Origin of the sequence: Gracilibacillus halotolerans (assembly GCF_014206945.1) — a bacterium.
In the GTDB taxonomy this organism is placed as follows: domain Bacteria; phylum Bacillota; class Bacilli; order Bacillales; family Amphibacillaceae; genus Gracilibacillus; species Gracilibacillus halotolerans.
Window position 1 is genome coordinate 115,343 of the sequence record NZ_JACHON010000004.1, and the last position, 57,671, is coordinate 173,013.

Below are 57,671 nucleotides of genomic sequence, written 5' to 3' on the forward strand. Positions count from 1 at the left end.
CTTTTGAATTTATAATAGTACACTTAAATTACAGTTTGAAACGCTTTCAATTTAAAGAGGGGGAATTAAGATGGCAGAACTATCACTAAGAAATATTGATAAAGTATATGATAAAGCAGATGAAAAGGCAGTAGATAACTTTAATCTAGAGATTAAAGACAAAGAATTTGTTGTTTTCGTTGGTCCTTCAGGTTGTGGTAAATCTACTACACTTCGTATGATTGCTGGACTTGAGGAAATCTCTGCAGGTGAATTTTATATTGATGGTAAATTAATGAACGATGTAGCACCAAAAGATCGTGACATTGCGATGGTTTTCCAAAACTACGCACTATATCCACACATGAACGTATATGATAACATGGCTTTTGGTTTAAAACTTCGTAAATTTAAAAAGGACGAAATTGATCGTCGTGTGAAAGATGCTGCTCGTATCCTAGGATTAGAGGCATACCTAGACCGTAAGCCGAAAGCACTTTCTGGTGGTCAGCGTCAGCGTGTTGCTCTTGGACGTGCGATTGTACGTGACGCAAAAGTATTCTTAATGGATGAGCCGCTTTCTAACTTGGATGCAAAACTACGTGTTCAAATGCGTGCGGAAATTCAAAAGCTACACCACCGTCTACAGACAACAACAATTTATGTTACACACGACCAAACAGAAGCGATGACGATGGCTACTCGTCTTGTTGTACTTAAAGATGGTCTTATCCAACAAGTAGGTGCACCTAAAGAAGTGTACGACAAACCTAACAATATCTTTGTTGGTGGATTTATCGGATCACCTGCAATGAACTTCTTTAATGGTACATTAGAAGAAGGTAGTATCTCACTAGGTGAAACAAAAGTTGCTGTTCCAGAAGGAAAAATGAAAGTACTTCGTGAACAAGGTTATATCGGTAAAGAGGTAGTTCTAGGAGTGCGCCCAGAAGATATCCATGATGAACCAGTATTTTTAGATGCAAATCAAGGTTCAAGAATTACAGCTACGATCGAAGTTGCTGAGTTAATGGGTTCTGAGTCTTACCTATATTCAGAAGTAAATGGCCAAGACTTCGTTGCACGTGTAGATTCTCGTACAGATGTACAAGGCGGAGAAAAAATCGAACTTGCATTTGATATGAACAAGTGTCACTTCTTCGATATGGAAACAGAAGAGCGTATTAAATAATTATTGTCTAAAATATAGAGAGTACTTCGTCAATCGACGGAGTACTCTTTTTACGCGTTAGACTAGTATGAATTTTTCACCATAGAAGTCCCTCAATGTCGTAAAAAATTAGGATAAATAGAGTGTTGGCCAGAAAGACGTTGCCACCGTATGTGATGTTATTAGCCTTTCTACGGATTTGTATAAATTCAATGAATGCGAACGCCTGCACATGGCTTATCGCTAGCCAAGTTTTCTTTATGTCGGCTGTATCAATGAGATTCATGTATTACATTCGTTCTTGTACTACAATCTCTTCATCATAATTACAAATAGAGCAAACTGCTAAATGGATACATTGCTTTTTATTAGATGAGTCCGCAATTCCGTCTATTAATTTAGCGTCTTCCGCTTCTATATACGGTGCGTAATCACCATGATAATCCACTGCTTTTCCTGCATCCATCATAATATTTTCACAAGCTGGACAATGCTTATTTAATTCTTCCATTCCGTTACACAAATAACAAATCGTCATTGTTTGTTTCCCCCTAGTTGTTATTCGATTCATCCTAGTTTTTGGGGAATCATATTAAATTATTCTTTATTATTAAAAAACTGTCAGGGATAAGTCTCTTTTCCCCTGACAGTTCTTATTATAATTAGTTTATATTATTGTTGTTGTTGAGAACCGCTGAATTGTTGTTCAGACATTTGTACTAGACGTTTTGTAATTTCGCCACCAACAGAACCGTTAGCGCGAGATGTTGAATCTGCACCTAAATTTACTCCAAATTCTTGTGCAATTTCAGTTTTCATTTGATCAAGTGCTTGCTCTACTCCTGGCACTAGTAATTGGTTGGAATTATTGTTGCTTGCCACTATGATCACCTCCTGTACACACTATTGTGGACAGAAAGACAATCTATATGCAATTTTAATATTAGTAAATTCTAACATCTATCTAGATTACTTTGGATAAGTCATTTCTTCAGGCTTAATCCATTCATCAAATTGTTCTTCTGTTAATAAACCTAATTCAACAGCAGTTTCCTTCAACGTCTTGTTATCTTCATACGCTTTTTTAGCTATTTTAGCCGCATTTTCGTAGCCAATATGCGGGTTTAATGCAGTAACTAGCATCAGTGAATCCGTTAGATTCTTCTCAATTTGCTCATGATTCGGCTCAATACCTACTGCACAACGATCGTTAAACGACACCATACTATCCGCAAGTAGTTGTGCGGACTGTAAGAAGTTATAAGCAATTACTGGTTTGTAAACATTTAGTTCGAAATTACCTTGACTTGCCGCAAATCCAATCGCCGCATCATTCCCCATAACTTGTGTAACAACCATTGTAATGGCTTCACTCTGTGTCGGGTTTACTTTACCTGGCATAATCGAACTACCTGGTTCATTTGCTGGGATTGTAATTTCTCCAATTCCACAACGTGGACCACTTGCAAGCCATCGAACATCATTCGCAATTTTCATTAAATCGGCAGCAAGACCTTTCAGGGCACCATGAGAATAAACCAATTCATCGTGACTTGTTAAGGCATGAAATTTATTTTGTGCCGAAACAAACTCTTTCCCAGTGTACTCACTTATCTTTGCGGAAACACGTTCTGATAATTCTGGATGAGCGTTTAATCCAGTTCCCACGGCTGTTCCACCAATAGCAAGTTCTCTAATGTATGGAATACTATCTTTTATCATTGCCTCCGATTTTTCAAGCATGCGGTGCCAACCACTAATTTCTTGTCCTAACGTTAATGGTGTAGCATCTTGGAGGTGTGTACGACCTATTTTAACGATATCCTGAAACGCTTCCATTTTTTCTTTAAATGTAGCTTTTAAACGTTGCAATGCAGGTAATACAGCATCTTCTAATTTAAGCAATGCTGCAATGTGCAACGCTGTTGGATATGTATCATTAGAACTCTGTGATTGGTTGACATCGTCATTCGGATGAAGACGAACATCACTACCCTTTTCCTCTAAATATTGATTCCCAACATATGCAATTACTTCGTTAACATTCATATTGGATTGTGTACCGCTCCCAGTTTGCCATACAACTAATGGGAAGTGTTCGAATAGTTCTCCTGCGATAATTTTATCCGCTGCGTAGAGAATCGCATCCTTTTTTTCTTCTTCCATTTTTCCAAGTTCGTAATTTACAATAGCAACACTTCTTTTTAGTATCGCAAACGCTTCAATAATTTCTAACGGCATTTTTTCATTACCGATTGGGAAATTCTCTTTACTACGTTGGGTTTGTGCTCCCCAATACTTATCTTTTGCTACTTTAATCTCACCTATTGTATCTCTCTCAATACGATAATCCACTTGCCTCTCTCCCTTGTCCCTTATTGATTTCATTTCACTCTATATTGTAGCAAAAAAAAGGGAGCATGTAGATTAAAATATACTTTCACTTTATGTAAAAAAGGAAATTGGCTAACGTTGAATAACTACGATAGCCTTCCCTACTTTATTATTTATTTTCCATGTATGGAATGCCCGTACGATATAATCCTCTCGTTTCCATTCCACCTAATCCCTTTTCCCCTGTAAAGGTATTGCTAATTACGTCATAAACATTAATTTTATCCATAAATGATGTATATGCGATTTTTGCTACAACGTATACTGGATCAAGAGCGTGAATGTTAATGCGCTCAGGTGAACTAGCAAAATTGGCGCCTGCACGTATTAAGGACTCAAAATGAGATTGGCAGGCACCAGCAAAAATAACTAGTTGATCCAGATGTGAAGTATGAGTTCGCGCGATTCGGACCGCTTCAGCAAAAAAACGCGAATTTCGATAAGCCTTTATATCTCTTTTCTCTCCCTTTGATTCAGAATAAGAGTCGTGACCAGTAATAACAAGTACATCAGGCTTGATTTTTTCAAGCAATTCACTCATATGAAGTGGAACTTCATGTTCTTCCATATATACTCCGTGAACTTGTAAACCTAGCTTTTTATACAACTCAATACACTTTTTTAAATAAAGTCGATCACCGTCAATATGAAGGACTTTTACTGGTATTTGGAATCTTTGTACATTTCTCGGCAAGTCTTTTTTATCCTCCATGTTTTTCTTGTTTTTCATTAATTGGTAATCTTGGCGAAACAATCGATAGGAATATTCTTCCTTCTCCTTCATTTCTTCTTCGCGCTTTCGTAAATCATCGTCCCCTAATACACGTAAATCGTCTGGAGGTGCATCTGCTTCTAATCGTAAATCCTCGCCATGTAAAACTACTTGATTATTTATAATTCCTTTTATTCGAAATACAATATCATGTTCATAAGAGTACCTTGTAACTAGCATACCTGTAGAAAGCTTCATTCCTATCACTCCAATGTCAAACAAAGTTCCTGTGTTATAACCTATGTTCTCTAGTCCTTTATTGTGAAAATGGTTGAAAATATTCTCAATTTTCAAAAATAAATGAGAATGTAATAGTCAAGGGATAGCCTATAAAAAAAGTGGAGATAGTATAGAGGATGATGCTTCCTTGGTAAATAGTATAAAACGTTCTCAAAATGTCCATATTTGGTTTGCTTGACAAAGGTCGACAGTGTGTATTTATAATAGATATGAGCTTAAAATTATTATATTCTTATTCGGATTCCAATATGGGAGAACAATGAGGATATAATAAAAAAAATATTCAACTATCTTAAGGAGGACGATCTTACATGTCTTTAGTAGGAAAAGAAGTACTACCTTTTAAAGCGCAAGCATTTCAGCAAGGGGATTTTCTAGAAGTAACAGAGGAAAATTTTAAAGGTCAATGGAGCGTTGTTTGCTTCTATCCAGCAGATTTCACGTTCGTATGTCCTACAGAATTGGAAGATTTGCAAGCTTATTACGGAGAACTTAAAGAATTAGGTGTTGAGGTGTATTCTGTATCTACTGATACACACTTTACTCATAAAGCATGGCATGAACATTCTCCTGCCATTGGGAAGATTGAATATATTATGATCGGTGACCCTTCTCAAACAATTTCACGTAACTTTGAAGTTCTTAGAGAAGAAGAAGGTTTAGCGGATCGCGGTACATTTATTATTGATCCAGATGGAATCATCCAAGCTGTTGAAATTAACGCTGATGGAATTGGCCGTGATGCAAGTACGTTAATTAACAAAATCAAAGCTGCACAGTACGTGCGTAATAATCCAGGTGAAGTTTGTCCAGCTAAATGGGAAGAAGGCGAAGATACTTTAAAACCTAGCTTAGACCTAGTAGGTAAAATTTAAGGGGAAGATATTAAATGCTAGATAAAGATATTAAAGCACAATTAAATGAATACTTGAAGCTACTAGAAAATGATATTGTCATCAAAGTAAATTCTGGTTCAGACAATTCTTCTAAAGAATTGTCTGACTTTGTTACAGAGATTGCTGATATGAGTGATAGAATCACAGTAGAAAAAGCAGACCTTCCAAGAGTGCCAAGCTTTAGTCTTAACCGAAAAGGTGAAGACAATGGAGTCATTTTCGCTGGGGTTCCGTTAGGTCATGAGTTCACTTCTTTTGTACTTGCTCTATTACAAGTAAGTGGACGCCCACCTAAAGTAGAAGAGAGTACGATTAAACAAATTAAGAAGCTTGAGGGGACGTATCATTTCGAAACATATGTAAGTTTGACTTGTCAGAATTGCCCTGATGTTGTACAAGCACTTAATTTGATGAGTGTTGTAAATCCTAATATTACTCATACAATGGTCGACGGTGCAGTATTTAAAGAGGAAGTAGAAGCAAAAGATATTATGGCAGTTCCAAGCATCTATCTAAACGGAGAGCCATTCTTGAATGGCCGTCAAACACTTGATAGTATCCTTCAAGAATTAGGTAGCTCTGTAGATATGTCAGAACTAGAAGAAAAAGACCCATTTGATGTACTAGTTGTTGGTGGAGGTCCAGCTGGTGCAAGTGCAGCTATTTATGCCGCTAGAAAAGGTATTCGTACTGGAATTATTGCGGACCGTTTTGGTGGACAAGTCCAAGATACACTTGGAATTGAGAACTTCATTACAACAAAGTATACAGAAGGTCCTAAGTTAGTTGCTAGCATGGAAGAACATGTTAGAGACTACGACATCGATATTATGAATAATCAAACAGCAAAGTCGTTAGCTAAAAAAGACCTTTTTGAGGTTGAATTAGAAAGCGGCGCTGTAATTAAAGGTAAATCTGTTATTCTATCTACTGGTGCACGCTGGCGTGAAATTGGTGTACCTGGTGAAAAAGAATTCAAAAACAAAGGGGTAGCATACTGTCCACACTGTGACGGACCAATTTTTGAAGGGAAAGACGTTGCAGTTATCGGTGGAGGTAACTCTGGAGTAGAAGCAGCTATTGATTTGGCTGGTATTGTGAAACATGTAACAGTACTTGAATTCTTACCTGAACTAAAAGCTGATGCTGTTCTACAGGAAAGATTACGTAGTCTACCTAACGTAACTGTAATTACAAATGTAGCAACAGAAGAAATTTACGGAAGCGACAAAGTAGAAGGTATCCGCTATAAAGATCGCGATACTGGCGAATCTCACGAGATCGCACTTCAAGGTGTATTTGTTCAAATCGGCCTAGTTCCAAACACAGAGTGGCTAAAGGAAACAGTTGAAATGAATAAATTTGGTGAAATTATCGTAGACGAGCACAATATGACAAGTGTACCTGGTGTATTTGCAGCAGGTGACTGTACAAATAGTGCCTACAAACAAATTATAATTTCAATGGGGTCAGGTGCAACTGCATCATTAGGAGCATTTGATTACCTAATTAGAAATTAGCTAGAAAAAAGAGGTTAGGGATCTTATCCCCAACCTCTTTTTTGCGTCCAAATCTATTGGAGGCTTGCTTTATTCATTAAATAACCCAAAAAACTCTTCTAAAGTAAGTTGCTGTTTATAAATCTCCGTTGCTAATTCTTTTCCAACATAACGCAAATGCCATGGTTCATAGTTATACCCTGTAATGTTTTCTTTCCCATCTGGATAGCGAATAATAAACCCTGCGCGATGAGCATTTTCATCTAACCATTGTCCTTCATCCGTATCAATAAAGGAGGGCTCTAAAACAGAAACGCGTTGACTAGATGCAACATCCATAGCTAATCCTGTTTGATGCTCACTAGTACCTGGTTTTGCTGAGTATTGATTCGCATGCTCTTCCCCATTTTTTTCTACACTATTATTGTAGATAACTTCTTGGCGATTATAAGACCTGTAGCCTGAAACAGCTACTAGCTCTATTCCCTCTTTCTCCGCGATTGCGAATAACTCTTCAAGGGCGTGTGCAGCCTCTTGTCTCATCTGACGTTTAGGATCTCCTTCACCTGCATGAAATTCGACATCTGGTTCGACTAAGTCAGGTGGTTCATATCCTTCTGGAAGTCTTCGCTCTTTATTCACAATAACCTCTATACTCTCTGGATTCGGTACAATAACAAGTCCGTTTTCATCACGTTGTAAAACTGTCTCGATTGCCTCTTCCTCTGTTTCCTCTTTGTTCGTGTCTGTTTCTTCTCGAGAAACTTCATTGTTTTCGTCTTGTTCTACTTCTCTATTTAATGTTTCTTCATTGTTTACTGATTCTTCGATTTGTTGGTTTTCTTGTTCGTTGTTACTATTGGAATTCCAATCTATTCCTAATTGTTCGCAACCAGCTATGAGCACTACAAAAATAAAGCTTCCGCTAATTAGCCATTTTTTATTACGATTTAACATGTATTAATTCCACCTTTAAATATCTTGTTGTTTATACAGTAGATGTTATATTCCATTCAAATAGAACGGGCTCTATTAATTTTTCATAAATAGAATGTGACATTCTTAACTATATCATAACAAAAGGTCATATTGTGTAAAATAATTTTCCAATCAATTTAACTATTATAGTATTTTTGGAAAAAGAAAACACCCACCTCTCATCTATGTAGATAATAAAGGTGGGTGTTTTGCTATTTGTCCATGAAGTTCATATACAATCATCAAGGAGTGATATTTATCAAATTGTTTTATTTCACTTAGAGTCATTTATATACGTAACGTAAATCTTACTTAATTGAATAAAGGCTTCTTTATCTTTTTTATCTAATGCATCATCAATTAGTTGTTGCAAGCGTGCCTTATTCCATTCATATTTCAATTCATCTAATACTAATTTAGAAGCCAATTTCATCTCAAATGTGATCTCTTTCCTCGCATGTATTACAGGGTGGAAATTATACACAAAGTTTCTTAGTCGATAAATCGTTTTCTCTTTTTTCATGTTGCACGCCTCCTTCATTTTACTATATGCACGGTTGTTCAATGTGTGATAAGTTATTATTCTATTCCCACCACTTTATCACTGTAAACGTATGAATAATCGTTCGTTAGTAGACAAGGCTTCTCGTTCTTTGATAAGCTTGATATACTTATTTCCTATTTTAAAATTTAGTGAAAGAATTTATATCTTTGTGTTAAACTAAAATGTCTAAACGAGCTTTGGTGACGATAATGAAATATATGTAATGGAGGTGCGTAATGGATCCATACCACTATATTAAAGAGGGAGAAAAAGGTGCTTGGCTTAGTATTATCACGTATCTTTTGCTCGCTACTTTTAAATTAATTATGGCTCACATTGGTCATTCATCTGCATTACGTGCCGATGGATTAAATAATGCTACAGATGTTATTGCCTCTATAGCTGTCCTAATCGGCTTAAAAATATCTCGTAAGCCTCCAGACGAAGACCATCATTATGGTCATTTCCGCGCTGAAATGATTGCTTCATTAATTGCTGCTTTCATTATGATGACGATTGGAATTCAAGTTCTAATAAATACGTTTCAAATTTTTATCAATAATGAGTTTCAGCAACCTGACATGCTTACTGCTTGGACAGCTCTCGTTTGTGCCATTATTATGTTTGCTGTATATTTTTATAATTTACGTCTCGGAAAAAGGATAAATAGTTCAGCAATCATGGCTGTCGCACAAGACAATAAAGCCGATGCTTTAGTTAGTATTGGAGCGTTTGTTGGTATTATGGGCGCTCAGTTTCATTTGTATTGGTTAGACCCTTTGGCCGGATTAATTGTTGGTATCATCATTTGTTATACAGCTTGGCATATTTTCCGTGATGCGACACATACATTGACGGACGGCTTCCAGCCTAAGAAAATTAAGAAAATAAAAGAGAGCATCGAACAAAATCCAAATGTTTTAGGTATTAAAGATGTAAAAGGTCGACTCCATGGAAATCAAGCTTTAGTTGATATTACCATTCTTGTAGACCCTCACCTTACCGTCAAAGAAAGTCATATTATTGCAGATCATATTGAGGAAAAATTAAGCGAGGAACATGCTATACCACATGCACAAATTCATATCGAACCCTACGAAGAAGACAATCATTAAAGCAAGAAAAGCGCAAGCGCCTTGTTTATCCCCGACAAGCTTAAGTAAGGGTTGGCGTGGCGCTCTTTGCCTTAGAACAGCATTACTTAAGACCTCGAGGGGGGAGTTGCTGGAGCTAGACAAATCAATCAGAATTTTATGCTTCCTCACCTTACAAAAAAGCACGAAACCTCTCATAGAGATTTCGTGTTTTTTATGAATCAAAACAACATTAGATTATGAGAAGTCAATATCCGATTCTTACAGGGTAACATTGGATATGGACGGTTCAACATTAGATTCTAGTCGTGTAATATTAGATTTTCAAAATGAATATCGGATTCCATAGACATAACATAGGATATCGGTTGTTACATAACATAAATTTTAATTGTATCTATCTCTTATACTCAGAAAAAGTGCTGCAATGAATATACTACACCAATGGCGCTTAATACAACGAGTAGTATATGGACACGGAGCCAAGCTAGTGTAATAGCGATAACTCCAGCAACAAGTCCAATCCACGGCTTGTCAGGTATCGTATTCATGATTCCTGGAAATATCAATGCACCTAATGCAGCATAAGGAATTGCTTTTAACCACTTTTCTAACCACTCAGGAAATTTAATAGAATCCATAATGAAAGCAGGAAGGACACGAGGGATAAAGGTGACAAGAGCCATACCAATAATTATAATCCAAATCATTCTTTATCCTCCTCCAAAACAAACACTCCAACAGTAGCTCCTATGATGGTTCCCACAACAATTCCCCAACCTTGTCCTATGTAAGGTTCTACTAAGAAGTTTATCACCATAGCCGTTAAACTAATCCATATAATTTTCTTGTGTTTTTTTATTGAAGGAATAAGTAAACCGATAAACATCGCATATAGGGCTACTCCCATACTTTGACTTAATCCTGCTGGGATAATGTCACCTAGTATACCTCCAAGAAAGGAACCAGACACCCATGATAAATAGGACGTAATCATAATCGTTCCATAAAAATAATTACTATATGGCTTGTCCGCCTTTTCATAATGAATCGATGATACAGAAAATGTTTCATCTGTTAATAAAGTAGTTAATAAAAGTTTTGCTCTTTTTGAGAACTTACTAATTTGGTGTGTAAGGGAAAGACTAAGGATAAAATGCCTAAAGTTCAGCACAAAGGTAGCAATGATGATTTCCATTGCACTTATCCCCATACCTATCATACCTGCACCCATAAATTGACCAGCGCCTGCGTATACAAGTAGACTCATCCCTGTCAATTCTACTAGACTGAGTCCGGCTTGCTTTGCTAATACGCCATATGCTATTGCGATTGGAATATAACCAATCACAATTGGAAGGCCCGCTAAGAAGCCATCCCTAATTTGCATTTTCTTAAGTTGTTTGTTATCCAAATTCATGGTTTTCAGTTTTACTCCTCGATAGTATCTTGATCTGTAAGTAAGATTGGTCCTTCTTTTGTAATTGCTAATGTGTGCTCAAATTGGGCAGATCTTTTTCCATCTATTGTTCGAGCTGTCCACTTATTATCATCCATTTTACTTTTCCAAGTACCTTCATTAATCATTGGTTCAATTGTTATAACCATTCCTTCTTTTAACCTTGCACCTTTACCTGGCAGACCAAAGTGAGGAATTTGCGGGTCTTCATGGATGCTTGGGCCAATACCGTGCCCAGTAAATTCTCTAACAACAGAATAACCTTCTCCTTCTGCATACTGCTGGATTGCATGGCCAATATCTCCTATACGATTTCCTGGAATCGCCATTTCTATTCCTTTATATAGGGAGGTTTTTGTAACTTCTAATAAGCGTTCTGTTTCCTCATCGGATTCGCCTACAATGTAAGTCCAAGCGGAATCAGCAAGTGCGCCATTTAAGTTAACAACCATATCAATCGTAACAATGTCCCCGTTTTTTAATTTTTCTTTACGTGGAAAACCATGGCATATTTCATCATTCACGGATGCACATGTAGCATAAGGATAACCATTGTATCCTTTTTGCTCCGGTGTAGCACCATTTTCTTTTAAGAATCCTTCTACAAATTGATCAATATCCATCGTCGTAATCCCAGGCTTTATCATTTTTTTAATTTCTCTATGGCAGCGAGCTAATAGTTTACCCGCTTGATGCATCATTTCAATTTCTCTGTTACTTTTTCTAGTGATCATTCTATACTTCCTTTCATAAGCGAAAATATCCTATTAAAGATTTTATCATATTTCCAATAAAGATGTTGTTTCACTAGCCTCCTAACTCCTTAGTACATAATAGAAAAATCAGTAGGAATGAGATTCCTACTGATTCCTTACTAAATCTTAGTATGCGCCATAACCCCAAGAAGCACCGATTATAATTAGTAAAATAAACAGTACAACGAGCAAAGCGAAACCGGAGCCGTATCCGTAATTAGCTGCACCCATTCATAATCCCTCCTTTAGTTCTTACATTCATAATTTATGAACTAAGAAGGGAAAGTGTACATCGTTTTTTGAAAATGGGTAGCTACCTAGTTTCGATCGCATATTATAGCTCGATTCCGATAGTGCTTTAATTTCCTAATAGTACATAAATAAAGCTTTGAGCTCTTAACTCAAAACTTTATTTGCACGTTGAAGATAGCCTTTTATCTTACTAAAAAATATCCTTCACACTGTAATACTCACCATTTTTTATGTTCTCTTCATCTAACAAACGATCAACCAATACTTTTGCGACAACATCTGTGCTGCGAAGTTTATTATTTGTTTTGTAATTTTTAAATTGCTCGACCTCGATAAATTGAGACGGTTCCGATGAACGAATTTCACCTTGCATATCTGTATCCATAATGCTCGGATCAAAAAGAAATACTTTATTACCTGTTTGCAGTTCCTCTTGCTCTAATGCAACTGTTCGAGTATAACGGTTTAGTCCTGCTTTAGAGGCACCATATGCTGTCCATCCATACACATTTCGGTCTGCTGCACCTGATGTAACATTTACCATGACCAACGGGAAGGAGCTATCTCTCCATGCATCCAGCCATTGATTTGTAATCATCATCGGAGTTACCAAGTTTACACGCATATGCTTTTCAATAAGAGTGGGTTCTTGCTTACCTGCTTGTTCAATTGGATGAATTAAGGCCGCATTTTGTACAAGGTGTAAAGATTCGATATTCTTCTGTTGTTTTAAGTTTTTAATAATTTGATTGAAGACTTCTGTTGTTTGTTCAATGTTGGATAAGTCTCCCGCAAAATGAGTATATGCACCTGGATAATCAGCATTTTCCAGTTGTTTATTTCCATTTCTCGCAATTCCAATGACATGAAAGGATGCTTGCATTAACAGCTTAGCAATGGATTCCCCCAATCCTTTCGATGTACCAGTAACTACTGCATATTTCATACGACCACCCCTTAAATGGATTGTTGTAATGCATGCTTAAATGTAGAAACTATATCTTGACTATCCTCTATACCGACAGACACACGAACGATTTTATCTGTAACACCTAGTTTGTCTCGTTCACTCTTTTCAATGTTTCGATGTGACGTACCTGCTGGATATGAAACGGATGTCTCGACACCTGCCAAAGTAGCAACTATTTTAATCCAATCTAAATTTCTAAAAAATTGATTGATATCTGCTTGTGGAGCTAATTTTAATGTGACGATTGCACCATTTCCTTTTTCGGAGACATTGTTCGGATAATAGACGTGTTCAATTGCTTGATTGTCTTTTAACGCCTCTGCAAGCAAACGTGCATTTTTCACATGCCTTTCCATTCTTACCGCAAGTGTTTTTATTCCTCTTACTGTTAACCAAGCTTCAAACGGACTTAGATTAGCACCTAAATTAACACATTTCGTTCTAGCCTTCTCTATTAATCTAGTATGTCCAGTCAGCACACCAGCTGTTATGTCGCTGTGGCCACCAAGGTATTTTGTAGCACTATGAACAACTAAGTCGATTCCTTTTGAATAAGGCTGAACTAAATAAGGTGTTGCAAATGTGTTATCAACCATAGTTAATAAGCTATGCTTTTTTGCAACTTCGACCACCTTATCCAAGTCTTCTACCCGTAATAATGGATTGGTAATTGACTCGGTATAAAGTAGAACGGTATTTTCTTTTATATGTACTTCTAAATCTTCCTCAAAATCGATTAGAGTAACTTCAATGCCAAAACTTGTTACTTCCTTCGTGAGTAATTCTAGTGTTCCACCATAGATGTCTTTTGATGCTAGAATATGTTCACCTGGCTTAACCGCAGCCAAAATCCCTACCATAATTGCAGATAGTCCAGATGACGTAGCAATTCCATCTTCTGCCTCTTCTAGTTTTGCAACTGCCTTCCCTAATTCATCCGTATTAGGATTGCCAACTCGGGAATATAAATACGGTCGATCCCCATCATAAAAGCTTTCAATATCCTCTAAATCCGTAAAGGTGAAAGCAGAGGTTTGATGAATGGGTGTAACCTTAGTAGGAATTCCATCCTGCCTTTTCATCGATATTTGCACAGATTTCGTATCAAATGCTTGTCCCATCTAAACACACTTCCTTTTATATCTCTATCGCTTTTATTGAACACTCACTATGTATTGTAACAGTAAATAACGGAAAACGAGGAATAAAATTATCCCTCGTTACACTTACTCTTTTAACCACGAGATACATAGCGTCCCATGACCAGTGTGTACACCTGCTACAGGCACTAATGTCTGAATATGAACGATTAATTCATGATAGCGTTCCTGTATCTCACTTTTCCACTTTTCTGCTTGATCTCGTACCCCTGCATGCTGGATACAAATTTCTTTTAAGTCATGCTGTTCCATTGCATCACTTAATAACTGGAACATTTTCATTTTGGCACGTTTCTTAATTCGCACTTTATCTTTAACAATTACTTTGCCGTTATCAAATCCAAGGATAAGATGTATATTTAATAAAGATGCAAATAGTGATTGCGCTGCACTAACTCTACCACTTTTTCTTAATTGTTCAGTGTTTTGTGGCATTAAATACATCTGTGCTTGATTTGGAAGCTCGCGTAGTTTGCTCACTACCGTATCAATGCTCTCACCACTTTTTACATATTGGATACCTTTTTGAATCATTTTCCCTAATGCATAATCACCTATCTTAGAATCAATGACGGATGTTTCAAAACCGGTCATTTCAGAAGCGGATATAGAGCTCTGATATGTTCCGGTTAATTGACTGGAGGCATGAATAGCTATTCCATAATCATATTCTTTCTTCAGTTTTTCGTACAGTTCAATAAAGTCACCAAATGCAGGTTGACTAGTTTTAGCGTTATCTCCGTGTTCTTTTAAAAGCTTATAAAACTCTTCTTTCGTAATATCAATATCTTCCTTAAATGATTGTCCGTTGACCAGTACATTTAAAGGTACAATAAAGATATCATTCTCTTTTGCAAATTCTGGTGACAATCCACATGTACTGTCTGTTATCCAAGCTATTTTTTTCATTGGTACCTCCCTACAATTCCTTCTTCCTCTATTTTATCTGAAACGTACTACTAAGTAAATGTAAACTGCTGTTCAAAAGCTATCATGTCTCCATTTTGTGAAGTTCCATACATTTTTAATCAACTATCCATTTCGTACTCACTTTATGATATAAAAGGAACAAGCTATAAAATATGCATTACTATATATATCCAAATTGTGATAATCTCAAACCCGTTTACGCGATGAACAACATCATTTTACTAATGGTGAAATTTTTAATAGTATTTAACTAAGTGAGAAATTATCTATAAGATACGTGATTATTAATTCAGAATAACATTGAAACATGCACATTAAGGGATGAACTAAAACTACAAACCGACTCAGCTAATATCGAATTGGCTATTAACCATTAGTGGAGGATGAAAATGAAACTCAATAGTGTTGTTTTTAAAATCGGAACGACCATTCTATTTTTACAGCTAATTATTTTAATTCCGTTGGGATTTATCATACTGCAACTGATTCTGAACTACTCAGTAAATGAGACGGAAAGTCAGCTTGTCCAGTTATCAGAAAAATATGCTTCTCAAGTACATGAATTAGATGATCCGGAAAGTATTCAATTACTAGAGCATCTGACTGAAATGACAGAGACAAGTGCCGTTATTATTGGAGAAGATGGAGAAACAATTATACAAACAAATTTAAACGATAATATTGCAGCACCATTTTTAACTAATGAATTATCTCAACGTCTTCAGCAAGATGATACAGTAGTAAGAGAATACAATGAAGGAGGCACTACTTACTTAAAAGTTGCGCAACGTTTAACACTTTCTAATGGTGAACAAGCTACTCTCATTGTATTTTCAACCTTCGGACTTATCGGTGAATCGTTTCATAATATTGTTGTTTTAGTAATGCTTGCTAGTCTTGGAGCAGTCGTGTTGGCTACTGGATTTACTTTCTTTATTTCTAAGAAACTTGGTAGTCCACTAGTAGAAATGGAAAAAGTAGCAAAACAAATTGCTGAAAAGAAGAATTTCTCCTTACGTGTTAATTATGAGGCAAAGGACGAGATAGGCTCTCTAGCAAATGCGATTAATCACCTTTCAGATACATTGGAAAGATATCAAACGAATCGCAATGAATTTTTCTCGAATATTACACATGAATTAAAAACACCTTTAACATATGTAAAGGGATATGCAAGTGCGGTTAGACATGAAATGTATCAGTCAGAAGAAGAAAAAAATGAATTTCTCGATATTATTGAGAATGAAGCGGATCACATTAGCAATTTATTAGACGATATGATGGATTTATCAAAAATTGAAGAAGGTAAAATAGATTTAAACAAAGAAGATATTAATCTTAATCTCCTTTCAGAAGAAATGATCCGTCGAACTCAGATGCGAGCATCACAAAAAGGACTCGAACTTAATCTTGATGTACCTAAATCACCCATTTATCTATATTGTGATAAAAGTCGTATGGAGCAAATTTTTACTAACCTAATAGAGAATGCGGTCCGCTACACGGAAAAGGGAGAAATCTCACTTGCCGTACAAGAACTTTCTAATACGATACAAATTTCAATTGCTGACACAGGAATCGGTATCGAACAGGAGGATATTCCTTACCTGTTCGAACGCTTCTACCGAGTGGATAAATCGCGTTCTCGAGCTCACGGTGGGACAGGACTAGGCCTTTCCATTGTTAAAAATTTGGTTGAACTTCACGATGGGAGTATTGAAGTACAAAGTGAAGTTAATGTAGGAACTACTATCGTTTTAACCTTTCCCAAAAAGTAACAGCTGTAGTTACACGTAATCTTTACAAAAACTTAACATTAGATTCTTGCCTAAACTCATGGTTTACGCTAGCAACTTTGATATAATCGAACAGACAATCACATTATAGGAGGTTCTTATGCAAAAGGTTTCACGAACTTTCAGAGATTACGCACTTATCTTTTGGATTGCCTTACGACTAGGTGTCACTTCCTTTGGTGGTCCTATTGCACATCTTGGATATTTCCACGATGAATATGTTCGCCGCAGAAAATGGCTAAGTGAAAAACATTATGCTGATTTAGTTGCTCTCTGTCAATTTTTACCTGGTCCAGCGAGCAGTCAAGTCGGTATCGGTGTTGGAATAATACGTGGCGGTGTATTGGGTGGTTTTCTAGCCTTTTTAGGTTTTACCGTTCCATCCGTAATCGTACTAATTCTTTTCGCATTAGCCGTTCATTCATTTGATATTTATGATGCTAGCTTTATCCATGGATTAAAGATTGTTGCTGTTGCTGTTGTTGCCCATGCTATTATGGGGATGGGTGCAAAGCTGACACCTGACTTAACCCGAAAAGCAATTGCTATCCTGGCAGTCATTGCTATGCTTTTTTGGCAATCAACTTGGACGCAGGTCGGTATTATTCTTATCGCTGCAGTTATTGGGATATTTCTGTTTAACAAACAAGAAAACGAAGGTAAAGAAGCGCAATTACACCTTACACTATCCAAAAAAATTGGAGCAATCAGTTTAAGTTTATTTTTCAGTTTATTAATCGTTCTCCCAATCCTTAGTAATATTAGCAATTCTAGTTGGCTTACAATGTTTGATAGCTTCTACCGTTCAGGTGCATTAGTTTTTGGTGGCGGTCATGTTGTATTACCATTATTGGAACAGGAATTTGTCCCTACTGGATTTATTACAGCTGAAGAATTTTTAGCTGGTTATGGTGCTGCACAAGCTGTACCTGGGCCTTTATTTACTTTTGCAGCATATTTAGGAACAGTTATTGCAGGGGTGCCTGGTGGGGTTCTTGCAACGGTTGCTATCTTTTTGCCAGCCTTCTTATTAATTGTTGGTACTCTTCCATTTTGGCATGCTCTTAGAGAGAAAAGTTCTGTAAAGGGAGCGTTTGTTGCAGTCAATGCTGCAGTTGTAGGTATATTAATAGCTGCTTTTTACCAACCAATCTGGACAAGTACTATCGTTGAAGTAAAAGATTTTGCTTTAGCTCTCATACTATTTAGTTTACTTGCTTTTTGGAAACTCCCATCTTGGGTAATCGTTATTCTAGGAATTATTGGTGGAATACTACTACCTTATATTAACTTTTAATATTGAACCTTTATCAGTGGCAACACGTGATAAAGGTTTTTTTCTGCTGTTTGGTATGTCCTTGTTCGGGTAAACTAAAAATAAATGTTTCTCTGAGGAGTTGCACACTTTCTCTTTTATATTATAATATGAATATATGTTCATATATTCGTTTTGGAGGGTTGACTATGGGACATCATCACCACGATCATCATGATCACCACGGACATCACCATCATCATACAAATAATAAAAAAGTCTTGTTAATTAGTTTCCTATTAATTTTTACTTTTATGATAGTAGAAGTCATCGGAGGTATTCTTACAAATAGCCTCGCTTTACTGTCTGATGCTGCTCACATGCTGAGTGACGCATTTGCTTTAGGACTAAGTCTCTTTGCATTTAAGCTTAGTGAGAAAATGTCTAACTCTGAAAAAACATATGGTTATAAACGATTTGAAATTCTAGCTGCATTTATAAACGGTATTACACTAGTCGCTATTTCCATTTATATTTTTTGGGAAGCTTATAACCGTTTTTTAGAGCCACCAAATGTTAGTGGAATGATGCTATGGATAGCAACAATAGGTTTCCTCATTAATATTATCGTTGCATTTATTTTGATCAAAGGTGGAGACACAAAAAACAATCTTAATTTACGTAGTGCCTTACTACATGTTTTTGGAGATTTACTTGGTTCTGTTGGTGCAATTGTTGCTGGTTTACTCATATTATTTTTCAACTGGAACATCGCTGACCCAATCGCTAGTGTACTCGTCGCCATTTTAATATTAATTAGTGGTTATCGTGTTACTTCGGATTCCGTTCATATTTTAATGGAAGGGACGCCTACACATTTATCTTTTGAAGAAATCGAAACCAAATTAACAAATATGGAGGGTGTCATTAATATTCACGACCTTCACGTTTGGACTATTACATCTGGATTTCCAGCTTTAAGTTGCCATTTAGTTGTTGAAGAAAATGTTGACCGAGACCATTTGTTAAAGAAGGCAGCTAAGCTATTAGAGGATGAATTTTCAATTGAGCACTCCACCATTCAAATAGAGGGTGCTGATGCGGATATACAGCATCACGAAGATAATTGTAACTAACGTATATTCACTCAATTTTTAGCTGGAGTCCTTTAACATTGGATATAGGTCTATTAATATCGGATTGGTTAGCTAGAACATGGGATTTGAGCTTCCTAAAATTGGAATTACGTCTCTAACATTAGATATGAACGTTTTAATATCAGATTCACTATCTGGAACATTGGATTCTACGCTAATGCCTTATATTTTCTATTTTATACAGAGTCAAATACTTCTATCTCGAGTCGGAGCCGCTCTATCTGGAGTGAAAGACTTCTATCACGAGTCGTGGGTGCTCTATCTGGAGTAAAAGACTTCTATCTTGAGACGTGGGAGCTCTATCCGGAGTGAAAGACTTCTATCTCGAGTCGAATCCGCTCTATCTGGAGTGAAAGGCTTCTATCTCGAGTCGGAGCTGCTCTATCTGGAGTGAAAGACTTCTATCTCGAGTCGGAGCCGCTCTATCTGGAGTGAAAGACTTCTATCTCGAGTCGGAGCCGCTCTATCTGGAGTAAAAGACTTCTATCTTGAGACGTGGGAGCTCTATCCGGAGTGAAAGACTTCTATCACGAGTGGAAGCCGCTCTATCTGGAGTGAAAGACTTCTATCTCGAGTCGAATCCGCTCTATCCGGAGTGAAAGAATTCTATCTCGAGTCGTGGGTGCTCTATCTGGAGTGAAAGACTTCTATCTCGAGTCGGAGCCGCTCTATCCGGAGTGAAAGACTACTATCTCGAGTCGAAGCCGCTCTATCCGGATTCATCGGGTCCTGTACTGTGTCTCATTATGTAAGGGGGAATAGTAGTGAGCCAAGAAACTACCAATTATGAATCATTAGATGAAGAAACACTTTTTCTTGTCTCTCAAACCTTTAAAGCTTTGGGAGACCCTACTCGAATAAAAATTCTTCATTTACTTTGTGATAAAGAACTTTCCGTTAATGCGATTGCTGAAACATTGCACTTGAATCAATCTAACGTATCTCATCAATTACGTTTTTTAAAAAACCTTCGTTTAGTGAAATATCGTAGAGAAGGTAAGACAATCTTTTACTCACATGACGACGAACATGTCATTAAAATTCTAAAACAATCTATCGAACATGCGAGTCATCATTAAAAAAATCCCGTCGTTGTGCATTCGCCCTACTCATAAAAGAGTGGTGGCATACGATACAACGAGCGGGATTGTTTTTATCATTTTTTAAACACACGTAAAGGATTCAATACGGTTTAAATCAATTCCAAAATACACCCAGTTGAATCCAGTCCAACGATATCCTGCTACAGAAGTTCTACCTACAAATGTTGGATAGAACCAGAATTGCTGGAAACGACTCAATCGGATAAATGTAAAGCGGAATAAACAACCTCTTATCGAACCCGGGTCAACTGCTAACACACTTGGGCCACCTGCTCCTTGACTAGAAAATGCTGCAGGGATTTGCGACGGTGGTGGTGTGCTTGGTGGTCCTACTTGAGAAGGTCCTGCTCCTTGAGATGGGCCTCCTGGAAACCCTCCACCTCCAGGTAAGAATGGGCTAAACGGTGAGTTACTTCCTCCAAATGGAAAGCCTGGTTGGGAAACAGGGGTAACAGGTCCTGGTTGAAGCTCAAATCCCGGTGTTGTAGCTCTCGCATCTTGGTAATTCATACCTTGATAATAGGGTTGTTGCATTGGGTGTTGACTAGCGTCATTTTGATAAATAAACTCCTCATTATGCGGATATAAGTAATCCATATTCATTCCCTCCTATCGATACCACTACATGATATGATAGGCATCCGCTGAAGTAATTTGTCCACCTATAAATAGGCGCTTTTTTTGTCGGACATTATAAATACTTTTTTGTCACTTTAGACTCATGGCAAGAGAACAGACATTGTTTTTCATCTACAATCGTTTCTAAATGTACGCCTCTCCCCCACAATTTATAAATGTATGGTAAGGTTTTTTCTAAATAGCGAACATCTAATTCTGTCCCTTCGTAATGATGCTTAATATGCAGCTCACCATTTTTCATATAATCACCATCTTGGACTGTTAAATAAGGAAAGCCACCATTTAATCTACTTGCTATTAATTGTTCTCTCACTTGCTCCCAATCTTTATCAATCACTTTATACTCACTGCCTTGTTTCTGAAAAATGTATAAGTCTTCTTTTTCAACAAAATCCTTCGTTAAATAATTACGCAGAAAAGAAATATCAGAATCTAGTTCCCTTATCTCAAATAACTTTTCTCTCCCTGATTCTGGTTTTATACCGAGCTTCATCATTTCCTCTGTAGGACGATCATACCGTTGTTCAATATCCTCTAACATTTTCAACCCTAAATAATAGGGATTAATTTGAGTTTTAGATGGCTGCACAACATTGGCATTTAATGAGGCAAATTCAATCGCTTCATCACTAGTTAATGGTAATTCTCTTAAAATCTTTTGATGCCAATAGGTAGCCCAACCTTCATTCATTATTTTCGTCTCTAGTTGCGGCCAAAAATATAGCATTTCTTCTCGAAGCATTGTCATAATATCTCGTTGCCAATCTTCTAATTCCTTACTATGTTCTTCAATAAATAGGAGGATATCTTTTTCAGGCTTAGGTGGAAAAGGTCTTTTACGCTTTCGCTCACGTTTTGGCATCTGTTTGTTTTTTTCATCTAGTTCCCATAAGTCGTCGTACTCGGTACGTGGTGGTTCCACTTCTTCCTCTATTTCTTCTTGCTCCCAATCAAACTGGGATATTCGTAGCGAGGGATCGATATGCTCTTGAATCGATAATACAGCATCCAAAAAAGATTCCACTTCATGTAATCCATATTGTTTTTCATAGCTTGCAATACGTTCTGCAGTCGCAGCCATACTTTCGACCATATCTCGTTTCGTGTTCTTAAATCGGACATTATTTTTGAAAAAGTCGCTATGAGCCAACACATGTGCCACTATTAATTTGTTCTGGATCAAACTATTGGAATGGAGTAGAAAAGCGTAGCATGGATCGGAATTAATGACGAGTTCATAAATTTTGGATAATCCTAAATCATATTGTAACTTCATGCGATGAAATTGTTTACCAAAGCTCCAATGAGAATATCTTGTTGGCATTCCATAGGCACCAAACGTATAAATAATTTCCGGTGGACAAATTTCATATCTCATCGGGTAAAAATCTAAGCCAAATCCTTTGGCTACTTCCGTAATCTCATCAATAGCATAAGATAGCTCTTTATGTTCATTTGCTCTCAACACGAAGCCCCCTCTATTCCTTCTTCTTAAATACTATGCAGAAGAGGGGCAAACAATGAAATGGGTTCACGACTTTTTCATAGTATCTATTTGGTCTGGTGTATAACCTCACTCCATCCTCCATAAAAAATAGATGCTCTCCTTAAGAACATCTATCCTCTACAACTATTATTTATTTGCTAATTTATGATAATAATTGGTGATTGTTTTCATTCCCGTATAAAAATGTTCTAAAGGAAAGCTTTCATTAGGTGAATGTAAACGATCATCTGGCGTCCCAAAGCCAAGCAATACAACTGGTATATCGTATATGGCATCTAACCATTCAACAACGGGGATTGATCCACCCATTCGCACAAATACTGCTTCTTTATTAAATGTTTCTTCGTAGCTTTCCTTCGCTTTCATAATAAATGGATGACTTGGATCGACACGATATGCTTTTGCAGATAGTGGCTCCCGTTTAATCGTGACAGACACACCTTTAGGAACATGTGCTTCAATGTGCTGAACGAGTAAATCTTGAATGATTTCTGGGTCTTGACCTGGCACTAAACGACAGGTCAGTTTACATGTTGCGGTTGAAGGAATAATCGTTTTTGTTCCTTCTCCTTGATAACCACTATACACGCCATTAATTTCTAGTGTTGGTCGTGCCATTGTATGTTCAACAGGGGTATAACCTTTTTCCGATACTGTGTCAGGGGCACCAGTTGTTTTAGTGAAATCCTCACTAGGAGCTTTCGCCATTAGCTCTCTTTCAGTTTCTTCTAATGGGATAACATCATCATAAAACCCTTTAATCTGGACAACTTCTTCCTCATCCTTCATCGTTGCTAATAAATGTGCCATCGCCATGGCTGGATTTCGAATTGCTCCCCCATACATACCTGAATGAAGGTCGCTATCAGGCCCCTTTAGAGTGAATTCCAATCCAGTAAAACCTTTCAATCCATATAAGATAGTTGGTTGGTCATTTGTAACGAATCCTGAGTCCGAAATCACTGCCAAATCCGCTTCAAATAAATCCTTTTCTTTATGAAGAATATCATATAAATGTTCACTACCAATCTCTTCTTCACCCTCGATGCACACTTTCACATTAATTGGTAGCTTACCTTCTGTTTTAAAGAATGCACGTAACACAGCTAAATGCATAAAGACTTGCCCTTTATCGTCACTAGAACCACGCGCATACAGTCGACCATCACGAACTTCTGGCTCAAACGGTTCGCTCTTCCATTCCTCTAACGGTTCAGGTGGTTGCACATCGTAATGTCCATACAATAAGACTGTTGGCGCATCACCAGCTTCCATCCATTCGGCATAAACAAGTGGATGACCTTCTGTATCTTTTATTTTGACGTCAGAAAATCCCGATTCCTTTAAATAGTTAGTCACAAATTCAGCTGTTTTTCGTATATCTTTTTTATAATTTGAATCCGTGCTTATGCTCGGTATACGAAGAAATTCTTTCACATCTTCTAATAATTGCTCTTTATTTTTTTCCAAGTACGTATATATATGTTCCATGTTGTTCATCCTTTCATTTGATTCCATTAATTAGTTTAACATGGATCCATCTATATCATACATTAATATGAAAGGCTCTTAGCCAACACATAACTGATAAAACATTATTTAATAAAGATTTATTTATGATTAATGTTACTTTTTATTCTATTCTGCTTTCATTTGAAAGATATCCTTCACTGTTTGAAAAGCTAGTTTCTCTCTTCGATAAATATCTACTATACCCTTATTATTCTGTGTTTTTGGCCTACCGTGAAACCATCCACTATCTACTCTACAATCAGCATATTGCCAGAGTATAACCCCACTTAAATCTTTATCTTCTAAAATAGAGGTTAATTGCTCTCGGAGTGCAATTTGCTGATAGTCTTCTGTCCATTTCTCTTTCGTGTTACTACGGTATCCATAAATTCCTCCTGCTCCTATTTCACTAATAAGAATCGGTTTGTTAGCCCCATCAGAATTATGAATAAACTTTTTCAAATTCGTTAAAGATTCTGTTACAGGTGTATCGTGGTACCACTTTGGATAAATATTAAACGACACAATATCAACTAGGTCTAGGCATAAATCTGCACCTATATGTGCTTCTAGGCTAGCAAATGAAACTGGTCGGCTTGGATCTAACCTTTTTATCTGCTCAAATTGTTTTGCATAACAGGATCTCCCAAATTCTGTATTACTTACACATTCATTTAATATCCCCCAGACAAAAATGGAAGGATGATTGATGTGATTGTCTATCATTTCCTGGATACAGTCTGAGCTTTGCTTGTCGAAGTTCTTATGTTTCATCTGTTCTTCGTTTAGTCCTCTTGCATGTGACTCTTCCCAAACTAGAATTCCATTCTCATCACATAAATCTAAAAAACGATCATCATTCGGATAATGGCTAGTTCGAATACAATTGGCACCTAATGACTTAATAATCTCTATATCTCGATACATTGCTTCGAGAGGAACAGAGCATCCAAATTCCGCATAATCTTCATGGCGATTTACACCTTTAATAATTACCTTTTCTCCGTTCATCAATATATCTTTTCCACGTACGTGTACTTCACGAAATCCTACTCTATCAATCTTGTCATCAATAACACTTCCTTCATGTATAAGCCATGCATCCATCTTATATAGAGTAGGGTTATCTAATGAATAGGTTGTAGCGGATGGGAATGCAAATACACCTTCTACACGTGTTTCTTTATTAGGTGGAAGAACTGTATCCGCAAAAGCTATTTCCTCTTCTCCTATATTAATTTTTAATGTTACACTCTTTTCTTCGTTAGTAAGGTTATGTAACATAGCTCGAACAGAAGCTTTCCATTGGTCATTCTCCCATCTCGGAATAAAGTGAACATTTTTTATAAATAGTTCATCTAGCTGTTCTAATACGACTGGACGAGTAATTCCTCCATAGGAATAATAATCATTACTCACATGCAGAGCCGACTCGTCATGAAACGTATTATCTACTTTAACCTCTAATAAATGCTCTCCATATGGTATATCCTTGAGTACAACACTGAACTCTGTATAGGCATTATAATGGTAAGCGATCTGCTTCTTGTTTAAGTAAACATGTGCAGTATGACTAACCCCTTTAAATACTATGCGAACATTACCACCAAACGTTATTTTTTGGGAATATAGTGCCTTACCTTTATAGGATGACAATTTAGGATTACTTTCCCAACAAGCTGGCACAATCATTTGAAATTTCTCCTGTTTTTCATCTTCTTCATTCAACGTATGAAAGTCCCATATTGGCGCAAGAGGAATTTCCTTCCGAACTATATGATTTTGAAACAGTCTAGTATTCATATTATTAACCTCCAATTGTATGATTAATTATCATTATAGAAAGCGATTAATATGAAATGAATAGAGGAAAGTAATCACTTCATGTCAAATAGTATTATTATAGTCATAATGTAAATTAACATGATATAATCGTTTAACTGTGACATGTCTAAAAGTACGGAGGTTGTATGCAATCATGAAGAGTCTCGATATTTTTAATAATTTGTCAGAACAAGTGATGATTCGCATCAATTCATGTAGTGAGGTAAAGCATCCAAATAGTTGGCTGGAACGCAGACAGTATAAAGATTATGACGTATGGTGCATTCAAGAGGGGCAAGTACAAATAACGGTACAAGAGGAGACATTTCTTGCTTCAGAAGGTGACGTGGTTCTTTTTAGTCCGGATGTTGCCTATACTGCTACAACAACAAGTAAATATTGCCGATTTATCTTCATTCATTTTGATTTTAGCCTAGGAAATCATTCTCGTATACTAGATAATTTCAAGCTTTCGGGAATTTTGAAAGGAGCTATTATTAAAAATGAGAAACGTCTCTTTTTAGAAGCATATGAAAAATATAAACGAAGTGAGGCTATGTCACAGCTTCATTTAAAAGGTAGCTTAACCATTCTTATCGCTAAGATTTTAGAATTATATGGCGATAATTATTATCATGGGGAGTTTATTCCAGTCACAACCACGCCGAAATTAGCGAACTACAATTATTTGGACAAGATTCTGCCCGTGTTTGATTATGTTGAAAACCACTTACATCAATCTATTTCTATTCGTGAGCTTGCAGAGATAGCTGGCATGTCTGAAAAATATTTCATTACTTATTTTAAACAATCACTAGGTGTAACACCCGGAAATTATATTACTCAATTAAAGATGAATCGAGCGCGAGATTTATTGTACAGTAAACTCTACTCGATACAGGAAATTGCTAGTATGCTCGGATACCCTGATCCATATAGCTTCTCAAAAGCTTTCAAAAAGTACTATCAAGTGCCTCCGTCTAAATTTGTTTGGTAATTTGGAACGTTCTATCAGGAGAGATGGTTATATCCCCCTTCTCTCCTTTTGTAAACACCAAAATAATCAAGCAAGTCCTAAATGTTCCAATACACTATCTAATTCCTCAAAAAGGTAACTCCTCATCCGGTATTTCCACAACAACTGATTTTTCTTGCTTTTTTGGTTTATTCTTTTTACTAGTTCCATGCTGATTGTGTAGCACTTTACCAAACTTGTCTTCATACAATTGACGAATCCACATTTTAACTGGTGCTTTCCACTTTTGATTTGGTGCAGGTATATTTTTCAATAAACTTTTCGGTGACATTCCTAATTCCTTAGCCATTTGTATATCTGTATTATTTAACCGGCATCTCTTTTTGGCATCTTCCCATGCCTGTGCATTCTTTTTAGTCGCCACTATATGTATCCCTTTCTACCATTCTATCGTCTCCGGATATTCCAAATCATATATTATTTCTGTCATATCACAATTATAATCTCTTGCTGCTTCTAACACAGCTTCTTTTACATCCTGATATTCTCGACCTTGCTCTGCAATTCTTTTCACCATAATCGTAATGTTCTTATGCCGCTTCTCGGAATCCATTACAATGAATTTATAATTTAGCTCATCTAAGTATTGCGTTGCGTATCGAGCAGACCAAGTATAATCAACATTCATTAACTTTAGGATTCGATTGATCGATGTTGCTGGTATCGTTTCTTTTATACAATTTACTATACTTGCTTGAAAATTGCGTACCGTCGCAATGGAATTATCCCAAATATTCCGGTAATCCATTAAAGGTTGATAGTTTCTCACTGCTTGTTTATCTGCATATAGTTTCACGAAATCATTTAAAGCCATTGTAACAAATAAAAGCTCCGGCCAAAGAATATTGCAGGAGAGATAAATATTTTTATCATTTGCTACTACAGATAGTTTTTTCATCTTGTATTCATCCATTCCATTATCAACAAAGGTTAGTTCACGATCACCCATTATCGCATGACGAAGATCATAACATAGACCAAGGACTCTTATTCTAGCTCCGGCATAGGAGCCCCATTCCATTTCTTCTCCAACTATCGTGTGAAGTGACTCGTAAAGTGCTTCCATATCATGAACATCACCACTTATTGTAACACCTGCAAAATGGGGTGTATTTTTAATTTGAATCATTGATAATCCCTCACCTATTCTATGAAATAATTAAACTAATTTCATTCTTAATCGTTTGAACATTAAAAAATACTAATTTCATAACAGAAACCTGAACTTAATAAGCTAACTATTCGTTTTTTTCTGCAATTTCTTTTAATGCTTTAGCTCTAGAGCTTATAAAATCTGTCATATACTTCTCTAAAAACAATTTATCCGCAATTCTGCCGACTAAGCCAAAAGGTGATCTGTAATCAAACGTATCTATCATTAATGTGCCATTATCCTTTTGTATAAACTCGTGTGTATGGACAAAAGAATGAAAAGCTCCTTTCACCATAGTATCGATAAATAAAGTAGGTTTTTCCATCTCAATCACCTTCGCTGTTAGTTTTTGATTGATACCAAAGTGAGTTGCTTCCCAAGTGACCGAATCATCTTTTTCTAAAAGGCCTGTAGTAACACCTTCAATAGCTTTTTCCTTCGTTTTGGCACTCGTTTGAATATGTATATCCACATTTCTTGCTAGGTCAAAGCATACGTCAACTGGCGCTTGGATGAATTGCATATGCTTAATAACAGGCATGTATGTCACCTCATTGAAATGGAATTTGTTATTATTTGTTCCATTATACCAGTAAAATGAAACAACAAAATAAACCCCAGCTAGGAACTATTTAAGATGTCCGCTAACTGAGGTGTCGTTGACTCACCCTATGGAGGAGTCTATATTAATCTATATCTTTAATTTTTTAATTCGATATTTTCACGTGCCAATTCTGCTAAATTATGGATTGTTCCATTAATTTCTTCCATCGTAGCTGTTATTTCTTCAATCGAAGCAGATTGATTGTTAGATTCTAGATTAACTTTTTGTATATCCTTTTCTAAGTTTTCAATTACTTCTTTAATTTGATTCGTTATACCATGTATTTCTTGTACACTATTTTTTGAATTCGTAGCCATTTTCCTAATCTCATCTGCAACGACACCAAATCCTTTTCCATGTTCTCCCGCACGTGCTGATTCAATAGCTGCATTTAGTCCAAGTAAATTACTTTGATCTGCAGTATCTCTAACGACTTTTGAAACATTTTCAATAAGATCAACGCTATGTGTTACTTCACTTGCTTTTTCAGAAACCAGGCCTATATTGGAAGCCAGTTCATTGACTGACCCTGCCATTTCCTGAACTGTATTGGTTACATCATCAATTACACTAGATAAACTGCCAGCTATCTCTGAGAGTTTATTCGCGTTTTCAACGTTGAGTCCGACACCAATACCACCTATTACGTTTCCTTGTTCATCGTGCACAGGTATAGCACGAGAAACTAAATTGATTCCTAGTATTTCAGCAGGGACAATCATAGCTTGATTTTTATTTTCACGTATGGCATTTGTTATAATATCACCATCTATTAACGGGTCTCCAGGATTCACGTTAAGGGAAAATGTTTTAGCTGGAATATTCAATAATAACTTCTCTCTATCATAGATTCCAATAGTTATATCATCATTCACTAAATACTGAAGATAAGGGGCTACGTGAATAAAAGATTGTAGAACTGGGTGTACATCTTGTTGTACTATGGATTCTTGCATATTTTACGTCCTCTCGTTACTTTTAAATTTTATGTAGAAATTTTAATCTTACCTTTTAATATCGGTTATTTATAATAAATGTAAAGTAGTTATTAAATATTAGGTGAGAAAAATCTAATTTCTAATGAGATAAGTCAAAAGCTAGACACAAACTTGAAATGTAACAGGAAAACTGTCCATAAAAAAACTCTCCTGCCTAAAAGACAGAAGAGTTTATTTCCAACTAATTATGCTTTAACAACGTTAGTTGCTTGTGGTCCACGGTTTCCTTCTTCGATATCGAAAGTAACTTTTTGACCTTCATCTAAAGATTTGAATCCGTCGCCTTGAATTGCTGAGAAGTGTACGAATACATCGTCTCCACCTTCAACTTCGATGAAACCGAAACCTTTATCTGCGTTAAACCATTTTACTGAACCTGTGTTCATAAAAAAACCTCCATGTGCTTGTTGCACGTTTATTACTTTGTTGTTCTGATAAAATTCAAGACAATGATATACTTTGGTTAAGTTATGACAGAGGTCCTGTATTACTAGCACGAACAATTAAGTTAAACATAGTATAGCACGTATGATTTAAAAAAGATAGTATTTTCTTTCATAATCGTTATTTTATATTATTGACCATATATTTCTTCAGAAGTTAAGTAACCGTCCTTAATAATTGTTTCATCGATATTGTCTTTTGTTACAATGATAGGTTCAAGTAATGTTGCAGGAACATTGATTTTTCCATTGTCTATATTAGTTTCGGTTGAAATAGATTCCCCATTTGCATATTTAATAGCTATTTCTGCTGCTTGCTCTGCTAATAAATGGATTGGTTTATACACAGTCATTGATTGTGTGCCGTCTACAATACGTTTGATAGCACTTAATTCGGCGTCCTGACCAGATATTGGTACACTTCCAGCTAACCCCTGGTCTGATAATGCTTCAATCGCTCCTCCAGCAGTACCATCATTAGCAGCTATAACAGCATCTACTTTTTCACCATTGCGTAAGACATCTTGCATATTCTCTTTGGCAATAATAGGATTCCAATCTTCTGTATATCGATCAAAAACCAAATTTATTTTCCCTTCGTCGATAAGTGGCTGTAATATATTCATACTTCCTTGTCGTAAGAGGATAGCATTATTATCCGTCTCTGCACCACCAATATAAGCAAAGTTTCCTTCTGATATTTCCTCAATAATCCCAGTTGCTTGTAATTCTCCAACTTTCTCATTATCAAAAGAAATATAATGATCGACATCAGCGTTACGGATTAAGCGGTCATAGGAAATAACCTTTACATCCTTCTCGTGTGCCATTTTCACTATTTCGGAAGTAGTTTCTGCATTCGTTGGTACAATAACTAAAATATCGACTCCCTCTTCAATTAACAGCTCGACTAGTGAAATTTGAATTTGATCACTACCATTAGCGGCTAATGTTTTTACATTACCACCCAACTCTTTAACTTTCTCTTCAAATAATTCCTTATCCCTGTACCAACGCTCATCTTGTAGGGTATCTAAAACAAAGCCGATATACGGTTTCTCTTCATCAGACGTCAGTTTTATTCCGTCATCCACTTCCTTATTAACTTGGGAGGGTTGAGACGTACAGCCTACCAAGAATAATGCGAAAAGTAGCATTGATATAAGGAACGGGAACGGATTACGTGTTGTAATATATCTCATTGTTGTCTCCTCTCTATCAAACTTGAAATTTTCTTAATAATTGATTCATACTTTCTACCATACGTGATAATGTTTGAGCACTAGCTGAGATATTACCTATGGAACTACTCTGCTCTTGTACAGCGGCGGCTATTTCCTCTGATCCAGCTGCGGACTCTTCCGAGATTGCTGCAATATGTTCAACAGAAGTGTTTATTTCAAGACTCGACTGTTCAAAGTACGTAAATGTTGATGCAATCTTGTCAATACGTTCACTCATGTCATCCACTTTGTCTTTAATATCAATAAAGTATTCATTCGTTAATTCAAGTTCTTCTGTTCCTTTTTGTGCTTCATCATAGCCTTCTTTTAATTGTTGAGACATAAAGGTTGTATCTTCTTTAATACTGAAAACAATCTCTGAAATCGATTCCACAGAGCCTGCAACTTCCTCAGCCAACTTTCTCACTTCATCCGCAACGACTGCGAAACCTTTTCCAGATTCACCTGCTCTTGCCGCTTCTATTGATGCATTTAAAGCTAATAGATTTGTCTGCTCTGCAACGGATTTAATTACGGAAACAATATCTGTAATTGAATTGGTCTTATCCTCTAATGTCTTTACGCTTGTAACAGAAGCTTCCACTACTTCATTGATACGATTGATTTGGGTTAATGATTGTTTCATTTGATGATTACCTTTAACAGAGGAATCTTGTACTCCATTAGAAAATTCCACCAGTTCTTCACTATGCTTCGTTGCTTCTTGGATTTTCAAACTTAATGTATTTGTATTTTGTGAAATGCTTGTTGCTTCATGAGCTTGACTACTAGTTCCTGAAGCGAATTCCTCAATAGTTGTAGCTATTTGATCACTGCCTGTCTTTACCTCTTCTGTTGATACAGACATAATGTTGCTATGTTGATCTACTTCTGCCGATAAGTTAGCAATTTCTTTAATCATATTGCGTAAACTATCACCCATATGATTAATAGAATTAGCAAGCTGTCCAACTTCATCATTTCCTTTATAAGAAAGCTTGGAAGTTTGTAAATTACCGGATGCAATTTGATTGCTCACTGAAACGATTTTATTTAAATTACTACTAATTCTCCTGCTAATTAATATGAGCAGAGCGTAGGATAGGATAACGGTTAGCGTTCCAATGACTACTAGAAGCTTCGTCGTCGTGTTAATACTTGATTGTGCTTGATTTAGTGCGACTTGGTTTGACTCGGCAGCAACTTTTTTTAACTGTTCTCCTAATTGCTTCGTGTCTTCTTTTAATTCATTTGTTGCAACCTGCAAATCTTTATACTGCTCTGTATCTATTTGCTTTACTTGTGGCACAACGACACTAAAAAAGTATTGATCCAACTCATTATTGTTTGCAATAATTTGGTTAAATAAATCTAGTTGATCTTGACTTTCTAATTTCCCTTTGAGGGATTTTGCTGTATCGACAAACTGTTTACTAGAAGTTAAATATATTTCTAGCTTTTCTTCATCCTCTTCCACGAGATAATCAGGAATTTGGATATATTTTTCGTTAAAGAACGAAACTAACTCAGATGAATCAATCGCTATTTCATTTGTTGACGCTGTTTCATCCATCGTTAAATTCGTTTGGTTTAATAAATATAAAGTCAACAAGATAGAGGCAATAAAAATAATAACCGTGATGGAGAGAATGAATCCATACTTTGTCCCAATTCTAATGTTGCTCCATTTCCATTTTCTTAACACATGATGGCCTCCCTATATATATTTTGTCTGTCCACGTATTTATCGACAATTTTCTACATTTATTTAGTGTCATTTTCATACAATTTATTATGTTGCTGTATCGTTTAGAAGTCTGAAAGAGAGGAATGTTTTCGAAAAAGCATTCATGCAGTTTGGAGAAGGTGCAAAAAAGAATTTAAAAAAACTAAAAAGGCCATGAGCTATGCTCACAGCCTATAATTCTTCATATCCTAAAATTTTATAATGTACTGTTACATTCATGCTGTCTGCTAACTAACAAAACGCTTAGCATCAACTAGAGTGCAAGCGTCACCTATCTACTCTCCAGTCTCAGCAAATGTTTTAATTCTCTCTTCGATTTCATTACGCACTCGTCGGAATACTTCCCATTTCTCTTCGTCAGTTCCTTCAGCTTTTGCTGGGTCATCAAATCCCCAATGCCATCTCGTTACGTGTGAAGGTGTTACAGGACACTTATCTTTAGCATCACCACATAATGTAATGACTAAATCTGCTCGATTTAATAGTTCAGTATCAATAATATCCGACGTTTGTTTTGTTATATCAATCTCTACCTCTTCCATTGCCTTTACTGCTTTCGGGTTTAGCCCGTGTGCTTCAATACCTGCTGAGTATACATCATACTCGTTTTCTAAATATTTCTTCCCAAAACCTTCTGCCATTTGACTACGACACGAGTTCCCTGTGCAAAGAAAATAAATGATTTTTTTCGACATAGTTTCTACCCCTTTTTAAATAAACGTTAATGTTACATAAAGTCCTAGTAATGTGATAAACAATATCGGTATCGTTAAAATGATTCCTGTTTTAAAATATGTTCCCCACGAAATTTTTACCCCTTTTTGTGATAACACATGTAACCATAGTAATGTAGCTAAAGAACCGATTGGAGTTATCTTTGGTCCCAAGTCTGAACCAATCACATTCGCGTAGATAAGTGCTTCTCGTATAACACCTGTTGTATCAGTATCTGCGATTGCAATAGCATCTATCATAACGGTAGGCATATTATTCATTACAGACGATAGAATAGCCGCTATAAAGCCCATAACCATCGTTGCAACGAACAATCCTTGATCAGCTGCAGCTTGAATCAAACTCGTCAATATATCGGTTAATCCTACATTTCGCAAACCAAAAACAACGACATACATACCAATTGAAAAGAAAACAATATTCCATGGTGCTCCTTTTATCACAGTTGGTACATGCACAGCAGGACTGTTTTTGGCTATTATTATAAAGATAATTGCGATGATCCCCGCAATAAAGGATACTGGCATCCCAATGAACTCACTAACAAAGTAACCGGTTAGAAGTAACGCTAACACATACCACGATAGGTGGAACATTTTCTTATCCCGTATTGCTTCCACAGGATTCCTTAAATGTGAGACATTATACTCTCTAGGAATACTTTTTCTAAAATATAGGAGCAACACAGTTATCGTAGCGATTAATGAGAATAAATTCGGTATAATCATTCTTAAAGCATACTCTACGAAACCTATTCCAAAAAAATCGGCTGAAACAATATTCACTAAATTACTAATAACAAATGGTAAGGATGTTGTATCCGCAATAAAACCGCTTGCCATTATAAAGGGAAAAATCATTTTCTCTTTAAATTGGAGATTTCGCACCATGGCAAGTACAATCGGTGTCAGTATCAATGCAGCACCATCATTAGCAAAAAATGCTGCGACAACTGCACCTAACAAACTGACATAAACAAACATTTTAAGTCCATTACCGCCTGCTAATCTGGCCATATGCAGTGCTGCCCATTCAAACATACCAATCTCATCTAATATTAGTGATATCAAAATAATTGCAACAAATGCCAATGTAGCATTCCATACAATCCCTGTTACTTCTACTACATCACCGAAGCTAACAACACCTGTAATTAATGCGATAAGAGCACCAGCACATGCTGACCATCCAATCGATAATCCTTTAGGTTGCCAGATGACGAGCACGAGGGTACCGACAAAAATCAGGATTGCTAGAATTAGTGTTAAAGACATTAGTATTCCCCCTTGCTCCCTAACAGCAGTCGATACGTTTTCCTTGTTCCTTCAGTTGCTCTAATTTTTCTTGCTGACTCGGCAATTGTTGGAGAATTGATTGAACAAAAGGATAACATGGTGCATCCTTATTCAATGAGTAAAAAACCCATTGTCCTCTCTTCTCCTCTTGCACAATGTCTAACTCTCTTAATCTTTTCAAATGTTGGCTAATTGCTGGTTGCGTAATATCAAACATAGCAACAAATTCACATACACAGCAAGCACCGTTTTCCATTACTTTTAACATGGTTAGTCGGGTAGTATCTCCAAACAGTTTCAAAATACTTGCAGCCTGATCTAACGTTACGTGAGATTTCGTTAAACTCATTCATTTCCCCTCCATATATAAGCAAAGACTTATATAAGCGAATGGTTATATTATAGAAACACCTATTTATTTTGTCAACATCAGGAACTTAAACAAAAAAGACACCTTACTTCTCAGTAAGATGCCACTTTTGTTAATTATTAAGACAATCCTTTTTCTAAATCTGCAATTAAATCTTCTACATCTTCAATTCCTACTGATAAACGAATTAAGCCGTCCGTAATTCCTAATTCCTCTCTTCGATCTTTTGGAATTGATGCGTGAGTCATACGAGCAGGAATCGAGATTAAACTTTCTACCGCTCCAAGACTTTCAGCAAGGGTGAAATACTGGACGTTACGCAAGATTTCATCTGCTTTTTCACCACTACCTGCATCAAAGGAAATCATTCCACCAAAGCCTGCAGATTGTTGCTTCGTTAATTCATGCCCTGGATGATTTTCTAATCCAGGATAATACACTTTTTTCACTTGTGGATGATCACTCAAGAATTCAGCTATTTCAAGCGAGTTTTTCTCAATAGCTTCCATACGTAAACCTAATGTTTTAATCCCACGTAATAATAACCAAGAATCTTGTGGTCCAAGAACAGCACCAACAGAGTTCTGGATAAAGTGAATATCTTCTCCTAATTGATCGTCCTTCACAGCGACGAGTCCACTAACTACATCACTATGCCCACCAATATACTTCGTTGCACTGTGTAAAACAATATCTGCACCAAAGTCTAATGGATTTTGCCAATATGGTGTAGCAAATGTATTATCGACAACGAGTAATAAATCATGCTTATCGGCAATCTCTTTCATCTTCTTTAAATCCGTTACTTTTAACAATGGGTTCGTTGGTGTTTCAATATAAAGCATTTTCGTATTCGGTTTAACCGCATTTTCTACTTCTTCCGGGTTACTCGTATCTACAAAGTCATGAGATAAATCCATGCGATTCAATACTTTGGTTGCTAAACGGTATGTTCCACCATATACATCATCTGTTAACACGATATGGTCGCCTGCTTTTAGTAGCATCATAATCGACGTGATAGCTGCCATACCTGATGCAAATGCAAAACCTCTCGTACCATTCTCAATTTCGGCAACTACAGTTTCTAACGCATGCCTTGTTGGATTACCTGTACGTGAATATTCATATCCAGTATGCTTTCCAGCCTCTGGCTGCTTGTACGTACTTACTTGATAAATCGGAACTGAAACTGCCCCTGTTTGTTTATCACCTGTTATTCCACTATGGACCATTTTTGTTTTGCGTTTCATTCTATCCCTCCGTTCTATTCATCAAACGTATAAATTTCCTTGCTCAAATAACGTTCACTTGAATCAGGAAAAATCGTTACAATATTCGTCCCTGGTTTTGCTATTTCCGATTCCCTAAGTGCTGCACACATGGCAGAACCTGAGGATGAACCGACTAATAGACCTTCTTTTTTAGCCAATTGTTTTACCATATCAAAAGCATCGTCATCCAATATCGTGTGAATCGAATCGAAATAATTGGTGTCCATATATTCCGGCAAAAATTCCATGCCAATACCTTCTGTCCGATGTGGTCCTGCTTCTCCACCAGCAATAATTGACCCTTCTGGTTCCACGATAACTGTCTTAATCTGCTGATTTTGTTCTTTTAAATAGCGAGCCGTTCCCATGAAAGTACCACCAGTTCCAGCTCCAGCAACAAAGATAGATACATCCCCTTTAAGATCTTTATAAATCTCAGGTCCAAGGGTGTCATAATACGTTTTAGGATTAGCTGGATTAGCGAATTGCTGTGGTGAGAAGCTATTTGGAATCTCATCTAACAGCTCGTTCACCTTTTCAATAGCACCTTTCATCCCTTCAGATCGAGGAGTATGAACAATTTTTGCTCCAAGTGCCTTCATTAATTGCTGTTTTTCTTGCGAGAAATGCTCTGGCACACAAAAAATAACATTTATATCACGATTAACAGCAGCTAATGCTAATCCAATTCCAGTGTTTCCCGCAGTAGGCTCAATAATCGTGCCCCCAGCTTGTAGCTTTCCAGATTGAATTGCATCTTCAATCAACGAAACACCTAGACGATCCTTAATACTACCACCGGGATTTAAAAATTCTAACTTAGCAAAAAGACGTACACCATTTGGGAGCTCAAAATTTGTAAGCTCCATTAATGGTGTACTTCCAATTAATTGTTGAATGTTCAGATAGATTGGCACATTATCCCTCTTTTACTCAGCGAAAACGATATGCCATTCGTCTTTACCAGCTAGCATACTTTTCGCAATTTCTTTCGCGCCTTCTAGACTATGATTCGCAGCCCAGCCACACTGAACCTCGTTACATGCTGGAACCTCTGTAGCATTTATAACATCATTTAATGTTTTTTCTAACGCTACTTTCACATCATCGAAGCTATCATTATTTAACACGGATAAATAAAAGCCTGTCTGGCAGCCCATTGGACTAATATCCAACACATTGTCGATATGGTTACGGATATTTTCTGCCATAAGATGCTCGATAGAATGTAGTCCATCCATTGGCATATGCTCTTTATTCGGTTGCTTGAATCTCAAGTCATATTTATAAACTTTGTCTCCATTTTCCCCAGTTGTAACTCCAACAAGGCGGATATAAGGTGATTTTACTTTTGTATGATCTAAATTAAAGCTTTCTACGTTCATTTTTTTAACCATTACTAGTTCCTCCTCACTGTTTTTCAGCTACAAACAACCATACAAACTTGTTTAATTGCTTTGCTTCGAAACGGAAGCCACTTCGTTCAAACATTGCTCGTAAATCTTCTAAAAGTGGATAATATTCTGTTTGAAGATCATGCAATAAGTCCGTATAGCCTTTCGTTTTTGCTTCTTCATGAATATCTTGCTTTGTTTTCTCAGTTTCATAGACAGTATCTGCGAAAATAACTTTTCCATTCGGTACGAGTACATCATGAAACTTTTGAATGGCTTGTTCTTTTTCTTCATCTTTTAAATGATGAAAAGCATACGTACTAACAATGCTATTTATCTCCGTGGCAGGAATCGGGAAATTCAAAAAGTCTCCTTCTTCTATCGATAATTCAGGAAACTTCTCTTGTGCAATTTCTCGCATTGGATTGGATGGTTCAATACCAAATACTTGAAGATTTTTCTGAACTAACTTTTCAGATAAATTTCCAGTACCTACACCAAACTCCAGCACATTTCCTTCCGCTACATTCGCCACTGTATCTAATATTGTATCATATTTATCAAAGACATCTCTATACTGTGGATCTTCTCCTGCAACTGCTTCATCGTAGGAAGATGCCCACTCTTCAAAAACATCTAAAAACTCTCTCCCCATTAGCCTCTCCTCCACACCTTTTTAAAACAAAGTAAGTTACTATGTTTTGTCGGATTTGTGTAATACTATAGCATAGTTTATAACCTAACGCAATGTGACAGGTTTGGGTAGAAGTTTTTAAAAAGCACAGCAAAACTACTTTAAAACCCTATAAGTCGAATGACTTATAGGGTTTGCATTTACTATTATTGATTTGTCGTTTCTTGATTCGGGAATACTCGCTCAATCATGTTTCCAATTTGGTCGAAAAAGCCACGAACTGGTCTTTCATCTAAATCATTAACATAATTATCTGTTAAATCAAAGAAATCTGGGTTCGTAGTAATATACACATTATCAATATCGTTCTCAACTGATTTTACAGCTTGTGTAATTTTCTTTTTCGTATCATCCGATAAATCTTCATCATCTTTATCCCATGTTGCCGCTACATACGCATTATTATCTGTAGTCAGTACATAGACATTGTTGACCTCAGATACTTCTTGCTTAATACGATCAGCTGCCTTCTCTGCAACGTCGTAATTGTTTTCGTTTTGATTTTGATTGTTATTTTCTCCGGTATTTCGTTGGTTGTTATTTTCCCCCGTATTTCCCTGGTTACCATTACGGTTTTGATCTACATCTCGATTACCAGTATCCATACGAGTATCGGGCTGTCTCTGAGTGTTCATAGGTGGATAATTTGTCTCTGCCGGAGTTCTTCCATCTCTTGCACCGTGATCGTCTGACTGAATGCCAGAACCTCTCGGTGTACTAAAACGATCTATACCTGGATCATTATTTTGATGGTCGTAACGAACAGGTCTGGTATTCATATTGTCATTACCATCACGTTGACCTAAATCATTGTCATTCGTATTACACGCTGTTAAGGCAAGCGTTCCTGCTAAAATAGAGGTTAGAACTACCTTACTCCATTTCATAATAATACCCTCCTTTCTATCTCACTTATAGTTTGGAGATAATAAAGAAAGATATCCTTATAAAGATTTGGAAACTTCACCAAAAACATGGGCGGTTTACTTTTGACATTTAGATAACACTATATATACCTGCTCCCTCAACACTGTATAGGAAAAGGGGGAATAAGGACATGTTAGACTATGATAAAGCATTACACTACACCTTATGGGGGCACTGGGATGATCTCTTGGTCCTTATGATTCGTACCAAAGACGATTTATTAGCCAAAAGGATAGAGAATTTTCTTTATTCTTATCATTTCCCAAAAAATGAAGATAAATTAATGCAATCACACGATGATTTATTACGATATATCGACCATGCCTCAGATAGCATCAAATGGTCTTGACATTTAATCGTCAAGACCATTTTTATCAATTTGCTCACTTTCTTCATGAACCTCTTCTTTTTCACTTATCGCTTCATCAGGCTCTTTAGGACCCTCATCCCCTTCAATTTGGCTCTCTACCCAACCCGGTGGTCCATTGCTTCCGTTAGGTTGTTTATTTTCTAATCCTGGAGGAGACTTTTTATTATTATCCGGCTTATTTAGTGCTTTGCCCTCGTTCTTCGAGGAATTTCTATTCTCTACTCGTTCTTTAGCTCGATCATTCGCTTGTTCCGGAAGCTCTTTCTTCTCTTTATTTCCATGACTCTTCTGCTCTTCAGAAGCATTGTCTTCTTTAGGCATTTCAACGTTTGATTCTTTGTTTTCTTCTACACTGTTTGACGAATCTTCCTTATTATTAAAAAATTGAGTTATTAGTGCTTGATTCATTTCGTCAACAGTTAAATCCTCTTCCTGTGTATCTGATATTTCTGCCAATGTTTCATGAGCAATAATATTCATGGAAACTTCTTGTTCTTCCGCTTTTATTCTCCACTCTTCTGCAGCCTGGTATACGGTACCTCGGAAGCCTAACTCTTCAATCCGCTCATTCAATACGTTCGTAACGGGATCACTTTCATTTTCCACATCCGTGTAACTCACTGCAACTAAAATCGGAGCATCTTCCTCAACACGAAAATTTGTCTTTGCGTACATGAGAATGCTCGTTGTGATTTCTTCTAATGACTTTTCCTCAAGTTCCAAATCATGCAAAACTTGTTGACCATCTTCATTGTTTGCCTTTATCTCTAATACCTGATAATTCTTATCTACTGTTACATTTAAACTTGGATTAATATCAATACTAATAACAGCATACACTTTATCATTTGCAAGCCAGAGATATAAAGGACTAATCATCAATATGAGTAATGCAATAACAGGAATCATTGCTATTTTTGGAAGTCGAATCAATGCTTTTTTTCTTTTCGTAATTTCTTCAAATAGCACATCTTCCCCAATTTGCTTCTCATGTATTGGTTTCGCTTTGTAGAATACCCCATCCTTTGCAAGTACGATTGTGTACCTCCTTCGGTGTTCTACAATTAAACCTTTTTTCACTATTTCACACCCTCTATATATTCTCGTAGGTAATCATAATCACCTTCTAAAATAATAAAAATGGTTAAAATATACTTACGGTTACGCTCCAATGTCTTTTTACTAACAGGAACTAACTTCAGCAATTTTTTAATTGGAAGTCGTTTCTTTTTTAGGACATACGCTTTTAACTCTTCATCATTTAATAATTGCTTCGCTGCAAACATAGCAGACTGTCTCGCATCTTTATGCTTAGGAGCAATTTCTGTCAATTCTTCAAACGAGATTTTATATTCTCTTAATTCAGCCGATAATTGCAAAATTTCTTGCTTTCTTAACCATGATTCTTGATTTAACGCATGAATTTTTCTAGCTTCTGAAACCATAATTGGATTATCTGTTAATTCGGCATCATCTTCGTGTTGATCCAAGTATGTACGTACTTTTTGACGATTTTCTTTTCGTAAATAATCAATGACTTTCCGCTTTACGATAACTTGCGCAAATGTTAAAAATGAAGCACCCTTTTCTCGTGAATACAGATGTATAGCATCGTGAAATGCAATCATTCCGACACTAAATTCATCTTGGTCTTTACTCACATATCGTTTACACACTTCTGATACACATTTTGCTATAAAAGGCTGATATGACAGTATTAATTCGTTTACGAGTTCCGTATCACCCCGCTGTGCGAGTTCTATTTGATCTTCTAATGTAAATTCGTATTGTTGTAACTGGCTGTTCATCATATTGAATCACCGCCATTACTAATATTCTTCGTTGTTATTCTATTATTTTTGACTGTATACGTATAATCTATATTTAAAATCCTCATGATTTCACCATCTTTTTTTAATCAATCACTACTCATCGTACTAAAAGTGAACCTTGATTATCTACCATATTCGTATTACAAAAGATTAAGTTTCCTTGTCGAAATATAGCTACTTTTGACTATAATGAATCTTAATACCTACATACATGCAGTTTTATTTAAAAATAATTGTTACTAATCGTTAAAAATATACGACGACTAAAATATTTGCAACATGGTAGATGAACAAGAGAAGTGTTAGCAAAAATATTGCAGAGAGAAAAATTCAGTTATAATGGCACTTCACTGTGAAAGTTCTCACATTAATAACCGTGCTGGTTTCTATCATGAAAATAGTCAATTGGTACAGCTAAACCAACTTTGCCTTTTTCGGTATTTCTTTGTGTCGCAAAAATTACAGCAACTACCTGACCTTCTTCGTTAATAACAGGTGAACCACTATTACCTCGGTATACCGGAGCTTCTAGCATATAAACAGGAACATCCCAGCTAGATAATTGCGTTGTTCCAACGATGTAACCTTTATTTGCAATTCCGTTAAAACGAAGTGGGTTACCAATAAAAATTACTTTTTCTTTTTCACTGATTGACGAGTTACTTGCCAAAGGTAAATAGGTAAGATCTTTTGCATCTATTTTCAGAAGGGCTAAGTCAATTTCTGGATAAGCCTCTACTAACTCTGCCTGATATAAGCCGTCATCCTGAATTGCTACGGTTATACTCCATTGGTCTTCTACCACATGATGATTCGTTAATACATAGCCATCAGTAGATATAATAAAGCCTGTTCCTTTATTATCTTGACCTTCAATGACTACTACTGATTGACGATAATAGGCTACTTCTTCATCTTGAAGTAACGAAGCAGATGTCTTCAAAAACTGAATAGCAGGTATCGAAAATGTATTTGGAATTAATGCAATGACTTGAATAAACATTGCAATTGCTATAAACCAAATAAAAACTTTCGTTAGAGGTCGACGTTTTTTTACAACTTGCTTATCCTCTTTTTCTTGTTCTTGCTTTTCTTGTAGCTTTCTTTTTTCTTCTTGCACGAGCTCATACATTTCTTCTGGTTCAATATCTTCATATAAATCTTCATCGATAATATCCCAGTCTTTATCCCGCATAAGCCACCTCAAAAACTAATTTGTTTTATTATACCATGATTAAAATTTGATGAAATGTTAAATGTCTCTTATTATTAAATTTATACATATTTAACGGAGGAGTGTACTATGCTGCTTAATCAAATTTTAGAATTTAATGAAAACTTTGTGAAAAACAAACAATACGAAGGCTTTCAAACAGATAGATTCCCAAATAAACGTGCTGTTATTTTTACGTGTATGGATAACCGACTTGTTGATTTAATGCCGAGAGCTCTCAATTTGCAAAACGGCGATGTGAAGATGGTTAAAAACGCAGGTGCTATGATTACGAATCATTATGATAGTACAATGAAAAGCATCCTCGTTGCTGTCTATAATTTGAAGGCAGATGAAATATTTGTCATCTCGCACCACGATTGTGGTATGTCCAATTTTCAAATGGATAATTTTATGGATTTAGTAAAAGAACGAGGAGTTAGTGAAGAAACAATTGCAAACCTAGAAAAAGATCCTAAGGAATGGATGGAAGGCTTTGTCGATGTTCGAACAAATGTGAAGGAATCCGTAGACATGATAAAGAGCCATCCGTTGCTACCAGATGATGTAGTCGTACATGGATTAGTGATAGATCCCGCAACTGGTGAGCTGGAACTAGTAGAAAGAGGTTATGAATCGGAATAATGAAAGCGCCTGGGGCATATTTATCAATTCATACTATAACCCGAACGATTCATTAGAATCTGTTCGGGTTATATGCATTTATAATTACTTCGCTAAAACACTTCGCTTTTACCCATAGGGTATAAGTCAACATCTGTGCAAGAAATAACATTTGCACAGTGTTTCCTATACCTCGGCAACGCCTCAACTAATTACAAAAGTTCATATGAAAACGTATAGGATGTTCGGCTAATATTGCAACGTCCTGTTGCAACGCCGAACTGAATTACATCCTGTAATCCCTCAGCTGTTGCTTTTCCTGCAGGAGTCTCGTGTTTTAAGTACGTAATTAATATCGACATTTTATTCTCTTCTTGGATGATTTAAAATTGACTTATGTCCTAGCCTCGTCCCTTGTCTTAGTCTATTCCATAATCAAATTCATCTGGATGCGCTCCAATACGCTTTTCCAAATTCATTAACTCTATATCTTTAATATCATCGCTAGTTAATTCAAAATCAAATATATTTACATTTTCCAGTTGTCTTTCTTTATGAACAGATTTAGGGATAGTAATAATACCACTCTGAAATTGCCATCTTATAATAATTTGTGCTGGTGTTTTTGTGTGTTTAGCTGCAAGTTTCTTTAAAGTAGGATGGTCGAAATACCTAGCTTTGCCTAATGGCGCCCATGCTTCAACTAATATACCATGTTTATTACAAAACTCCTGTGTCTCAATTTGCTGAAGTTCTGGGTGGAGCTCAATTTGATTTACAGCTGGTGTTATTTCTGCAGATTGAAGAAGCTCCTCCAAATGGTGAGGTAGAAAGTTACTAACACCAATTGCTTTCGCTTTTTCTTCTCGATAAATATCCTCCAATGCACGGTAAGTCTCCGTGTATTTTCCCGGAACTGGCCAATGAACCAAATATAAATCAACGTAATCCATTTGCAGTCTAGATAGACTTCTATTGAATGCTGCTTTTGTCTCCTCATAGCCTTGCTCATCGTTCCATACTTTTGTTGTCACAAAAATTTCTTCCCTTGGGATCCCGCTATCGCGAATAGCCTTGCCTACATCGGACTCATTTGCATACAACGAAGCTGTATCAATATGGCGATAGCCAATTTCCAATGCAGATTTGACCGCTTCGTATACCTCTTTCCCAGGCTCAGCTTTATAAACACCAAGACCAATCGCGGGAATTTTTGTACCATTATTAAGTTCGTACGTCGTGCTAAGATTCATAAGACAAATGCCTCCCCTATCCAAATTAAACGCATTCATTTTTATCTTAGCGTATTTTTTTCTAAATCGCACGTCTAGCGATTAATAGAAGTAGCCATGCGAATATACGTATGTCGTTTGCCGCGGATTGCTATCGAATAATCCATGATTCTCTCTGGAACGGAAATACCATGGTAACCTGCATCCCCACAATGATGAACATCTGCTCCAGCCATTTTATTATATAATGCCATTTGTTGAATCGTTTCTTTATCTGCACCTTCTTGACTCGTACCTATTGTCGTAAGGGCTAGTGCACCTTTTTCATGAATTCTTTCTACTAATGCTTCTGTTTTGGCTAAAGTAGAACCAGGTACTGTTCCGACCCCAGGTATGAGTACGATATCCGCACCCGCGTCGATAAATGACCCAGCTACATCCGGAGTTAATATGCCACCCTTACCAACTTTCACGCCCGAGCTATGCATTTTCCCCGCGATAATAAAAAATTGGTCTTCCGCTATTTCTTTTGCATAATGGATTGCTTGAATAATAGCCTCATTTGTTACTCCTGTTTTTGGATTCCCAGTGAAGCAAATAAAATCAATCCCTAATTCTTTTGCCTTCTGTATCGAGCTTTTTGTTGCTGTCCTACCTTCGTTAAGCTTTTCTAATGTTTCCGTATTGTCAGCATTTTCATCCACTGGTTCTAAATTTATTCCTACTGGCCTTCCGATTAACTTTTTCATCGTAGTGATTACTTGATTCGAATCTACAGTCGGAAGGTCGTTAATATGAGGTGATGTCACATTAAACTGATTTAAGAGAACTAGATCTGCACCAAAGGCAGAAACATATTCCGCGTTCGTTAGTCCTGGATATAAAGGAGATGCCTGAACAATTACTTCTGCTAACATCGTTCTTCCTTCAGACGCTTCAATGGCCTGTAGAAGTTCATTCTTATTCATTTTCTCAAAGTCTGACGCTGTACAATTCAATAAACGTTTCATTAAATGCCACCTCACATCTATTTTCAAGAGAAGAGACAAAAGAAGTTAGCATTGGTTGATTTCCTCACTGATAACATTCTTTTGTCTCCTATTCTTTTATCGTTTATGAAGCTTTTTCACTTCATCGGCTACTGCTTGAACTTGAGTCCCTACAATAACCTGCACACTATTCTTCCCTGTTTTCTGAATTCCTGGTACACCAGTTCTTTTGATTTTTTGTTCATCAATTTTGTCTGCATCCTCTACCTCTAGTCGAAGTCTAGTTGCACAATTGTCGACAGAAATAAGGTTTTCATTTCCACCTAACCCTTCAAATATTTGTTCCGCCATTGTTGCATATTTATCACCCGAAGAAGATGGGGACGTTTTTGCCTCTAATACTTCTTCATCGTCTTCTTCCCTACCAGGTGTTTTCAAATTTAACCTTACAATTAAGAAGCGGAAGAGAAAATAATAAATCACTGCAAATACGAGACCTTGTACCATTAACATCCACGGTTGATTTGCTAATGGTAATCGTGAGCTTAACAAAAAGTCGATTAGGCCTGCACTGAAACCAAACCCTGCAGTCCATTCAAAGGAAGCAGCAATAAATAATGAAAGTCCAGTTAGTACAGCGTGTACGACATATAATACTGGCGCTAAAAACATAAACGAGAACTCAATTGGCTCTGTCACACCTGTTAAAAATGCTGCAAAAGCCCCGGCCATTAATAGTGAAGCTGCCTGTTTTTTTCGTTTTGTTTTTGCTGTATGATACATCGCCAAACAAGCTGCTGGTAACCCAAACATCATTATCGGGAAGTAACCAGCCTGATAACGACCAGTGATACCCTTTTCCCCTTCACCAGCCCAGAATTTAGCAATATCATCAATCCCGGCAACGTCAAACCAAAATACATTATTTAACGCATGATGTAGTCCTACTGGAATTAAAATACGGTTAAAAAAGCCGTATAAACCTGCACCTAGAGCTCCTAGGTTACTAATCATTTCACCAAAGCTAACTAGACCGCTATATACAATTGGCCAGATAAATAAAAGAATAAGAGAAACAATTAACATAGTTCCAGCAGTCAATATCGGCACAAGCCTTTTACCACTAAAGAAAGCCAATGCATCTGGTAGCCTCACATGACTAAATCGATTATATAAAGCAGCAGATATTAATCCAGCAATAATTCCAATAAAGACATTCTCTATATTGTCGCCAAAGGCTGGGTTTACGTCTCCCGCATCTATTTGAAGCAAATTTGCTACGTTATCAGTAGAGAGAACCGTTGTCACAACGAGGTACCCTACTAAACCACTTAAGGCAGAGGCCCCATCCTTTTCCTTCGTCATTCCAATAGCAACACCAACTGCAAATAGAATCGGTATAAAGTCCAAAATAGCTTTTCCTGCACTAATTAGGAATGCTGCATACACGTTGCCTGATCCCCAACCATCTGAATCAATCGCATAACCTATCCCCATTAGGATTGCAGCTGCAGGTAATACTGCAACAGGGAGCATTAACGACTTACCTAGATTTTGAAGATATTTCAACATCAGATTTCGTCCTCCTTATTCATTTTTTTATTGGTGCCCTGTAAAAAAATAAGTATTATTCTAATTGTATGTTTCCCATATTGAATGAATGTACTCTAACTAATTGAATGATTACAAGAAAAAAAGAAGCCCAAACCTACAATAGGTAGCACGGACTCCATAAATATAACGACGATTGATTTAATCCCATTTAGCTTGTTGAAGGATAGCATCTATTACTTTTTGCTTTGCTTCACTAACTTGATACTCTAACATCTTCTCACGAATTGTGTATTTTTCTTTCTTCAAAGCTAATAATTTTTCCTCAAGACTAGCTTTTTCGAGATCTTCTTCTTCTAACACCTTACAATAACCTTGCTTCTCAAACGAACGCGCATTGAGAATTTGGTCCCCTCTTGACGCTTGGCGTGATAAGGGAATGAGTAACATTGGCTTTCGTAAGGCTAAGAACTCAAAGATGGCATTTGCTCCCGCTCGCGAACAAACGAAATCGGTGATTGCAAATAAATCCTTTAATTCATCCTGGACATATTCAAATTGAACATAACCTTGTTGTTCATAGGCTGTATCCACATTATCTTTACCACAAATGTGAATAATTTGGAAATGCTCTAATAAGGTATCTAAATTATCCCGAACGGCATCATTAATTTTTTTCGAGCCCGCGCTTCCTCCCATAATCAATAATACGTCTTTTCCACCTGTAAAACCTGTCAGCTTATATCCTTTATTTCTCTCACCTTGAAATAGCTCTTCTCGAACTACGGCACCAATATAGGTAGCTTTTTCCTCTGGTAAATATTTCATTGTTTCTGGAAAAGTAGCCAATACTTTGCGTGCAAATGGTATTGCTAATTTATTCGCTAAACCAGGTGTATAATCCGATTCGTGAATAACTGCAGGAACTCCGCGCATTTTCGCTGCAGCAAGTACTGGAACGGAAACGAAACCACCTTTAGAGAAAATAACAGCAGGTTTTTTTTTGCCAATGATTCGATGAGCTTGCCCAGTACCATTCAATACTTTAAACGGGTCCTTAAAGTTTTCAATCGAAAAATATCTTCTTAATTTTCCAGTTGATATCGAGTGATAGGTAACACCCCGCAGTGATTGTATGAGATCCTTTTCTATTCCGTTTTTTGATCCGATATAATCAACCTTCCAACCATTTTCTAAAAAGTACGGAATGATGGCTAGATTGACCATTACATGCCCCGCAGTGCCGCCTCCAGTAAAAATAATTTGCTTCTCCTTCATATATATCTCCCTCTCAAAATTAACCAGTATCATTTAAAATATGCTATAATGCTTTGTGCTATTATATCAATTAAAGGAAGTATGACCATGTATGCAACTAAGACTTTAAAAGAAAAAATTAAACTATTATTGATTATACTTATTCCTATTCTAATCACGCAAGTAAGTATGTATGCGATGAACTTTTTTGACACGATTATGTCTGGCCGTGCAGGAGCTAGTGAGTTGGCCGGTGTCGCAATTGGCTCCAGTCTGTGGGTACCTATCTCAACAGGGATAAATGGTATTCTAATGGCGATGTCTCCGATTGTGGCACATTACATTGGTGCTCAGGAAGAAAAGAAAATTCAATTTAGTGTTCAACAAGGCATTTATCTAGCAATTGGATTAGGTGCTATTGTTAGTGTAATAGGATATTTTTTAATTGATCCGATTCTTAATTTGATGGATTTAGAACCACAAGTGCGACATGTAGCGAAGTATTACTTAATTTCATTAGGTTTTGGAATTATACCTATGTTCATTTACAATTTACTGCGATGTTATATAGATGGTTTAGGGCAAACAAGAACATCGATGGTAATCGTATTAATCGCTCTACCGATTAATATACTACTAAACTACATTTTTATTTTCGGAAAACTAGGTGTTCCAGCTATGGGTGGGATTGGTGCCGGAATTGCAACAGCAATCACATTTTTCATTAACATGACGTTATCCATTATTATCGTTTATCGGGTTGAACCTTTTCGTACTCATCGTATTTTTAATAATTGGAAAAAAATCAATTTCCATGAATGGTGGCAACAGCTTCGTATTGGGGTTCCTATCGGATTTTCGATATTCTTTGAAGTAAGTATTTTTGCCGCGGTAACCCTTTTACTCAGTGCATATGGAACAAACACTTTAGCAGCACACCAAGCAGCCAATAGTTTTGCGTCTCTGTTGTATATGATACCTTTAAGCATTGCGATGTCTCTAACCATTGCTGTTGGATATGAAGTTGGTGCCAAGAGGATGAGCGATGCTAAGACATACGCATATACAGGAATCGTCTCCGGTGTATTTTTCTCTTTATTTGCCGGTGGTATTATTTATTTATTAGATACGCAAGTGGCAGGACTATATAGTAATAATCCTGAAGTTATTGAGTTAACAAAAAATTTCTTGTACTTTGCGATATTTTTCCAATTTGCTGATGGAGTCGCCGCACCAATTCAAGGAGTTTTACGAGGATATAAGGATGTAAACATTACATTTTGGATGGCATTGATTTCATACTGGGCCATTGGTTTACCAAGTGGATATTTATTAGCAAATTACACAACGATGGATGCTTACGGTTATTGGATGGGACTGATTATAGGTCTAACTGTTGGTGCTATCACATTGTTTAGTAGAATGTATTATCTTCAAAAACGATTAGAAAAGAAATTAACATAGTTAGAATACAGAGTCTACTTGGATTAGTAGGCTCTGTTTTTTTATAATACTCTCTGTTCATCATGAAATTAATTTAGAATATGTGAACTATTAGGAATCCCAAGCCACTGGTTTTATTTAAAAGTGAAGTAGCATTTATATTTGTTTAAAGGTAATATAGTAAAAATTAGGTAATTATATGATACTATAATGTTATGAAATTAAGCGTTTTTTATCTATAGAAAAATATTGAACACCGATTTAAAGTTTTAATACATTACGTGAACAAGTAAGGGGAAAAAAAGTGAAAAACGACTTGGAAAAAAGACTAGTATATTTGTTTTCGGGAGAATTTGCAGCAGTAATTACGTTTATTTTTGTTTACTTCTTTTATCGTTCCGCTATTTCGATTGATACTTTTACACTGAACTATGTATTTGTCACGTTAAACTTTATCTTGCTACAAGGGAGTCTTTTTTGGTTTATAAAATGGAGAAGGTTAAAAACTAAAAGATTGATCTTCCCAAAGCTTTATAGAACGTTCATTATCTTTAAAAAAATTAATTTTATACTTTTATGTGCAACACCAATTATTTTACTAATTGAAATGTATATAATGAGTAGCTCTTTTTTGTCCGCAATTTTTCTTATTATGATTATCTACGGATTTGCTATCATTGAGTATATTAACTATTATCACATACAATTAACTAACTATAATAATGGACGAGGGAAAAAAGCTTCCATTGCAAAAGAAATTAGAAAATATTCTAAGCGTCAATTGGATTTTTAATAATTGAATTATTCAATACACTGATATTAATCTGGGAGGTCAGCTATATGGATAGGAAACCAACTATTTTGGTACTAGGTACAGACCATTTAGATAACCCAAATAACGGGGATATGTTTATGAGTGAAACCGAAGATATTCTTAATATAAATAGGCAAATCGAAATTAACCAGGTTATTAATTCTCTAAGAGAATTCAATCCGACAAAAATTGCTTTGGAAGTATTAACAAATAATCAAAGCAAGCTAAACCACGATTATCAGTCTTATCTAAATGGCAACTTCGAACTAACCTCAAACGAACGTCATCAATTTGGCTTTCAGTTGGCTAAAGTTATGAACTTAAGAGAACTATTTGCTGTTGATTGGAACGAAAGTATTGAAGGGGTTCCGGATTTAGGGAGTATTCTAGCGGCAAACAAATCAGATCTATTTGATGAAGTAGCTGAAAAAGGTAAACAGGTAACCTTAAAGACCGAGAATTATTTTAAAAAGCATACAATAAAAGAATTTTTACTTTGGCTTAATGACGAAGAAAACGTTAAATCGAACCATGAAATATATATGAAGCTTGCATTAGTGGGGAGTAAAAATAAACCAATTGGTTCAATGTGGGTAGCACAATATTGGTATTATAGAAATATGGTTATCTATAAAAATATAGTAGAGCTAATAGATTCAAACGAAGATAGAATTTTAGTATTATATGGTGCTGGTCATCTAAAATTGCTGAACCAGTTTTTTTTGGATAGCAATATTTTCGATGTGGAAAAGGTACAAGACTATCTTTAACAGACAGTCAGGAATTCAAAAATACATTTCCATTAAAAATATATATTCAACACGCTTTATCGGGGGGCTAAGAAATGAAGGTATTATACGCATCTGGAATACTTTCTAAAGAGGAGTTTGTTAAATTAAATGTTTTTCACAGAAGAGGATTCAGTTTTATTGTTTCCATTTTTGTTCCTTTATATTTTTTCATCACAAACGATTATAATTTTAATTTAAACTTTATCCTTTTAATACCTTTTATGTTTATTTTTATTCTGTTACTTATAATTATGTCGAAAATGCTTTTTAAATATTCCGCTCGTAAACAGTTCGATAGTGATCCATTGGCTAGGCTAGAAAGAAAATACACAATAACAACAACAGGAATTACTGAACAGATTATAGGGAAATCTCATGTAGATTTTAAATGGAGTGACGTTAAAAAGAGCTTTGAACTAGACCATTTATTTGTGTTGTACATATCAAATAGATCCGCCCTGCTTATACCTAAAAAATTTTTCAATTCGGCTGAGGACATATCTGCTTTTAAGGAAATTGCAAATGAAAACCTAAGACATAAGATTAAAAGGAAGTTCATTTAATACTATAATGAAACTACTATACCGTCTTTTCGCGATCAAACTTCTGATACACTTATAATATAGATACATTTAAGAAACAAATAAGAGCTCCCCTATTTGGAAGCTCTTATGTACCACTCTATTTCAACTAATAGAACGTCTTTAAAAATCTAAGTTCAATACGATTAATTTTTCGTTCGTCATTTCTTTAATGGTGTATTTTGGACCTTCTTTGCCGCTACCACTATTTTTCACTCCGCCGTATGGCATTAAATCTACACGGTAGGAGGATGCATCATTTACCATCATCCCTCCCACTTCCATATGTTTCGCTGCATAAAAAGCGGTATTAATATTATTCGTAAAGATAGCACCCTGTAGACCGTATTTAGACTGATTTACATCGATAAGACAATCATCGATATTTTCAAATTCCGTAATCGTTACAACTGGAGCAAATATTTCTTCACAGACCACCTTCATATTTCTCGACACGTTTGTTAAAACTGTCGGCTCTAGTAAGGCACCTTCACGATTACCACCGTATGCTATTGTAGCACCATTTCGTACGGCTTCTTGAATCCATTCCTCAGCTCTTTTTGCTTCTTTTTCATCGATCATTGGACCAATATCTGTTGTAGGATCGGACGGATTACCAACATTCAAAGCCTTAATTTCATCGAGAAATTTAGTTAAAAATTCTTCCCTAATCTCTTTGTGTAAATATACTCTTTGGACAGCGATACAAACTTGTCCAGCATACGCAAAGCTCTGCGCTGCTATTGCTTTGCTTGCCTTCGTTAGATCAGCATCTTTATCTACAATAACCGGAGAATTATTGCCGAGTTCAAGAATTAACTTTTTCAGCCCTGTTTTTTGTTTGAATTGTAATCCAACGTCTGTACTTCCTGTAAATGTATATAGAGCAATACGTTCATCTTCCATTAATACATTACCTACTGTAGATCCAGGACCTGGCAATACATGTAACATTCCTGCAGGCAGACCAGCTTCTTGTAAAATTTCAGCTAGTTTAATAGCAGAAATAGGTGTTTGACTTGCTGGTTTCAAGATAACAGTATTTCCGGCAGCTAGTGCTGGTGCTATTTTGTGTGCCACTAGGTTTAGTGGAAAATTAAATGGACTGATAGCAGCTACTATCCCAACTGGTACACGAATCGTGAACGCAAGTCTATTTTCTGATCCGGGAGCAGATTCTACTGGCACTCCTTCACCCGTAATTCTTTTTGCTTCTTCCGCAGATACGAGAAGTGTCTCTACTGCTCTATCGACTTCTCCTCGTGATTGTTTGATTGGCTTGCCAGCTTCTTGCATGATGATTTGAGCCATCTCTTCCTTTTGTTCTTGAAGTAGATTAGCTGCTTTATACAAGATTTGATATCTTTCATATGCTGAAAGTGTGTTATTTTTAAAAGCATCCTCAGCACTATCAATAGCTTGAAGCACTAGCTTTTTATCAGCTTTACTCACTTCTGCAATAGGCTCTTGTTTATATTTATCAGTAACTTGGATTTTTTCATCGGTATTAAGCCATTCCCCATCTATAAGTAGTGAATATTGTTTCATGATATTCTCTCCCCTTAACGTTGTACGGGTCCTCTCCCTTATGTATTGTCTATGATGTTTTTTATGTCTGGTATCGTCTATTTCTATCCAGAGTCAAGTACCCTCTATCAAGAGTGAAAGCTCTTATATAAATAAGCCTGCAATAGTTGCGGAAAGTATCGATGCTAGTGTCGCACCAACTAATAATTTTAGCCCATATCTTGAAACTCTTGCTCCTTTTTCAGCATCTAGACCTTGTACGGTTCCTGCAATTATCCCAATGGACGAGAAGTTAGCAAAGCTCGTTAAAAATACGGTTAAAATACCTGTGGCCTTTTCTGAAATATTTCCTACTAATGGTTGAAGTTCTAACATCGCTACAAATTCGTTGGTGATTATTTTTGTCCCCATAATTGAGCCTGCTGAAATCGCTTCGCTTGCTGGGATTCCCATAAGGAAAGCAATTGGCGAAAAGACATAACCTAAAATTTGTTGCAGTGTAACACCACCAAAAATTGCTTGTGTTATCCAGTTTACTAATTCTAATGAAGCTATAAAAGCAACTAGCATTGCTGCAACAATAAGTGCTATTTTTCCACCATCTAAGGCACCATTCCCCATTGCTTCAAAGAAACTTTTTGCATCGGAAACTTCTTTAATATCCACTACATCTTCTTCTGGTCTCACTTTTACAGGAGCAATAATGGAAGCAACAATAAGCGCACTAAACATATTTAACGGTACTGCAACTAGAACATACTCCACTGGAAGCATCTGTATGTAAGCTCCGATAATCGATGCCGAAACGGAACCCATCGCTGAGGCGCTAACGATATATAATCGATTATCATTCAAGTGATGAAATTGTGACTTAATGGCAAGTAGTGCTTCCGATTGTCCAAAGAACATACTATTCACAGCATTAAATGATTCTACTTTAGGTAGACCTGTTATTTTGGATAAACCCCAACCAATATATTTAATTAATAATGGTAAGATTCGTAAATACGTTAAAATAGAAAGTAATGTCGCAAAGAAAATGATTAATAACAATACGTTAAAAAAGAAAACACTTGCGCCTTCTTCAATAACTAAACCTCCAAGAATAAAGGCCACACCTGTTTGTCCAAACTCAATCAATTTATTAAACATAGAAGAAATGGACTGTATTATTATCTCTCCTATTGGCGTCATGAACATAAACCATGTTGTAATTAGTTGTGCCAGTAGCATGACCCCTATACCAATAAAATTGATATTCTTTCTATCATTGGATAGAGCGTACGCCAATCCAATCACAATCAATACAGACAAAACCCCTAATAAAATACTCATATTTGCTCCTCCGATCCAATTCTCGTTATTACTAATTTACCCATTTTCACTTAGCAATAATCCTAACTAACATTTATATTATTTAGATTAATGCTTAAACATGTACAAAGTTTTCTCGTGAACTACTCCAGATTACATTCTCCTAAATACACATCTCTATACAATAACACAAAAAAGGGAGATTATTTAAAGAATTACCTCTCAAAATGTTTAATCTTTTTACCTCCCTGCGCATACAATGGATTAATACAAGCAGAGGAGGGGATGTTCACTTGAAAAATAGAAATTTTGTTATATCGGAAGAAGATTGGTCCCTCCACCGAAAAGGGTTTGATGACCAAAAACGTCATCAGGATAAAATAAAAGAGGTATTGAGAAACAAACTACCTGAAGTAATTAGTGAAGAAAACATCGTTATGTCAAGGGGAAAAGATATTATTCGTATCCCTATTCGTTCTTTAGACGAATATAAAATACGTTACAATTCATCAAATCGTAAACATGTTGGTCAAGGTGACGGGGAGGGCAACCCAAGTGTAGGGGATGTAATAGGTAAGGATTCTTCTGACCAATCCGATAAGGCTGGTGATAAAGCAGGCGATCAGCCTGGAATAGATTATTATGAGGCAGAGGTCGATTTTGAAACAATCGAGGAAGCCTTTTTTTCTCAACTTGAGCTACCGAATTTACAGGAAAAAGAGAAAGATAATATTACGACAACAAATATTGAATTTAACGATATCCGCAAGCAAGGTTTAACTGGTAATATTGATAAAAAACGTACGATGCTCGCAGCTTATTTACGTAATGCTTTGGAAGGAATCCCTACTTTTTCACCAATTTATCCTGATGACCTACGTTATAAAACGTGGGACGATGTGGTTAAACCTGAGTCAAAAGCTGTCGTTATTGCACTGATGGACACAAGTGGCTCGATGGGGCAATTTGAAAAGTATGTAGCAAGAAGTTTCTATTTTTGGATGGTACGATTTTTACGGAAAAAATACGAAACAGTGGATGTGGAGTTTGTAGCACACCATACAGAGGCAAAGGTTGTAGACGAAGAATCCTTCTTCACAAAGGGCGAGAGTGGAGGAACCATTTGTTCATCCGCTTATCGAAAAGCAATCGATTTAATTGAATCCAAATATTCACCTAGTCGATATAATATTTATGTCTTTCACTTTTCTGATGGTGATAATTTAACGTCTGATAATCGCAGAGTAATGGAGGCATTAGAAAAATTATTTCCATATATTAATATGTTTGGCTATGGTGAAGTGAATCAGTTCAATCGTTACTCTACTTTAATGCAAACGTTTAAACATATTAACCACCCATTATTTAAACATTTTATCTTACGGAACCGCGAAGACGTATTTTATGCGATGAAGGAATTCTTTAGTAAGCAAAAAACAACATAAATATAGAAAAGCGTAAGCACCTTGTTCACCCTCGACAAGCTTAAGTAAGGCTTGACGTGGCGCTCTTTGCCACAGAATAGCATTACTTAAGACCTCGAGGGGGTAGGGGCTGAAGCTAGACAATATAGAAAAGCACAAGCGCCTTGCTCATCCCCGTTAAACAAAAAAGTCGCCAAAGGAGTATAATATCTCCTCTGGCGATTTTGTGTTCTATTATCCTTCTAACAATAAATCATATGGATCTTCTAAAAGTTGTTTAATACGCACTAAGAATTGGACAGCTTCTTTTCCATCTACAATGCGGTGGTCATAGGACAATGCCACATACATCATTGGACGAATTTCTATCGTATCATCCGGCATTGCTACAGGACGTTTTTGAATCGTATGCATTCCTAAAATCCCTACTTGAGGCGCATTTAAAATCGGTGTAGATAATAGAGAACCGAATATTCCACCATTTGTTATGGTGAAGGATCCACCTTGTAAATCTTGAAGCTGTAATTCTTTATTACGAGCTTTTAGACCAAGATCCATAATTTCAGATTCAATTCCAGCAAAGTCTAACTTATCAGCATCACGTACAACTGGAACTACTAATCCATCATCTGTCGATACCGCAATACCAATATCATAGAATTTCTTTAATAGAATTTCATTATCTTCAATTTCAGCATTAAGATATGGGAAATCTTTTAATGCTGCAACGACTGCTTTTGTAAAGAATGACATAAATCCAAGCTTTACACCATGCTTTTCTTGGAATTTATCTTTTCTTTCACTTCTGAGCTTCATTACTGCTGTCATATCAATCTCGTTAAACGTTGTTAGCATAGCTGAATTGTGCTGTGCTTCCACTAAACGCTTTGCAATTGTTTGACGACGACGTGACATTTTCTCGCGTTCGAT

59 protein-coding genes (1 of these 59 cut by a window edge) are annotated in these 57,671 nt (G+C 36.3%); 16 read left to right on the top strand and 43 right to left on the bottom strand.

What is annotated here, in order from left to right; genetic code table 11:
* Positions 1-70: 70 nt before the first annotated feature.
* Entirely contained in the window at positions 71-1,171 is a 1,101-nt protein-coding gene (locus tag GGQ92_RS07235; RefSeq protein ID WP_184246319.1) for an ABC transporter ATP-binding protein, read from the top strand.
* 268 nt (positions 1,172-1,439) lie between these two features.
* Here GGQ92_RS07235 and GGQ92_RS07240 read toward each other — a convergent pair whose 3' ends face one another.
* From GGQ92_RS07240 to yabG, 4 genes are all read right to left on the bottom strand, one after another.
* Entirely contained in the window at positions 1,440-1,688 is a 249-nt protein-coding gene (locus GGQ92_RS07240; protein WP_184246322.1) for a hypothetical protein, read from the bottom strand.
* Between the two features lie 134 nt (positions 1,689-1,822).
* Complete coding sequence (locus GGQ92_RS07245; RefSeq protein ID WP_184246325.1) at positions 1,823-2,032, bottom strand: small, acid-soluble spore protein, alpha/beta type; 210 nt, start codon at positions 2,030-2,032, stop codon at positions 1,823-1,825.
* Positions 2,033-2,119: 87 nt separating this feature from the next.
* On the bottom strand, positions 2,120-3,505 hold the full coding sequence (gene fumC / locus GGQ92_RS07250) for a class II fumarate hydratase (RefSeq protein WP_184246328.1): 1,386 nt from the start codon (positions 3,503-3,505) through the stop codon (positions 2,120-2,122).
* 148 nt (positions 3,506-3,653) lie between these two features.
* On the bottom strand, positions 3,654-4,514 hold the full coding sequence (gene yabG, locus GGQ92_RS07255) for a sporulation peptidase YabG (protein WP_184246330.1): 861 nt from the start codon (positions 4,512-4,514) through the stop codon (positions 3,654-3,656).
* Between the two features lie 353 nt (positions 4,515-4,867).
* Here yabG and ahpC point away from each other — a divergent pair, with 353 nt between their 5' ends.
* Positions 4,868-5,431, top strand: a complete 564-nt coding sequence (gene ahpC / locus GGQ92_RS07260) for an alkyl hydroperoxide reductase subunit C (protein WP_184246333.1) — start codon at positions 4,868-4,870, stop codon at positions 5,429-5,431.
* 14 nt (positions 5,432-5,445) lie between these two features.
* On the top strand, positions 5,446-6,972 hold the full coding sequence (ahpF, locus tag GGQ92_RS07265) for an alkyl hydroperoxide reductase subunit F (RefSeq protein ID WP_184246336.1): 1,527 nt from the start codon (positions 5,446-5,448) through the stop codon (positions 6,970-6,972).
* 69 nt (positions 6,973-7,041) lie between these two features.
* Here ahpF and GGQ92_RS07270 read toward each other — a convergent pair whose 3' ends face one another.
* Positions 7,042-7,908 carry a M15 family metallopeptidase gene (locus GGQ92_RS07270; protein ID WP_184246338.1) on the bottom strand — a complete coding sequence of 289 codons (867 nt, stop codon included), beginning with the start codon at positions 7,906-7,908 and terminating at the stop codon, positions 7,042-7,044.
* 295 nt (positions 7,909-8,203) lie between these two features.
* Entirely contained in the window at positions 8,204-8,452 is a 249-nt protein-coding gene (locus GGQ92_RS07275) for an IDEAL domain-containing protein (RefSeq protein WP_184246340.1), read from the bottom strand.
* A gap of 257 nt (positions 8,453-8,709) precedes the next feature.
* Between GGQ92_RS07275 and GGQ92_RS07280 the strand changes: the two genes are divergently transcribed.
* A complete protein-coding gene (locus GGQ92_RS07280) occupies positions 8,710-9,588 on the top strand; it encodes a cation diffusion facilitator family transporter (RefSeq protein WP_184246343.1) in 879 nt (292 codons plus the stop codon).
* A gap of 389 nt (positions 9,589-9,977) precedes the next feature.
* On the opposite strand, the gene GGQ92_RS07285 is transcribed toward GGQ92_RS07280, so the two are convergent.
* The 7 genes from GGQ92_RS07285 to GGQ92_RS07315 form a co-directional block, all read right to left on the bottom strand.
* Positions 9,978-10,277 (bottom strand): AzlD domain-containing protein, encoded by a 300-nt coding sequence (locus GGQ92_RS07285; protein WP_184246346.1) that lies wholly within the window; start codon positions 10,275-10,277, stop codon positions 9,978-9,980.
* Complete coding sequence (locus tag GGQ92_RS07290) at positions 10,274-10,987, bottom strand: AzlC family ABC transporter permease (RefSeq protein ID WP_184246349.1); 714 nt, start codon at positions 10,985-10,987, stop codon at positions 10,274-10,276. Before GGQ92_RS07290 ends, GGQ92_RS07285 begins: the two co-directional genes overlap by 4 nt.
* Before the next feature lie 11 nt (positions 10,988-10,998).
* Positions 10,999-11,760: a type I methionyl aminopeptidase gene (gene map, locus GGQ92_RS07295; RefSeq protein ID WP_184246352.1), complete on the bottom strand. Its 762-nt coding sequence runs from the start codon at positions 11,758-11,760 to the stop codon at positions 10,999-11,001.
* Positions 11,761-11,907: 147 nt separating this feature from the next.
* Entirely contained in the window at positions 11,908-12,012 is a 105-nt protein-coding gene (locus tag GGQ92_RS07300) for a YjcZ family sporulation protein (RefSeq protein WP_184246355.1), read from the bottom strand.
* 211 nt (positions 12,013-12,223) lie between these two features.
* Positions 12,224-12,979 carry an SDR family NAD(P)-dependent oxidoreductase gene (locus GGQ92_RS07305; RefSeq protein WP_184246358.1) on the bottom strand — a complete coding sequence of 252 codons (756 nt, stop codon included), beginning with the start codon at positions 12,977-12,979 and terminating at the stop codon, positions 12,224-12,226.
* A gap of 11 nt (positions 12,980-12,990) precedes the next feature.
* Positions 12,991-14,124: a trans-sulfuration enzyme family protein gene (locus GGQ92_RS07310; protein WP_184246361.1), complete on the bottom strand. Its 1,134-nt coding sequence runs from the start codon at positions 14,122-14,124 to the stop codon at positions 12,991-12,993.
* Positions 14,125-14,229: 105 nt separating this feature from the next.
* Positions 14,230-15,072: a DegV family protein gene (locus tag GGQ92_RS07315; protein WP_184246364.1), complete on the bottom strand. Its 843-nt coding sequence runs from the start codon at positions 15,070-15,072 to the stop codon at positions 14,230-14,232.
* A 410-nt stretch (positions 15,073-15,482) separates the two neighbouring features.
* On the opposite strand from GGQ92_RS07315, the gene GGQ92_RS07320 reads away from it, so the two are divergent.
* The 4 genes from GGQ92_RS07320 to GGQ92_RS07335 all read left to right on the top strand — a co-directional run bounded on the left by GGQ92_RS07320 (position 15,483) and on the right by GGQ92_RS07335 (position 20,380).
* Positions 15,483-16,871, top strand: coding sequence for an ATP-binding protein (locus tag GGQ92_RS07320; RefSeq protein WP_184246367.1), 1,389 nt, complete (start codon positions 15,483-15,485; stop codon positions 16,869-16,871).
* 118 nt (positions 16,872-16,989) lie between these two features.
* Positions 16,990-18,186: a chromate efflux transporter gene (chrA, locus tag GGQ92_RS07325; protein ID WP_184246370.1), complete on the top strand. Its 1,197-nt coding sequence runs from the start codon at positions 16,990-16,992 to the stop codon at positions 18,184-18,186.
* Positions 18,187-18,353: 167 nt separating this feature from the next.
* Positions 18,354-19,280 (top strand): cation diffusion facilitator family transporter, encoded by a 927-nt coding sequence (locus GGQ92_RS07330; protein WP_184246373.1) that lies wholly within the window; start codon positions 18,354-18,356, stop codon positions 19,278-19,280.
* 785 nt (positions 19,281-20,065) lie between these two features.
* Positions 20,066-20,380 (top strand): ArsR/SmtB family transcription factor, encoded by a 315-nt coding sequence (locus GGQ92_RS07335; RefSeq protein WP_425486387.1) that lies wholly within the window; start codon positions 20,066-20,068, stop codon positions 20,378-20,380.
* Between the two features lie 84 nt (positions 20,381-20,464).
* On the opposite strand, the gene GGQ92_RS07340 is transcribed toward GGQ92_RS07335, so the two are convergent.
* From GGQ92_RS07340 to GGQ92_RS07355, 4 genes are all read right to left on the bottom strand, one after another.
* Complete coding sequence (locus GGQ92_RS07340; RefSeq protein ID WP_184246375.1) at positions 20,465-21,001, bottom strand: hypothetical protein; 537 nt, start codon at positions 20,999-21,001, stop codon at positions 20,465-20,467.
* Positions 21,002-21,095: 94 nt separating this feature from the next.
* Positions 21,096-22,508 carry a SpoVR family protein gene (locus tag GGQ92_RS07345; RefSeq protein ID WP_184246378.1) on the bottom strand — a complete coding sequence of 471 codons (1,413 nt, stop codon included), beginning with the start codon at positions 22,506-22,508 and terminating at the stop codon, positions 21,096-21,098.
* Between the two features lie 168 nt (positions 22,509-22,676).
* Positions 22,677-24,050, bottom strand: coding sequence for a dipeptidase (locus tag GGQ92_RS07350; protein ID WP_184246382.1), 1,374 nt, complete (start codon positions 24,048-24,050; stop codon positions 22,677-22,679).
* Positions 24,051-24,188: 138 nt separating this feature from the next.
* Positions 24,189-25,865 (bottom strand): glycoside hydrolase family 2 protein, encoded by a 1,677-nt coding sequence (locus GGQ92_RS07355; protein WP_184246385.1) that lies wholly within the window; start codon positions 25,863-25,865, stop codon positions 24,189-24,191.
* Positions 25,866-26,040: 175 nt separating this feature from the next.
* Between GGQ92_RS07355 and GGQ92_RS07360 the strand changes: the two genes are divergently transcribed.
* Complete coding sequence (locus GGQ92_RS07360) at positions 26,041-26,883, top strand: AraC family transcriptional regulator (RefSeq protein WP_184246390.1); 843 nt, start codon at positions 26,041-26,043, stop codon at positions 26,881-26,883.
* Positions 26,884-26,989: 106 nt separating this feature from the next.
* Here the strand turns inward: GGQ92_RS07360 and GGQ92_RS07365 are convergent, their stop codons facing one another.
* The 15 genes from GGQ92_RS07365 to GGQ92_RS07435 all read right to left on the bottom strand — a co-directional run bounded on the left by GGQ92_RS07365 (position 26,990) and on the right by GGQ92_RS07435 (position 39,739).
* Entirely contained in the window at positions 26,990-27,286 is a 297-nt protein-coding gene (locus GGQ92_RS07365) for a hypothetical protein (protein ID WP_184246393.1), read from the bottom strand.
* A gap of 15 nt (positions 27,287-27,301) precedes the next feature.
* Positions 27,302-28,051 (bottom strand): DUF6904 family protein, encoded by a 750-nt coding sequence (locus GGQ92_RS07370; protein WP_184246396.1) that lies wholly within the window; start codon positions 28,049-28,051, stop codon positions 27,302-27,304.
* Between the two features lie 109 nt (positions 28,052-28,160).
* Complete coding sequence (locus GGQ92_RS07375) at positions 28,161-28,616, bottom strand: SRPBCC family protein (protein ID WP_184246399.1); 456 nt, start codon at positions 28,614-28,616, stop codon at positions 28,161-28,163.
* A 158-nt stretch (positions 28,617-28,774) separates the two neighbouring features.
* Positions 28,775-29,635, bottom strand: coding sequence for a methyl-accepting chemotaxis protein (locus tag GGQ92_RS07380; protein WP_184246402.1), 861 nt, complete (start codon positions 29,633-29,635; stop codon positions 28,775-28,777).
* A gap of 227 nt (positions 29,636-29,862) precedes the next feature.
* Complete coding sequence (locus tag GGQ92_RS07385; RefSeq protein ID WP_184246405.1) at positions 29,863-30,063, bottom strand: cold-shock protein; 201 nt, start codon at positions 30,061-30,063, stop codon at positions 29,863-29,865.
* 188 nt (positions 30,064-30,251) lie between these two features.
* Complete coding sequence (locus tag GGQ92_RS07390) at positions 30,252-31,322, bottom strand: sugar ABC transporter substrate-binding protein (protein ID WP_184246408.1); 1,071 nt, start codon at positions 31,320-31,322, stop codon at positions 30,252-30,254.
* 16 nt (positions 31,323-31,338) lie between these two features.
* Positions 31,339-33,048 (bottom strand): methyl-accepting chemotaxis protein, encoded by a 1,710-nt coding sequence (locus GGQ92_RS07395; protein WP_184246411.1) that lies wholly within the window; start codon positions 33,046-33,048, stop codon positions 31,339-31,341.
* Positions 33,049-33,365: 317 nt separating this feature from the next.
* A complete protein-coding gene (arsC, locus tag GGQ92_RS07400; protein ID WP_184246415.1) occupies positions 33,366-33,785 on the bottom strand; it encodes an arsenate reductase (thioredoxin) in 420 nt (139 codons plus the stop codon).
* 15 nt (positions 33,786-33,800) lie between these two features.
* The gene (locus tag GGQ92_RS07405; RefSeq protein WP_184246418.1) at positions 33,801-35,099 is read right to left on the bottom strand and encodes an arsenic transporter; all 1,299 of its coding nucleotides are present in this window, start codon (positions 35,097-35,099) and stop codon (positions 33,801-33,803) included.
* Positions 35,100-35,118: 19 nt separating this feature from the next.
* Positions 35,119-35,469, bottom strand: coding sequence for an ArsR/SmtB family transcription factor (locus GGQ92_RS07410; protein WP_184246421.1), 351 nt, complete (start codon positions 35,467-35,469; stop codon positions 35,119-35,121).
* A 140-nt stretch (positions 35,470-35,609) separates the two neighbouring features.
* Positions 35,610-36,743 carry a bifunctional cystathionine gamma-lyase/homocysteine desulfhydrase gene (locus GGQ92_RS07415; protein ID WP_184246424.1) on the bottom strand — a complete coding sequence of 378 codons (1,134 nt, stop codon included), beginning with the start codon at positions 36,741-36,743 and terminating at the stop codon, positions 35,610-35,612.
* Between the two features lie 14 nt (positions 36,744-36,757).
* Positions 36,758-37,681 carry a pyridoxal-phosphate dependent enzyme gene (locus GGQ92_RS07420; protein WP_184246428.1) on the bottom strand — a complete coding sequence of 308 codons (924 nt, stop codon included), beginning with the start codon at positions 37,679-37,681 and terminating at the stop codon, positions 36,758-36,760.
* Between the two features lie 12 nt (positions 37,682-37,693).
* Positions 37,694-38,161, bottom strand: coding sequence for an S-ribosylhomocysteine lyase (locus tag GGQ92_RS07425; RefSeq protein ID WP_184246431.1), 468 nt, complete (start codon positions 38,159-38,161; stop codon positions 37,694-37,696).
* 13 nt (positions 38,162-38,174) lie between these two features.
* Positions 38,175-38,813, bottom strand: coding sequence for a class I SAM-dependent methyltransferase (locus GGQ92_RS07430; RefSeq protein ID WP_184246434.1), 639 nt, complete (start codon positions 38,811-38,813; stop codon positions 38,175-38,177).
* A 185-nt stretch (positions 38,814-38,998) separates the two neighbouring features.
* Positions 38,999-39,739, bottom strand: coding sequence for a YhcN/YlaJ family sporulation lipoprotein (locus tag GGQ92_RS07435; RefSeq protein ID WP_184246437.1), 741 nt, complete (start codon positions 39,737-39,739; stop codon positions 38,999-39,001).
* A 170-nt stretch (positions 39,740-39,909) separates the two neighbouring features.
* On the opposite strand from GGQ92_RS07435, the gene GGQ92_RS07440 reads away from it, so the two are divergent.
* Positions 39,910-40,128 (top strand): YhdB family protein, encoded by a 219-nt coding sequence (locus GGQ92_RS07440; RefSeq protein ID WP_184246441.1) that lies wholly within the window; start codon positions 39,910-39,912, stop codon positions 40,126-40,128.
* A gap of 3 nt (positions 40,129-40,131) precedes the next feature.
* On the opposite strand, the gene GGQ92_RS07445 is transcribed toward GGQ92_RS07440, so the two are convergent.
* From GGQ92_RS07445 to GGQ92_RS07455, 3 genes are all read right to left on the bottom strand, one after another.
* Positions 40,132-41,229: an anti-sigma-I factor RsgI family protein gene (locus GGQ92_RS07445; RefSeq protein WP_184246444.1), complete on the bottom strand. Its 1,098-nt coding sequence runs from the start codon at positions 41,227-41,229 to the stop codon at positions 40,132-40,134.
* Entirely contained in the window at positions 41,229-41,960 is a 732-nt protein-coding gene (gene sigI, locus GGQ92_RS07450; RefSeq protein WP_184246447.1) for an RNA polymerase sigma-I factor, read from the bottom strand. Before sigI ends, GGQ92_RS07445 begins: the two co-directional genes overlap by 1 nt.
* 388 nt (positions 41,961-42,348) lie before the next feature.
* The gene (locus GGQ92_RS07455; RefSeq protein ID WP_184246449.1) at positions 42,349-43,176 is read right to left on the bottom strand and encodes a S1C family serine protease; all 828 of its coding nucleotides are present in this window, start codon (positions 43,174-43,176) and stop codon (positions 42,349-42,351) included.
* 108 nt (positions 43,177-43,284) lie between these two features.
* Here GGQ92_RS07455 and GGQ92_RS07460 point away from each other — a divergent pair, with 108 nt between their 5' ends.
* Entirely contained in the window at positions 43,285-43,839 is a 555-nt protein-coding gene (locus tag GGQ92_RS07460; RefSeq protein ID WP_184246452.1) for a beta-class carbonic anhydrase, read from the top strand.
* A gap of 191 nt (positions 43,840-44,030) precedes the next feature.
* Here the strand turns inward: GGQ92_RS07460 and GGQ92_RS07465 are convergent, their stop codons facing one another.
* The 5 genes from GGQ92_RS07465 to GGQ92_RS07485 all read right to left on the bottom strand — a co-directional run bounded on the left by GGQ92_RS07465 (position 44,031) and on the right by GGQ92_RS07485 (position 48,868).
* The gene (locus GGQ92_RS07465) at positions 44,031-44,180 is read right to left on the bottom strand and encodes a hypothetical protein (protein WP_184246455.1); all 150 of its coding nucleotides are present in this window, start codon (positions 44,178-44,180) and stop codon (positions 44,031-44,033) included.
* Positions 44,181-44,237: 57 nt separating this feature from the next.
* Positions 44,238-45,071 carry an aldo/keto reductase gene (locus tag GGQ92_RS07470; RefSeq protein WP_184246458.1) on the bottom strand — a complete coding sequence of 278 codons (834 nt, stop codon included), beginning with the start codon at positions 45,069-45,071 and terminating at the stop codon, positions 44,238-44,240.
* Between the two features lie 74 nt (positions 45,072-45,145).
* Complete coding sequence (locus tag GGQ92_RS07475) at positions 45,146-46,060, bottom strand: DUF7916 family protein (protein WP_184246461.1); 915 nt, start codon at positions 46,058-46,060, stop codon at positions 45,146-45,148.
* Positions 46,061-46,156: 96 nt separating this feature from the next.
* A complete protein-coding gene (nagE, locus tag GGQ92_RS07480) occupies positions 46,157-47,611 on the bottom strand; it encodes an N-acetylglucosamine-specific PTS transporter subunit IIBC (RefSeq protein ID WP_184246464.1) in 1,455 nt (484 codons plus the stop codon).
* Between the two features lie 180 nt (positions 47,612-47,791).
* Positions 47,792-48,868: an undecaprenyldiphospho-muramoylpentapeptide beta-N-acetylglucosaminyltransferase gene (locus GGQ92_RS07485; protein ID WP_184246467.1), complete on the bottom strand. Its 1,077-nt coding sequence runs from the start codon at positions 48,866-48,868 to the stop codon at positions 47,792-47,794.
* An 87-nt stretch (positions 48,869-48,955) separates the two neighbouring features.
* Here GGQ92_RS07485 and GGQ92_RS07490 point away from each other — a divergent pair, with 87 nt between their 5' ends.
* From GGQ92_RS07490 to GGQ92_RS07505, 4 genes are all read left to right on the top strand, one after another.
* On the top strand, positions 48,956-50,311 hold the full coding sequence (locus tag GGQ92_RS07490; protein WP_184246470.1) for an MATE family efflux transporter: 1,356 nt from the start codon (positions 48,956-48,958) through the stop codon (positions 50,309-50,311).
* A gap of 283 nt (positions 50,312-50,594) precedes the next feature.
* Positions 50,595-51,083 (top strand): hypothetical protein, encoded by a 489-nt coding sequence (locus tag GGQ92_RS07495; RefSeq protein WP_184246473.1) that lies wholly within the window; start codon positions 50,595-50,597, stop codon positions 51,081-51,083.
* A 47-nt stretch (positions 51,084-51,130) separates the two neighbouring features.
* Complete coding sequence (locus GGQ92_RS07500) at positions 51,131-51,874, top strand: DUF5694 domain-containing protein (protein ID WP_184246476.1); 744 nt, start codon at positions 51,131-51,133, stop codon at positions 51,872-51,874.
* Positions 51,875-51,948: 74 nt separating this feature from the next.
* Positions 51,949-52,458: a YcxB family protein gene (locus GGQ92_RS07505; RefSeq protein WP_184246479.1), complete on the top strand. Its 510-nt coding sequence runs from the start codon at positions 51,949-51,951 to the stop codon at positions 52,456-52,458.
* Positions 52,459-52,599: 141 nt separating this feature from the next.
* Here the strand turns inward: GGQ92_RS07505 and GGQ92_RS07510 are convergent, their stop codons facing one another.
* Together GGQ92_RS07510 and GGQ92_RS07515 are read right to left on the bottom strand one after the other, a co-directional pair.
* Positions 52,600-54,024, bottom strand: a complete 1,425-nt coding sequence (locus tag GGQ92_RS07510; protein ID WP_184246482.1) for an aldehyde dehydrogenase family protein — start codon at positions 54,022-54,024, stop codon at positions 52,600-52,602.
* Positions 54,025-54,147: 123 nt separating this feature from the next.
* Positions 54,148-55,338: a NupC/NupG family nucleoside CNT transporter gene (locus tag GGQ92_RS07515; RefSeq protein WP_184246485.1), complete on the bottom strand. Its 1,191-nt coding sequence runs from the start codon at positions 55,336-55,338 to the stop codon at positions 54,148-54,150.
* A gap of 272 nt (positions 55,339-55,610) precedes the next feature.
* Between GGQ92_RS07515 and yhbH the strand changes: the two genes are divergently transcribed.
* Positions 55,611-56,762 carry a sporulation protein YhbH gene (gene yhbH / locus GGQ92_RS07520; RefSeq protein WP_246384174.1) on the top strand — a complete coding sequence of 384 codons (1,152 nt, stop codon included), beginning with the start codon at positions 55,611-55,613 and terminating at the stop codon, positions 56,760-56,762.
* Positions 56,763-56,975: 213 nt separating this feature from the next.
* On the opposite strand, the gene odhB is transcribed toward yhbH, so the two are convergent.
* A protein-coding gene (gene odhB / locus GGQ92_RS07525; RefSeq protein ID WP_184246491.1) for a 2-oxoglutarate dehydrogenase complex dihydrolipoyllysine-residue succinyltransferase crosses the window boundary here: on the bottom strand, positions 56,976-57,671 show its 3' portion. 561 nt of this gene lie beyond the right edge of the window; the window shows 696 of its 1,257 coding nt (coding positions 562-1,257); its start codon lies beyond the right edge, outside the window; the stop codon is at positions 56,976-56,978.

What these genes read in the sequence shown, in the direction of transcription:
- GGQ92_RS07235 (WP_184246319.1), top strand. Translation starts at nt 71, where the DNA reads ATGGCAGAACTATCACTAAGAAATATTGATAAAGTATATGATAAAGCA.
- GGQ92_RS07240 (WP_184246322.1), bottom strand. Translation starts at nt 1,688, where the DNA reads ATGACGATTTGTTATTTGTGTAACGGAATGGAAGAATTAAATAAGCAT.
- yabG (WP_184246330.1), bottom strand. Translation starts at nt 4,514, where the DNA reads ATGAAGCTTTCTACAGGTATGCTAGTTACAAGGTACTCTTATGAACAT.
- ahpC (WP_184246333.1), top strand. Translation starts at nt 4,868, where the DNA reads ATGTCTTTAGTAGGAAAAGAAGTACTACCTTTTAAAGCGCAAGCATTT.
- ahpF (WP_184246336.1), top strand. Translation starts at nt 5,446, where the DNA reads ATGCTAGATAAAGATATTAAAGCACAATTAAATGAATACTTGAAGCTA.
- GGQ92_RS07270 (WP_184246338.1), bottom strand. Translation starts at nt 7,908, where the DNA reads ATGTTAAATCGTAATAAAAAATGGCTAATTAGCGGAAGCTTTATTTTT.
- GGQ92_RS07275 (WP_184246340.1), bottom strand. Translation starts at nt 8,452, where the DNA reads ATGAAAAAAGAGAAAACGATTTATCGACTAAGAAACTTTGTGTATAAT.
- GGQ92_RS07280 (WP_184246343.1), top strand. Translation starts at nt 8,710, where the DNA reads ATGGATCCATACCACTATATTAAAGAGGGAGAAAAAGGTGCTTGGCTT.
- GGQ92_RS07285 (WP_184246346.1), bottom strand. Translation starts at nt 10,277, where the DNA reads ATGATTTGGATTATAATTATTGGTATGGCTCTTGTCACCTTTATCCCT.
- GGQ92_RS07290 (WP_184246349.1), bottom strand. Translation starts at nt 10,987, where the DNA reads ATGAATTTGGATAACAAACAACTTAAGAAAATGCAAATTAGGGATGGC.
- map (WP_184246352.1), bottom strand. Translation starts at nt 11,760, where the DNA reads ATGATCACTAGAAAAAGTAACAGAGAAATTGAAATGATGCATCAAGCG.
- GGQ92_RS07300 (WP_184246355.1), bottom strand. Translation starts at nt 12,012, where the DNA reads ATGGGTGCAGCTAATTACGGATACGGCTCCGGTTTCGCTTTGCTCGTT.
- GGQ92_RS07305 (WP_184246358.1), bottom strand. Translation starts at nt 12,979, where the DNA reads ATGAAATATGCAGTAGTTACTGGTACATCGAAAGGATTGGGGGAATCC.
- GGQ92_RS07310 (WP_184246361.1), bottom strand. Translation starts at nt 14,124, where the DNA reads ATGGGACAAGCATTTGATACGAAATCTGTGCAAATATCGATGAAAAGG.
- GGQ92_RS07315 (WP_184246364.1), bottom strand. Translation starts at nt 15,072, where the DNA reads ATGAAAAAAATAGCTTGGATAACAGACAGTACATGTGGATTGTCACCA.
- GGQ92_RS07320 (WP_184246367.1), top strand. Translation starts at nt 15,483, where the DNA reads ATGAAACTCAATAGTGTTGTTTTTAAAATCGGAACGACCATTCTATTT.
- chrA (WP_184246370.1), top strand. Translation starts at nt 16,990, where the DNA reads ATGCAAAAGGTTTCACGAACTTTCAGAGATTACGCACTTATCTTTTGG.
- GGQ92_RS07330 (WP_184246373.1), top strand. Translation starts at nt 18,354, where the DNA reads ATGGGACATCATCACCACGATCATCATGATCACCACGGACATCACCAT.
- GGQ92_RS07340 (WP_184246375.1), bottom strand. Translation starts at nt 21,001, where the DNA reads ATGGATTACTTATATCCGCATAATGAGGAGTTTATTTATCAAAATGAC.
- GGQ92_RS07350 (WP_184246382.1), bottom strand. Translation starts at nt 24,050, where the DNA reads ATGAACAACATGGAACATATATATACGTACTTGGAAAAAAATAAAGAG.
- GGQ92_RS07355 (WP_184246385.1), bottom strand. Translation starts at nt 25,865, where the DNA reads ATGAATACTAGACTGTTTCAAAATCATATAGTTCGGAAGGAAATTCCT.
- GGQ92_RS07360 (WP_184246390.1), top strand. Translation starts at nt 26,041, where the DNA reads ATGAAGAGTCTCGATATTTTTAATAATTTGTCAGAACAAGTGATGATT.
- GGQ92_RS07370 (WP_184246396.1), bottom strand. Translation starts at nt 28,051, where the DNA reads ATGATTCAAATTAAAAATACACCCCATTTTGCAGGTGTTACAATAAGT.
- GGQ92_RS07375 (WP_184246399.1), bottom strand. Translation starts at nt 28,616, where the DNA reads ATGCCTGTTATTAAGCATATGCAATTCATCCAAGCGCCAGTTGACGTA.
- GGQ92_RS07380 (WP_184246402.1), bottom strand. Translation starts at nt 29,635, where the DNA reads ATGCAAGAATCCATAGTACAACAAGATGTACACCCAGTTCTACAATCT.
- GGQ92_RS07385 (WP_184246405.1), bottom strand. Translation starts at nt 30,063, where the DNA reads ATGAACACAGGTTCAGTAAAATGGTTTAACGCAGATAAAGGTTTCGGT.
- GGQ92_RS07390 (WP_184246408.1), bottom strand. Translation starts at nt 31,322, where the DNA reads ATGAGATATATTACAACACGTAATCCGTTCCCGTTCCTTATATCAATG.
- arsC (WP_184246415.1), bottom strand. Translation starts at nt 33,785, where the DNA reads ATGTCGAAAAAAATCATTTATTTTCTTTGCACAGGGAACTCGTGTCGT.
- GGQ92_RS07405 (WP_184246418.1), bottom strand. Translation starts at nt 35,099, where the DNA reads ATGTCTTTAACACTAATTCTAGCAATCCTGATTTTTGTCGGTACCCTC.
- GGQ92_RS07410 (WP_184246421.1), bottom strand. Translation starts at nt 35,469, where the DNA reads ATGAGTTTAACGAAATCTCACGTAACGTTAGATCAGGCTGCAAGTATT.
- GGQ92_RS07415 (WP_184246424.1), bottom strand. Translation starts at nt 36,743, where the DNA reads ATGAAACGCAAAACAAAAATGGTCCATAGTGGAATAACAGGTGATAAA.
- GGQ92_RS07425 (WP_184246431.1), bottom strand. Translation starts at nt 38,161, where the DNA reads ATGGTTAAAAAAATGAACGTAGAAAGCTTTAATTTAGATCATACAAAA.
- GGQ92_RS07430 (WP_184246434.1), bottom strand. Translation starts at nt 38,813, where the DNA reads ATGGGGAGAGAGTTTTTAGATGTTTTTGAAGAGTGGGCATCTTCCTAC.
- GGQ92_RS07435 (WP_184246437.1), bottom strand. Translation starts at nt 39,739, where the DNA reads ATGAAATGGAGTAAGGTAGTTCTAACCTCTATTTTAGCAGGAACGCTT.
- GGQ92_RS07440 (WP_184246441.1), top strand. Translation starts at nt 39,910, where the DNA reads ATGTTAGACTATGATAAAGCATTACACTACACCTTATGGGGGCACTGG.
- sigI (WP_184246447.1), bottom strand. Translation starts at nt 41,960, where the DNA reads ATGATGAACAGCCAGTTACAACAATACGAATTTACATTAGAAGATCAA.
- GGQ92_RS07455 (WP_184246449.1), bottom strand. Translation starts at nt 43,176, where the DNA reads ATGCGGGATAAAGACTGGGATATTATCGATGAAGATTTATATGAAGAT.
- GGQ92_RS07460 (WP_184246452.1), top strand. Translation starts at nt 43,285, where the DNA reads ATGCTGCTTAATCAAATTTTAGAATTTAATGAAAACTTTGTGAAAAAC.
- GGQ92_RS07465 (WP_184246455.1), bottom strand. Translation starts at nt 44,180, where the DNA reads ATGTCGATATTAATTACGTACTTAAAACACGAGACTCCTGCAGGAAAA.
- GGQ92_RS07470 (WP_184246458.1), bottom strand. Translation starts at nt 45,071, where the DNA reads ATGAATCTTAGCACGACGTACGAACTTAATAATGGTACAAAAATTCCC.
- GGQ92_RS07475 (WP_184246461.1), bottom strand. Translation starts at nt 46,060, where the DNA reads ATGAAACGTTTATTGAATTGTACAGCGTCAGACTTTGAGAAAATGAAT.
- nagE (WP_184246464.1), bottom strand. Translation starts at nt 47,611, where the DNA reads ATGTTGAAATATCTTCAAAATCTAGGTAAGTCGTTAATGCTCCCTGTT.
- GGQ92_RS07485 (WP_184246467.1), bottom strand. Translation starts at nt 48,868, where the DNA reads ATGAAGGAGAAGCAAATTATTTTTACTGGAGGCGGCACTGCGGGGCAT.
- GGQ92_RS07490 (WP_184246470.1), top strand. Translation starts at nt 48,956, where the DNA reads ATGTATGCAACTAAGACTTTAAAAGAAAAAATTAAACTATTATTGATT.
- GGQ92_RS07500 (WP_184246476.1), top strand. Translation starts at nt 51,131, where the DNA reads ATGGATAGGAAACCAACTATTTTGGTACTAGGTACAGACCATTTAGAT.
- GGQ92_RS07505 (WP_184246479.1), top strand. Translation starts at nt 51,949, where the DNA reads ATGAAGGTATTATACGCATCTGGAATACTTTCTAAAGAGGAGTTTGTT.
- GGQ92_RS07510 (WP_184246482.1), bottom strand. Translation starts at nt 54,024, where the DNA reads ATGAAACAATATTCACTACTTATAGATGGGGAATGGCTTAATACCGAT.
- GGQ92_RS07515 (WP_184246485.1), bottom strand. Translation starts at nt 55,338, where the DNA reads ATGAGTATTTTATTAGGGGTTTTGTCTGTATTGATTGTGATTGGATTG.